55 protein-coding genes, 9 tRNA genes, 1 pseudogene and 1 riboswitch (1 of these 66 only partly in view) are annotated in these 54,974 nt (G+C 65.4%); of the genes and pseudogenes, 17 read left to right on the top strand and 48 right to left on the bottom strand.

The window, feature by feature from the left end:
* The 3 genes from D7Y61_RS06190 to D7Y61_RS06180 all read right to left on the bottom strand — a co-directional run.
* Positions 1-728, bottom strand: the 5' portion of a protein-coding gene (locus D7Y61_RS06190) for an FMN-binding glutamate synthase family protein (protein WP_180865551.1). It extends 895 nt beyond the left edge of the window; the window shows 728 of its 1,623 coding nt (coding positions 1-728); it begins with the start codon at positions 726-728; its stop codon lies beyond the left edge, outside the window.
* 55 nt (positions 729-783) lie between these two features.
* Positions 784-2,070, bottom strand: coding sequence for a nucleotide sugar dehydrogenase (locus tag D7Y61_RS06185; protein WP_180865550.1), 1,287 nt, complete (start codon positions 2,068-2,070; stop codon positions 784-786).
* Positions 2,071-2,213: 143 nt separating this feature from the next.
* Positions 2,214-2,648, bottom strand: a complete 435-nt coding sequence (locus D7Y61_RS06180; RefSeq protein ID WP_180865549.1) for a BLUF domain-containing protein — start codon at positions 2,646-2,648, stop codon at positions 2,214-2,216.
* A 131-nt stretch (positions 2,649-2,779) separates the two neighbouring features.
* Here D7Y61_RS06180 and D7Y61_RS06175 point away from each other — a divergent pair.
* A tRNA-Leu gene (locus D7Y61_RS06175) sits at positions 2,780-2,866 on the top strand.
* A gap of 15 nt (positions 2,867-2,881) precedes the next feature.
* Here the strand turns inward: D7Y61_RS06175 and hemN are convergent.
* Complete coding sequence (hemN, locus tag D7Y61_RS06170) at positions 2,882-4,291, bottom strand: oxygen-independent coproporphyrinogen III oxidase (protein WP_180865548.1); 1,410 nt, start codon at positions 4,289-4,291, stop codon at positions 2,882-2,884.
* A 44-nt stretch (positions 4,292-4,335) separates the two neighbouring features.
* Positions 4,336-4,776 (bottom strand): group III truncated hemoglobin, encoded by a 441-nt coding sequence (locus tag D7Y61_RS06165; RefSeq protein ID WP_180865547.1) that lies wholly within the window; start codon positions 4,774-4,776, stop codon positions 4,336-4,338.
* Between the two features lie 179 nt (positions 4,777-4,955).
* On the opposite strand from D7Y61_RS06165, the gene D7Y61_RS06160 reads away from it, so the two are divergent.
* Together D7Y61_RS06160 and D7Y61_RS06155 are read left to right on the top strand one after the other, a co-directional pair.
* A complete protein-coding gene (locus tag D7Y61_RS06160) occupies positions 4,956-5,240 on the top strand; it encodes a hypothetical protein (protein ID WP_180865546.1) in 285 nt (94 codons plus the stop codon).
* Complete coding sequence (locus D7Y61_RS06155) at positions 5,237-6,286, top strand: 4Fe-4S dicluster domain-containing protein (protein ID WP_180865545.1); 1,050 nt, start codon at positions 5,237-5,239, stop codon at positions 6,284-6,286. The genes D7Y61_RS06160 and D7Y61_RS06155 overlap by 4 nt, the downstream gene beginning before the upstream one ends.
* A gap of 1 nt (position 6,287) precedes the next feature.
* On the opposite strand, the gene D7Y61_RS06150 is transcribed toward D7Y61_RS06155, so the two are convergent.
* Positions 6,288-6,524 carry a hypothetical protein gene (locus tag D7Y61_RS06150; RefSeq protein ID WP_180865565.1) on the bottom strand — a complete coding sequence of 79 codons (237 nt, stop codon included), beginning with the start codon at positions 6,522-6,524 and terminating at the stop codon, positions 6,288-6,290.
* A gap of 353 nt (positions 6,525-6,877) precedes the next feature.
* A complete protein-coding gene (locus D7Y61_RS06145) occupies positions 6,878-7,087 on the bottom strand; it encodes a hypothetical protein (RefSeq protein ID WP_180865544.1) in 210 nt (69 codons plus the stop codon).
* A 111-nt stretch (positions 7,088-7,198) separates the two neighbouring features.
* Between D7Y61_RS06145 and D7Y61_RS06140 the strand changes: the two genes are divergently transcribed.
* Positions 7,199-7,600, top strand: coding sequence for a transcriptional regulator (locus tag D7Y61_RS06140; protein ID WP_180865564.1), 402 nt, complete (start codon positions 7,199-7,201; stop codon positions 7,598-7,600).
* Positions 7,601-7,622: 22 nt separating this feature from the next.
* A riboswitch (Fluoride riboswitch) is annotated at positions 7,623-7,686 on the top strand.
* Between the two features lie 82 nt (positions 7,687-7,768).
* A complete protein-coding gene (crcB, locus tag D7Y61_RS06135; protein WP_180865543.1) occupies positions 7,769-8,161 on the top strand; it encodes a fluoride efflux transporter CrcB in 393 nt (130 codons plus the stop codon).
* Positions 8,162-8,164: 3 nt separating this feature from the next.
* Here the strand turns inward: crcB and D7Y61_RS06130 are convergent, their stop codons facing one another.
* Entirely contained in the window at positions 8,165-8,998 is an 834-nt protein-coding gene (locus D7Y61_RS06130; RefSeq protein ID WP_180865542.1) for an AraC family transcriptional regulator, read from the bottom strand.
* A gap of 134 nt (positions 8,999-9,132) precedes the next feature.
* On the opposite strand from D7Y61_RS06130, the gene D7Y61_RS06125 reads away from it, so the two are divergent.
* Positions 9,133-9,624: a DUF6265 family protein gene (locus tag D7Y61_RS06125; RefSeq protein ID WP_180865541.1), complete on the top strand. Its 492-nt coding sequence runs from the start codon at positions 9,133-9,135 to the stop codon at positions 9,622-9,624.
* An 18-nt stretch (positions 9,625-9,642) separates the two neighbouring features.
* On the opposite strand, the gene D7Y61_RS06120 is transcribed toward D7Y61_RS06125, so the two are convergent.
* Positions 9,643-10,149, bottom strand: a complete 507-nt coding sequence (locus tag D7Y61_RS06120; protein WP_180865540.1) for an AAA family ATPase — start codon at positions 10,147-10,149, stop codon at positions 9,643-9,645.
* 261 nt (positions 10,150-10,410) lie between these two features.
* Between D7Y61_RS06120 and D7Y61_RS06115 the strand changes: the two genes are divergently transcribed.
* From D7Y61_RS06115 to D7Y61_RS06105, 3 genes are all read left to right on the top strand, one after another.
* Complete coding sequence (locus tag D7Y61_RS06115; protein WP_180865539.1) at positions 10,411-11,487, top strand: alpha/beta hydrolase family protein; 1,077 nt, start codon at positions 10,411-10,413, stop codon at positions 11,485-11,487.
* Positions 11,488-11,585: 98 nt separating this feature from the next.
* Positions 11,586-11,786, top strand: a complete 201-nt coding sequence (locus D7Y61_RS06110; RefSeq protein WP_180865538.1) for a hypothetical protein — start codon at positions 11,586-11,588, stop codon at positions 11,784-11,786.
* Positions 11,787-11,903: 117 nt separating this feature from the next.
* Entirely contained in the window at positions 11,904-12,668 is a 765-nt protein-coding gene (locus D7Y61_RS06105; RefSeq protein ID WP_180865537.1) for a thioesterase family protein, read from the top strand.
* 15 nt (positions 12,669-12,683) lie between these two features.
* Here D7Y61_RS06105 and D7Y61_RS06100 read toward each other — a convergent pair whose 3' ends face one another.
* Positions 12,684-12,953, bottom strand: coding sequence for a hypothetical protein (locus tag D7Y61_RS06100; RefSeq protein WP_180865536.1), 270 nt, complete (start codon positions 12,951-12,953; stop codon positions 12,684-12,686).
* Positions 12,954-13,145: 192 nt separating this feature from the next.
* Between D7Y61_RS06100 and D7Y61_RS06095 the strand changes: the two genes are divergently transcribed.
* Positions 13,146-13,601: a hypothetical protein gene (locus tag D7Y61_RS06095; RefSeq protein WP_180865535.1), complete on the top strand. Its 456-nt coding sequence runs from the start codon at positions 13,146-13,148 to the stop codon at positions 13,599-13,601.
* A gap of 76 nt (positions 13,602-13,677) precedes the next feature.
* Here the strand turns inward: D7Y61_RS06095 and D7Y61_RS06090 are convergent.
* The 3 genes from D7Y61_RS06090 to D7Y61_RS06080 form a co-directional block, all read right to left on the bottom strand.
* Positions 13,678-13,751, bottom strand: a tRNA-Cys gene (locus D7Y61_RS06090).
* A gap of 67 nt (positions 13,752-13,818) precedes the next feature.
* Positions 13,819-13,894 (bottom strand) — tRNA-Gly (locus D7Y61_RS06085).
* A gap of 142 nt (positions 13,895-14,036) precedes the next feature.
* A tRNA-Gly gene (locus D7Y61_RS06080) sits at positions 14,037-14,112 on the bottom strand.
* Between the two features lie 153 nt (positions 14,113-14,265).
* Here D7Y61_RS06080 and D7Y61_RS06075 point away from each other — a divergent pair.
* Together D7Y61_RS06075 and D7Y61_RS06070 are read left to right on the top strand one after the other, a co-directional pair.
* Positions 14,266-14,643: a hypothetical protein gene (locus D7Y61_RS06075; protein ID WP_180865534.1), complete on the top strand. Its 378-nt coding sequence runs from the start codon at positions 14,266-14,268 to the stop codon at positions 14,641-14,643.
* Positions 14,636-15,085 (top strand): hypothetical protein, encoded by a 450-nt coding sequence (locus D7Y61_RS06070; RefSeq protein WP_180865533.1) that lies wholly within the window; start codon positions 14,636-14,638, stop codon positions 15,083-15,085. Before D7Y61_RS06075 ends, D7Y61_RS06070 begins: the two co-directional genes overlap by 8 nt.
* Positions 15,086-15,087: 2 nt before the next feature.
* Here the strand turns inward: D7Y61_RS06070 and D7Y61_RS06065 are convergent, their stop codons facing one another.
* From D7Y61_RS06065 to D7Y61_RS05970, 20 genes and pseudogenes are all read right to left on the bottom strand, one after another.
* Complete coding sequence (locus tag D7Y61_RS06065; RefSeq protein ID WP_180865532.1) at positions 15,088-16,008, bottom strand: HlyD family secretion protein; 921 nt, start codon at positions 16,006-16,008, stop codon at positions 15,088-15,090.
* Positions 16,005-16,733: an ABC transporter ATP-binding protein gene (locus D7Y61_RS06060; protein ID WP_180865531.1), complete on the bottom strand. Its 729-nt coding sequence runs from the start codon at positions 16,731-16,733 to the stop codon at positions 16,005-16,007. Before D7Y61_RS06060 ends, D7Y61_RS06065 begins: the two co-directional genes overlap by 4 nt.
* A 10-nt stretch (positions 16,734-16,743) precedes the next feature.
* Complete coding sequence (locus D7Y61_RS06055; protein ID WP_180865530.1) at positions 16,744-17,883, bottom strand: ABC transporter permease; 1,140 nt, start codon at positions 17,881-17,883, stop codon at positions 16,744-16,746.
* On the bottom strand, positions 17,880-19,232 hold the full coding sequence (locus tag D7Y61_RS06050) for an efflux transporter outer membrane subunit (RefSeq protein ID WP_180865563.1): 1,353 nt from the start codon (positions 19,230-19,232) through the stop codon (positions 17,880-17,882). Before D7Y61_RS06050 ends, D7Y61_RS06055 begins: the two co-directional genes overlap by 4 nt.
* Before the next feature lie 462 nt (positions 19,233-19,694).
* Positions 19,695-20,093 carry a hypothetical protein gene (locus D7Y61_RS06045; RefSeq protein WP_180865529.1) on the bottom strand — a complete coding sequence of 133 codons (399 nt, stop codon included), beginning with the start codon at positions 20,091-20,093 and terminating at the stop codon, positions 19,695-19,697.
* Between the two features lie 319 nt (positions 20,094-20,412).
* A tRNA-Gly gene (locus D7Y61_RS06040) sits at positions 20,413-20,488 on the bottom strand.
* A 111-nt stretch (positions 20,489-20,599) separates the two neighbouring features.
* Positions 20,600-21,672: pseudogene (locus tag D7Y61_RS22715) on the bottom strand (NAD(P)/FAD-dependent oxidoreductase).
* A 138-nt stretch (positions 21,673-21,810) separates the two neighbouring features.
* A tRNA-Gly gene (locus tag D7Y61_RS06030) sits at positions 21,811-21,886 on the bottom strand.
* A 116-nt stretch (positions 21,887-22,002) separates the two neighbouring features.
* Complete coding sequence (pgsA, locus tag D7Y61_RS06025; RefSeq protein ID WP_021203601.1) at positions 22,003-22,629, bottom strand: CDP-diacylglycerol--glycerol-3-phosphate 3-phosphatidyltransferase; 627 nt, start codon at positions 22,627-22,629, stop codon at positions 22,003-22,005.
* Between the two features lie 18 nt (positions 22,630-22,647).
* Positions 22,648-24,492 carry an excinuclease ABC subunit UvrC gene (gene uvrC / locus D7Y61_RS06020; RefSeq protein WP_180865528.1) on the bottom strand — a complete coding sequence of 615 codons (1,845 nt, stop codon included), beginning with the start codon at positions 24,490-24,492 and terminating at the stop codon, positions 22,648-22,650.
* The gene (locus tag D7Y61_RS06015; protein ID WP_180865527.1) at positions 24,489-25,901 is read right to left on the bottom strand and encodes a hypothetical protein; all 1,413 of its coding nucleotides are present in this window, start codon (positions 25,899-25,901) and stop codon (positions 24,489-24,491) included. Before D7Y61_RS06015 ends, uvrC begins: the two co-directional genes overlap by 4 nt.
* Positions 25,898-26,386 (bottom strand): low molecular weight protein-tyrosine-phosphatase, encoded by a 489-nt coding sequence (locus D7Y61_RS06010; RefSeq protein ID WP_180865526.1) that lies wholly within the window; start codon positions 26,384-26,386, stop codon positions 25,898-25,900. The genes D7Y61_RS06015 and D7Y61_RS06010 overlap by 4 nt, the downstream gene beginning before the upstream one ends.
* Positions 26,383-27,156 (bottom strand): 3-deoxy-manno-octulosonate cytidylyltransferase, encoded by a 774-nt coding sequence (kdsB, locus tag D7Y61_RS06005; protein WP_180865525.1) that lies wholly within the window; start codon positions 27,154-27,156, stop codon positions 26,383-26,385. Before kdsB ends, D7Y61_RS06010 begins: the two co-directional genes overlap by 4 nt.
* A 73-nt stretch (positions 27,157-27,229) precedes the next feature.
* Complete coding sequence (lpxK, locus tag D7Y61_RS06000; RefSeq protein WP_180865524.1) at positions 27,230-28,249, bottom strand: tetraacyldisaccharide 4'-kinase; 1,020 nt, start codon at positions 28,247-28,249, stop codon at positions 27,230-27,232.
* The gene (gene msbA, locus D7Y61_RS05995) at positions 28,249-29,997 is read right to left on the bottom strand and encodes a lipid A export permease/ATP-binding protein MsbA (protein ID WP_180865523.1); all 1,749 of its coding nucleotides are present in this window, start codon (positions 29,995-29,997) and stop codon (positions 28,249-28,251) included. Before msbA ends, lpxK begins: the two co-directional genes overlap by 1 nt.
* Positions 29,994-30,416, bottom strand: a complete 423-nt coding sequence (locus tag D7Y61_RS05990) for an ExbD/TolR family protein (protein ID WP_032128903.1) — start codon at positions 30,414-30,416, stop codon at positions 29,994-29,996. Before D7Y61_RS05990 ends, msbA begins: the two co-directional genes overlap by 4 nt.
* Before the next feature lie 3 nt (positions 30,417-30,419).
* Positions 30,420-31,082 carry a MotA/TolQ/ExbB proton channel family protein gene (locus D7Y61_RS05985; protein WP_180865522.1) on the bottom strand — a complete coding sequence of 221 codons (663 nt, stop codon included), beginning with the start codon at positions 31,080-31,082 and terminating at the stop codon, positions 30,420-30,422.
* 3 nt (positions 31,083-31,085) lie between these two features.
* Positions 31,086-33,485 (bottom strand): DNA internalization-related competence protein ComEC/Rec2, encoded by a 2,400-nt coding sequence (locus D7Y61_RS05980; protein WP_180865521.1) that lies wholly within the window; start codon positions 33,483-33,485, stop codon positions 31,086-31,088.
* A gap of 59 nt (positions 33,486-33,544) precedes the next feature.
* Positions 33,545-34,897 carry a sensor histidine kinase gene (locus tag D7Y61_RS05975; RefSeq protein WP_180865520.1) on the bottom strand — a complete coding sequence of 451 codons (1,353 nt, stop codon included), beginning with the start codon at positions 34,895-34,897 and terminating at the stop codon, positions 33,545-33,547.
* Position 34,898: 1 nt separating this feature from the next.
* The gene (locus D7Y61_RS05970; protein WP_180865519.1) at positions 34,899-35,570 is read right to left on the bottom strand and encodes a response regulator transcription factor; all 672 of its coding nucleotides are present in this window, start codon (positions 35,568-35,570) and stop codon (positions 34,899-34,901) included.
* Between the two features lie 146 nt (positions 35,571-35,716).
* Between D7Y61_RS05970 and D7Y61_RS05965 the strand changes: the two genes are divergently transcribed.
* Positions 35,717-36,484 (top strand): MipA/OmpV family protein, encoded by a 768-nt coding sequence (locus D7Y61_RS05965; RefSeq protein WP_180865518.1) that lies wholly within the window; start codon positions 35,717-35,719, stop codon positions 36,482-36,484.
* A gap of 30 nt (positions 36,485-36,514) precedes the next feature.
* On the top strand, positions 36,515-36,799 hold the full coding sequence (locus D7Y61_RS05960) for a hypothetical protein (protein ID WP_180865517.1): 285 nt from the start codon (positions 36,515-36,517) through the stop codon (positions 36,797-36,799).
* A 52-nt stretch (positions 36,800-36,851) separates the two neighbouring features.
* Here the strand turns inward: D7Y61_RS05960 and D7Y61_RS05955 are convergent, their stop codons facing one another.
* Positions 36,852-36,992, bottom strand: a complete 141-nt coding sequence (locus D7Y61_RS05955) for a hypothetical protein (protein WP_180865516.1) — start codon at positions 36,990-36,992, stop codon at positions 36,852-36,854.
* A gap of 327 nt (positions 36,993-37,319) precedes the next feature.
* Between D7Y61_RS05955 and D7Y61_RS05950 the strand changes: the two genes are divergently transcribed.
* Positions 37,320-37,637, top strand: coding sequence for a hypothetical protein (locus D7Y61_RS05950; protein WP_180865515.1), 318 nt, complete (start codon positions 37,320-37,322; stop codon positions 37,635-37,637).
* Between the two features lie 103 nt (positions 37,638-37,740).
* On the opposite strand, the gene D7Y61_RS05945 is transcribed toward D7Y61_RS05950, so the two are convergent.
* The 3 genes from D7Y61_RS05945 to uvrB form a co-directional block, all read right to left on the bottom strand.
* Positions 37,741-37,815, bottom strand: a tRNA-Val gene (locus D7Y61_RS05945).
* Between the two features lie 98 nt (positions 37,816-37,913).
* Positions 37,914-37,988 (bottom strand) — tRNA-Val (locus tag D7Y61_RS05940).
* A gap of 106 nt (positions 37,989-38,094) precedes the next feature.
* On the bottom strand, positions 38,095-40,119 hold the full coding sequence (gene uvrB / locus D7Y61_RS05935) for an excinuclease ABC subunit UvrB (RefSeq protein ID WP_180865514.1): 2,025 nt from the start codon (positions 40,117-40,119) through the stop codon (positions 38,095-38,097).
* A gap of 165 nt (positions 40,120-40,284) precedes the next feature.
* Here uvrB and D7Y61_RS05930 point away from each other — a divergent pair, with 165 nt between their 5' ends.
* Positions 40,285-40,779, top strand: a complete 495-nt coding sequence (locus D7Y61_RS05930; RefSeq protein WP_180865562.1) for a GspH/FimT family protein — start codon at positions 40,285-40,287, stop codon at positions 40,777-40,779.
* A 52-nt stretch (positions 40,780-40,831) separates the two neighbouring features.
* Here the strand turns inward: D7Y61_RS05930 and D7Y61_RS05925 are convergent.
* From D7Y61_RS05925 to grxD, 11 genes are all read right to left on the bottom strand, one after another.
* Positions 40,832-40,908 (bottom strand) — tRNA-Asn (locus tag D7Y61_RS05925).
* Positions 40,909-40,955: 47 nt separating this feature from the next.
* Complete coding sequence (locus tag D7Y61_RS05920; RefSeq protein WP_180865513.1) at positions 40,956-41,363, bottom strand: type IV pilin protein; 408 nt, start codon at positions 41,361-41,363, stop codon at positions 40,956-40,958.
* A gap of 23 nt (positions 41,364-41,386) precedes the next feature.
* Entirely contained in the window at positions 41,387-45,157 is a 3,771-nt protein-coding gene (locus D7Y61_RS05915) for a pilus assembly protein (RefSeq protein ID WP_180865512.1), read from the bottom strand.
* A 13-nt stretch (positions 45,158-45,170) separates the two neighbouring features.
* Positions 45,171-45,692: a pilus assembly PilX family protein gene (locus D7Y61_RS05910; protein WP_180865511.1), complete on the bottom strand. Its 522-nt coding sequence runs from the start codon at positions 45,690-45,692 to the stop codon at positions 45,171-45,173.
* A 5-nt stretch (positions 45,693-45,697) separates the two neighbouring features.
* Positions 45,698-46,855, bottom strand: coding sequence for a PilW family protein (locus tag D7Y61_RS05905; protein WP_180865561.1), 1,158 nt, complete (start codon positions 46,853-46,855; stop codon positions 45,698-45,700).
* 8 nt (positions 46,856-46,863) lie between these two features.
* Entirely contained in the window at positions 46,864-47,361 is a 498-nt protein-coding gene (gene pilV, locus D7Y61_RS05900; RefSeq protein WP_180865510.1) for a type IV pilus modification protein PilV, read from the bottom strand.
* On the bottom strand, positions 47,358-47,873 hold the full coding sequence (locus D7Y61_RS05895) for a GspH/FimT family pseudopilin (protein WP_180865509.1): 516 nt from the start codon (positions 47,871-47,873) through the stop codon (positions 47,358-47,360). Before D7Y61_RS05895 ends, pilV begins: the two co-directional genes overlap by 4 nt.
* Before the next feature lie 161 nt (positions 47,874-48,034).
* A complete protein-coding gene (gene ppnN / locus D7Y61_RS05890; RefSeq protein ID WP_180865508.1) occupies positions 48,035-49,423 on the bottom strand; it encodes a nucleotide 5'-monophosphate nucleosidase PpnN in 1,389 nt (462 codons plus the stop codon).
* 252 nt (positions 49,424-49,675) lie between these two features.
* Positions 49,676-52,924, bottom strand: a complete 3,249-nt coding sequence (locus D7Y61_RS05885) for a TonB-dependent receptor (protein ID WP_180865507.1) — start codon at positions 52,922-52,924, stop codon at positions 49,676-49,678.
* A 232-nt stretch (positions 52,925-53,156) separates the two neighbouring features.
* Positions 53,157-53,933 (bottom strand): SDR family NAD(P)-dependent oxidoreductase, encoded by a 777-nt coding sequence (locus D7Y61_RS05880; RefSeq protein ID WP_180865506.1) that lies wholly within the window; start codon positions 53,931-53,933, stop codon positions 53,157-53,159.
* The gene (gene grxD / locus D7Y61_RS05875; RefSeq protein WP_005408852.1) at positions 53,930-54,250 is read right to left on the bottom strand and encodes a Grx4 family monothiol glutaredoxin; all 321 of its coding nucleotides are present in this window, start codon (positions 54,248-54,250) and stop codon (positions 53,930-53,932) included. Before grxD ends, D7Y61_RS05880 begins: the two co-directional genes overlap by 4 nt.
* Before the next feature lie 121 nt (positions 54,251-54,371).
* On the opposite strand from grxD, the gene D7Y61_RS05870 reads away from it, so the two are divergent.
* On the top strand, positions 54,372-54,950 hold the full coding sequence (locus D7Y61_RS05870; protein WP_180865505.1) for a superoxide dismutase: 579 nt from the start codon (positions 54,372-54,374) through the stop codon (positions 54,948-54,950).
* Positions 54,951-54,974 lie beyond the last annotated feature (24 nt).

Here is a 54,974-nt window from a genome sequence, read left to right as displayed (position 1 = left end):
GCGCCCTGCGACAGCTTGATCTCGATCATCTTGACCTGGTCGTGGGTCGCGTTGGCAACGAAGCGCTCCTCGCTGAAGGCGCCCTTCTCGTCACGACAACCGAAGTAGCCCGATCCGATCTCCCACACCAGATCACCGCCCATCTCGCGGTGATAGGGCGAGATCGAACCTTCGCCGGTATCGTGATAGAAGCCGCCCTGACGTGCACCATCGTTCAGCGCCCGGATCGCATTGGCCGACAGCGAACCGAAGCTCATCGCCGAGATGTTGAACACACTGGCCGAATAAGGCTTGGCGCAGCTGGGGCCGATCAGCACGCGGAAATCGTGCCTGGCAATGGTGGTCGGTGCCAGCGAATGGTTGATCCACTCGTAATCCACCGCATAGGTGCTGCGCAGGGTGCCGAACGGCACCGTGTCCATCTCGTTCTTGGAACGCTGGTAGATCAACGCGCGCTGCTGACGCGAGAACGGCACGTCCTCCAGATCGCTCTGCACGAAGTACTGCCGGATCTCGGGGCCGATCGATTCCAACCCATAGCGGAAGTGCGCCATCACCGGATAATTGCGCCGCAGCGTGCTGCGCTTCTGCAGAAGATCCCAGGTCCCCAGCGCCACCATCGCGGCAGTCAGGCCGACGCCCCAATACCAGGCCGGCCATATCGTGGCCAGCCACAGGCATATCGGGAACATCAGGATGGCGAGCAGGTAGACGATATACCGGTGCATGGCTTTCCTCGGTTGCAACTGTTCCCGAGTCTACCGCGCTGCCCGCCGCGCGGGCTTACAGGCGACCGTCAACCACGTTGCGCGGCCAGGCCGATTTCACGTCGTAGACCAGGCCACCGGGGGCCAGCAGTGCACGGATGGCGGCTTCATCCATGGACTTGAAGCGGGCATGAGCCACCGCCAGCACCACGGCGTCATAGCCGCCGGGAACCGGTTCGGCCAGCCAATGCACGCCCGCATCGGCCAATGCCGCCGGGCCGACCCAGGGGTCACTGACCTCGACCTGTGCACCGGCATCACGCAGGCGCTGCGCCAGTTCCAGCGCTCGGCTGTTGCGCAGGTCCGGGCAGTCTTCCTTGAAGGTCACGCCGAGCACCAGCACACGCGACTGCACAGGTGCACGGCCACGTTCGGCCAGCATCGCCAGCACCCGCGCGGCCACGTGCTCGCCGACGCGGTTGTTGACCTGCCGTGCGGTATGGATCAGGTCCGGGTGGTAGCCCACGCTCTCGGATTTGTGCAGCAGGTAGTACGGGTCCACGCCGATGCAGTGGCCACCGACCAGGCCGGGGCGGAACGGCAGGAAGTTCCACTTGCTTCCGGCCGCATCCAGCACATCCTGGGTATCGATGCCGAGCCGGTCGAAGATCAATGCCAGTTCGTTGACCAGCGCGATGTTGACGTCGCGCTGGATGTTCTCGACCACCTTGGCCGCTTCGGCCACGCGCATCGATGGTGCCGGGAAAGTACCGGCCGCGATGATGTGCTGGTACAGGCCGTCGATCACCGCTGCAGCTTCGGGTGTCGAACCCGAGGTGATCTTGCGGATGTCGGCCAGGCGCCGCTGACGGTCACCGGGGCTGACCCTTTCCGGGCTGTAGCCGCAGTAGAAATCCTCGTTGAAGCGCAGGCCCGAGCCCTGCTCCAGCAGCGGCACGCAGACCTCTTCGGTGGTGCCGGGATACACCGTGGACTCGTAGATCACCAGATCGCCCGCACGCAGGTGGCCGGCGATCAGCCGGCTGGCCGAGCGCAATGGCTCCAGGTCGGGCTGCTCGTAGGCATCGATCGGGGTCGGCACGGTAACGATGTAGACATTGCAGGCGTCAAGCAGCCCCGGATCGCTGCCGTAGTGCAGATGCGGCGCACTGGCCAGCTCGTCGGCCTCCACTTCCAACGTATGGTCCTGGCCCTCGCGCAATTCGGCAATGCGCCCGGCATCGATATCAAAGCCCAGCGTCGGCCAGTGCCTGCCGAACGCCACCGCCAACGGCAGGCCGACGTAACCCAGGCCGATCACTGCGAAACGCGGTGTCACCGCCGCCGCCACGGGCGCACTCATCGGCGGATCCCGTGCATCGGAAGAATGCGCATGCGCGCTGCAATGGCTTCGGCCCACCCACTCATTCGCTGTACCACTCCGGGGAAACCCGCACCAGAAAGGCTACAGCCTAACGGCCCCGGCGCCCCAGCGCCAAGGCAGGCTCAGGACCCCAGCGCGACCGCAGCCGGTTCCAGTTCACCGTCGGCACCGGTCCAGGCCTGCAGCAGGCGCTCGAAGCCACCGCTGCCGAGCAGGAATCCCGGCCATGCCGCGTCGACAATCTCTACCAGCAGGTCCGCTTCGATCCGTCGCGTCCCCATCGACCAGCGGGGGAACGCCCGCTGCACCACCGGCGCGCGGCACAACACCTTCAGCTGCCCATGGCTGCGCGCATTGAGGATACGCTGGAATACCGAATCGATGCCGTCCTCCGGGCCTTCCAGGTACTGCAGGAAGCGGCTGCCGTCGAACATCAGCACGCCGGTGACCCCGGCCACACGATTGAACGCCGTGGCATCGGCCAGCAGGCGATCAAGATCGGTTGTCTGCAGATCGGCGCGGGCCTCACTGGCATAGGCAATCGCGTGCAGCGACATCAGGTGGCTCCCCCCCTGGGAACGATGGCTGGGACTATGACATGAATGGGATCGACAGTTAAGCACGTCGCTGCCGCGAAGCGATCCGGCCGCCGCGCTGCAGGTGGGCTACAATCGGCGCCGCGCTGCAGGCCCGGATGGCGAAACTGGTAGACGCATCGGACTTAAAATCCGCCGGGGGCAACCCCATGCCGGTTCGATTCCGGCTCCGGGCACCATCGCGCGCAGGCACTTCAGATCGCACGCGAGTAGCGCGGCTGCTCGTGTGCGGCACGCAGGTACGGGTCGAAGCACATCGCCAGCAGCCGCAGCAGTGGCCGCCCAGGCTCGGTGGCGCGCACCACTCCCCCGCGATACTCGGCCAGGCCGTCCTGCTGAAGCCGCTGCACCGAGCGCAGGTCTTCGGCGAAATAGTGCTCGAAATCCACGCCATGGCGCTGGCCCAGCACCGCACCATCAACCTCGCCCTGGCACATCAACTGCTGGATCAGTTCCGCACGCAGCTGGTCGTCGGCACTCAGTGCCACCCCGCGCCAGACCGGCAGCTGGCCCTGGTCCACGGCATCCTCCCACGACGGCAGATCGCGCGGATTCTGGCTGTAGGTGGCACCGATATGGCTGATCGCACTCACGCCCAGGCCAAGCAGATCGGTATCGGCGTGGGTGGTGTAGCCCATGAAGTTGCGATGCAGCTGGCCTGCGCGCTGCGCGCGTGAAAGATCTTCTTCCGGCAACGCGAAGTGGTCCATGCCGATGTACTGGTAACCCGCGGCGGAGAGTTTCTCCACCGCCAGGCCGAGCAGCGCCAGCTTGTCTTCCGGCGAGGGCAACCGGCTCTCGTCGATCTGCTTCTGTGCGCGGAACAGATGCGGCAGGTGGGCATAGCCGTACACCGCCAGACGGTCCGGGCGCAGCGCGAGCACCCGTTCCAGGGTGCGTCCGAAACCCTCCAGGCTCTGCCCTGGCAGGCCGTAGATCAGATCGACGTTCACCGAACGCATGCCGCTGTCGCGGCAGGCACGCAGGATGTCCAGCGTCTGCTGCACCCCCTGCACGCGGTTGATCGACTCCTGCACGTGCGGATCGAAATCCTGCACCCCCAGGCTGGCGCGGTTGAAGCCCAGCCGCGCCAGCATGCCTACGTCATGGGTATCGATGAAGCGCGGGTCGAGCTCGATCGAGAAATCACGCTGCGGCGAGTCGCTGAAATCGAAACGGCGGCGCAACCCCTCCACCAGCGTGGTCATCGCTTCGGCATCGAGGAAGTTTGGCGTGCCACCGCCCAGATGCAGCTGGATCACCTCACGGCCGTCCTCGAACTGTGGCGCCAGCAGGTCGGCCTCGGCCAGCACACGCGACACATAGCTGTGGCCACGACCGCGATCACGGGTGATCACCCGGTTGCAGCCGCAGTAGAAGCACGGGCTGGAACAGAACGGCACATGCACGTACAGCGACAGCGCGCGTGCCAACTGGTTGCTGTCGGCGATCGCCCGGCACAGCGCCGGGGCGTCGAAGCCATCGTGGAAGTGCGGCGCGGTCGGATACGAGGTGTAACGCGGTCCTGGCCGATCGTGGCGGCGCAGCAGGTCAGGGTCGAAGGTCCAGGCCAGACCGCCAGCAGCGGGAGAGAACGTGTCCATGCCCCCAGCATCGCGCCGGGCGGCCGGCGCCGCCTTGACCCAGATCAATCCTTGGCGGCGATCGCCATGACCGGCAGGCCGACCTGCGGCCAGCGCAGCATCTGGTAGCGCTTCCAGAAGGTATCGCCGATGCGCGCGGCCACGTCGTCGGCCAGTGCCTGCATGGACGGATTGTTGCACTCTGCGGTGGTGATCCGGAACAGCACCAGCCAGCGGTCGAACAGGTCTTTGTCCAGTTCGATCGCCATGTGCTTGGACATCGGCGAGCCCTTGAAGCGGCGGGTACCGCGAAGCATTGCCGACCAGAAGTCGACCAGCTGTGCCAGATGCTCCGGCCAGTCGTGGACATGCGCCTCGAACACTGGCCCCAGACGCTCCTCTTCGCGCACGCGGGCGTAGAAGTCGTGGACCAGGCGCGTCACTTCCTGCTCGGTGCACAGCTCGGGCGAGGCGACGGGGAGGACGGGCGGCGGTGTTGCGTTCATCGGGGTACCCAAGGCGTGCCGGCAGTGTGCCGCAGCGGAGCGGCATCGCCGTTGATCCAGATCAATGTCAGCGCAGTCGGCTGCACCTAGGCTGCCATGCTTGCAGGAAGCATGCCCTGCGGATGCGGCGCCAACCTGGGCGAAGTATACGCGCCGCCCACTTTTTGATCCGGGACAGCATGAACAGACCGTCTCCCAACCGCCGTCAGCGACTGATCCAGCACTGGGGCGCCATCCTCTGGCCCAGCTTCATCGCCGCTGGCGTGGCCAGCGTGGTGTTCTTCGCCTTCGTCGATCCGCTGCGCCTGCAGGCGATCAGTTTCCCGGGAACAGCGATCAGCCGCGAACTGGGCTACACCGCAGGCTTCTTCATGTTCTGGACGGTGACGGCGCTGTCCAGCGCGGTCACCTGGTACCTGCAGCGACCGATGCCAGGCGACGACGAGGAGCTGCCGCTGGGATGAGCACCACCTGCACCACGTCATCGCGTCCCTGGCATTGGCGCGGCATGCTCAGCGCCGCCCTGCTGGTACTGTTCCATGCATTGCCGTGGTTGCGCTGGGACGGTCGCCAGGCCCTGCTGCTGGACATCAACGCGCGACGCTTCGACCTGTTCGGCTGGACGCTATGGCCCAGCGACGTCGGCGTGCTGATCGGCCTGCTGTCGGTGCTGGCCGTCAGCCTCGCGCTGCTTACCCACCTCGCCGGCCGCGTCTGGTGCGGACACGCCTGCCCGCAGACGCTGTGGCAGCGCGCCTTTGACTGGATTGCCCGCAGCATGGTCCACCTGCTGCCAGCATCGGTCGCGCGCTCCGCCACGCTGCTGGCGTGGGGACTGCTGTCGCTGTGGACAGGCATTACCTTCGTCGGTCTGTTCAGCCCGATCGCCGAACTGCTGGCCGCCTTGCCGCAGGCAGGCTGGAGCCGCTGGGAGACATTCTGGGTGCTGTTCTATGCCGCCGCCACCTGGGGCAACGCCGGCTTCCTGCGCGAGCAGGTCTGCCGATCGTTGTGCCCGTTCGCGCGCATGCAGCCGCTGCTGACCGATCCCCACACACCGCGCATGCTTTACGACGCCCCTCGCGGCGAGCCACGCGGACCGCGTCCCGCCGGGCTGGGCGGCGTGTTCGAGCGCGGCCGTGGCCTGCTCGACCCCACCACCGCCCAGGACTACGTGTTCCGCGCAGCGCACCCGCTTCTGGCCGGTCCGATGCCTTCCTTCAGCGCCAACCGTCTCGGTGATTGCATCGATTGCACCGCGTGCGCAAGCGTCTGCCCGATGCAACTGGACATCCGCCAGGGGCCGCAGGCCGATTGCCTGGCCTGCGGCGCCTGCCTGGAAGCCTGCGCACAGCAACAGCACCGGGCCGGGTTCAGTCCGGGGCTGGTGCGTTACTGCAGTCCGCAGTCGATGGCTGGGCAACCGAAGCGCTGGTGGCGACCCCGGACCCTGGCCCTGTTGTCTCTGCTGCTGGCGCTGCTCGCCTGTGGCGCCTGGCGCCTGCTCTGAATCAACGCGACCCTTTGGCGTGCGGCGGGACCAGCTGTGCACGTCGGACGATGCCCAGCTGTTCGATGATCAGCGCCATTTCGTTGGTGACTTCGGTACGCTCGGTCCCCTGCGGGACCAGACGGTCCAGCACCTGCTGGTAAGTATCCCAGAACGCCGGACCGCATCCGTGTTTGTGATAGCTGGCTTCCAGTTCGCGGCGTACCCGTTCAGCCAAGCCATGCATGCCGTATTCCATACGACCTCCGTTGGACTTGTTCTGCATCGTTGACGGTCTACCGACTCACTTGCGTGCTACTGAAAGACTCCCGGGCTTCACGTCCGGTTGACCCCAATTAGTCATAGATTTCACGACAGGTCAATTACATGCGGCGACTTTCGTGATTGAAATTATTAATCGTTCACGAAACTACATACGGGGACCCGGGTCCCCCGGATGGGGTGAAGCCGACAGGCGACCGGGACCTCAGACCTTCGCTCCCAGTAAACGGCACTGACCAGGATCTCCAGATCCATCGAATTTGCCTATTTTGCTAAGCTCACTTAGCGAATAGCGCTTAGCGTGCTAAATGCGACAAAGGACGACGCAATTCAGATGGATTCTTCTTCCGCAGCTTCCGTCGCGGGGAACAGGTTCGGATAGCGCTGATGCAGGATGTACTGCCGCAGCGCAGGAATCGGGAAGTCCCGAGGCCATTGCGACACGGCAGATCGGCTTATGCCAAAGAAACGCGCCAGCTCGGCGTCGGTACGGAAACCCAGCCGGGTGCGTACCTGCCGCTTGCTCCAGAATTCGGTCACGATCGGTCCTTCTGTTAACCAGACTGATTCTTGCGACAAGGCTTCTTCGCAATCCACGCGTTAAGCTGGCTTGCATAGATGAATACTCTCGGACAACGACTCGCCATCGCCATGAAGAAAGCCGGGCACCCACGCCCGGCCGATCTGGCCCGCGCCGCCAAATCCACGACGGCAACCATCAGCAACTGGCTCAACGATCATGTGAGCGCTTCCCATGTGAAGGCCGAACAGCTGTTCCGCATCGCCGATGCCGCCAAGCTCGACGCGCGCGAACTGTTGTATGGGATCAGCGGGCTCGGTGTCGGCGAGCGCGGCAGCGCCTACATCCCCAGCCAGGCCCACCTCGACGTCTGGCAGGACGCCTACGAACTGGTCAGCCACCTGGTGGCAGAGAACAGGCTGGAGATCGATCATCGCCGCCACGCAGCGCTTGATCTCCTCGCGTTCGAACTGCTGATGGATGGCTTCAGCCGCAGCAAGGTCGCGCGTGTGCTGACCACATCCATGACGTGAATGTACCTGCGCTGGTAGCATGGGCCGTGATGGGGATGGAGCTCCCCCGATAACCGCCTGAGAGGGCTGATGGCTCCTGCCAAGACGAACCTGGCGTTCGTTGACGGCAGGCCATGCCTGCCCTCGCCGTTCGCCATCGATCCTGCGAACCCGCACTCGAGGCACGCGATGCAAACGTTGAACAACTATGTCCTGGTCTTCCTTGGAGGTGGCCTCGGTGCCTGCCTTCGCCATGCCTGCAACCTGATCGGCGCGCGGGTAGCCGCCGGCAGCTCCTGGCCGTGGTCGACCTTCCTGGTCAACATCAGTGGCGCGCTGTTGATGGGCGTGGTGGTCGAAGCCTTCGCCCTGCGCAACGGGGCTTCGCCGCAGCTGCGCCTGCTGCTGGCGACCGGCATCCTGGGCGGCTACACCACCTTCTCCACCTATGCACTGGAAATCGGCCTGCTGCTGCAACGTGGCCAGCACGGGCTGGCCGCGCTGTATGCCGGTGGCTCGGTGGCGCTGGGCCTGGCCGGCCTGTTCGGCGGCATGAAGCTGACCCGCCTGTTGATGGGCTGAGACTCAGGCCGTACTGGCTCGAGCCTGCCCCCGCCATTCCCGTGGCGACTGTCCGGTATGCGCCTTGAACGCGCGAGACAACGCTGCTTCGCTGCCATAGCCCACTTCGTCGGCAATCCGCTTCAGTGGCCGCCCCTGGCGCAATGCCTGCTGCGCCAGCCCGACCCGCCAGCCCTGCAGGTACTGGCCTGGGGTAGTACCCATCGCCTCGCGGAAGCTGGCCGCGAACACGCTGCGTGACATGCCAGCCACCTCGGCCAGGTCCTCCAGCGTCCACGCCTGGGCTGGCGCTTCGTGCATTGCCACCAGCGCCAGTCGCAATCGCGGATGGCCAAGCCCGGCGAACAGACCGCCACGCATCTCACCGCCTTCCATCAGCTGCCGCAGCACCTGGATCATCACCACTTCGAACAGCCGGTTGACCATCGCGGTGCGCCCGCAGCGCTGCTCGAAGGCCTCCTCGAACAGCAGTTCCAGCGCAGCGTTGCCGCCATACAGGTCGGCCAGCGGCAGACAGATGAAATCAGGCAGTGCGGCACTGATCGGATTGAGTCGGCCGCCTTCGAAATGCAGGTTCGCGCAGGCCATGTCGGCCCCCTGCTGCGGGTCGGTACTGAAGCGGTGTGGCATCGGCCGTGGGTACAGCAGCAGGCTGGGCACCTCGACCTGCACGGTCTGCTGACCGTGCCTGACCTGCAGCGGCCCACGCCGCACCAGGTGCAACTGGCCCGCGTCGTCCTCTCCATCCAGCGTGTTGATGCCGCACAGCGCCCCTGCATGGAACACCGAAGCGGTGACTGCGAAGCGCTCAAGCAGAATGGCGAGACGGTCGACCATGATGGGACCTTGGGTCAAGCGAGGCGAGCTCAATGCGACAGATCGTATCGGAATCATGACTAGAAAGGATGGCACTGGCCGCACGATCTCCCGGGCGCTATACAGGCCGCACACTCCCGCGCATGGAGGCACCGATGTCGCTCCGCATCGCCCTGGCCCTGTTGCCGCTGCTGGCCGCCCCGCACGCACAGTCCGCATCACCGTCGAAGATCGAACACCTTGCCTGGCTGGCCGGTTGCTGGCAGCTTGATGGCCAGCCAGCCGGTGCCGGCGAGCAGTGGTCCACCCTCGCCGGCGGCACCCTGCTGGGCAGCAGCCGCAGCCTGAGAGACGGTCGCACGGTGGGCTTCGAGTTCATGCAACTGCGCCAGCACGATGATGGGCGCCTGGTGCTGACCGCCCTGCCCTCCGGCCGGAACGCCACCGAGTTCAACGCCACCACCGTGGATGGCGACGAAGCCGTGTTCGAAAACCCAGCCAATGACTTCCCGCAGCGCATCCGCTACCGGCGCCTCGGCGCGCAGCGGGCGCATGCGCGCATCGAGGTCGCACAGGACAATCCCGAACAGGCGATCGACTTCCCGATGCATCGGGTCGCCTGCGGTGGAGCGGTGCCCGCAACCTGACCGGCACCGCGCCCACTCCTACGCCGTATGGCGGATCACCACAAAGCCCTCTTCCGCAGCCGGCGCCACGAAATGACGGGTGATCTGCTCGAATTCATCGTCGCTGGCCTGGAACGGGTGCCCGCCGCGCGCATTGCGCATACGCAGCCGTGCTTTGCAGACGTCATCATCGATGTCGAGGAAATGCAGCTCGTGCGCGGCGCCGGTGGGCTCGAACAGATCGCGTGCCCAGGCGCGTGCCGCCGGTGTGTTGAAGGGGAAATCGAGCACCACGGAAACGCGCGCCCGCAGCAACGCGCGCAGATGATCAACCAGCACAGCGCGCAACGTGGCGGCGCGCTGCAGGTAATCGGCGATGGAATGGATCTCGCCCGGATACAGCGCCGCCAACCATGCGTCCTCGCTGATCAGCACGTGGTGCGGCCTCGTCGCCAATTGCTGCGACAGCGTGGACTTGCCTGCACCGATCTTGCCGCACAGCAGGTGCAGGGTCGGGGTACCGTGGGTGGATAACGGGTGTTGCATCTGCACTCTCCTCGGTGGATTCCAATACCCGGGAGAGCGCTGCATGCAATCCGCCTTCCCGGGCGGTTTGCGTGACCGTGACGGCTACGCGCTATCCCGCCCTCCCGTGGGGAATGCGGATAATCAGCGCGGCAACGTGCAGGGCCATGCAGCCAGCGTAGAGCGCCGCCTGTGCGGCCCGCAATCCCCTGCGGCAGTGCAGCGCGCGCAAGGTGGCGCCGCGATCTATGCTCGGCGCCATTCCCGGATGGAATGACTGCGATGCATCCCTTGCTTCGATGTGCCCTCGCTCTTGGCCTGCTACTGCCTTCGACGGTATTGCTTGCCGCACCGCCCACGGCACCGCGCGCGCTCAGCGGCGAACTGCAGGGCGCGCCCTGGCGGCTGGATGTGCCGGCAGACTGGAACGGCGAGCTGGTGATGCTGGCCCACGGCTATGAACCCGTGGGTGTGCCGCGCACCACGCCGATGGCGGCCAATGACAGCACAGCCGCACTGCTGGGAGCGGGTTACGCCGTCGCGCAGAGCGCGTATTCCAGCCAGGGCTGGGCCGTGGCCGATGCGATCAACGACACCGAACGCCTGCGCGAATACGCCGCGCGGGAACTCAAGCGCGTACGCCGTACCTGGATGCTGGGCTTCTCGATGGGCGGTGCCGTGACCATCGGCAGCCTCGAACGCTTCCCGAGACACTATGCCGGCGGCGTGTCGCTGTGCGGAGCCAATCTCAGTGGCGAACAGATCGCGACCGAACTGCTGACCACCTTGATCGCGTTCGATTACTTCTTCCCCAAGGCGGAGGGCCTGCCAGGATCCGGATTGGCATCGCGCGAAGCAGCCGTGCTGCCGCAGGGCGAACTGTACCAGGGCATCGCCGCTGCGCTGCAGCGCGACCCGGCGCCTGCCGCATTGCTGGCACAGCGGCTGCAGGTATCCCCCGACGAACTGGCCGGTACGATCAGCCTGCACACTCTGGTCCTGCATGAGTTGGCCACACGCAGCGGCGGCATGCCGGTCGGCAACATCGGCGTGGTCTACAGCGGCTTCGGCGATGATGCCGCATTCAATGCCGGAGTGCAGCGCATCAATGCCGTGCCTGCCGCGCAGGCGCACGTGCGCGGCACGCTGGCAATGACAGGCGCGCTGAAGCGACCCCTGGTGATCCAGTTCAACCACAACGACCCGACCATCGTGCCGCATATGCAGACGGTGTATCCGCAGCTGGCCACGCGTGTAGGCGCTGCGCCACTGCCGCGGGTGCTTCCTGCGGCGGGTGAAGGACACTGCGGCTTCTCCAATGCCCAGGTAATCGAGGCGTTGAAGGCGGTGCAGCGCTGAAGCAGCATCGTGCTGCGGTGCTGCAGTGCGGCGGGACAGCTCGGCAGCGGCTGCTATCGTGGCCCGGCCCATTGACGGGCGGACAAAGGACTGACGTGATGATCAAGACGACCTTGAAGACCGTGATGCTCCTTGGCATGGCCGTGACCGGCCTGGCCTTCGCCGCAGATACCTGCGAGTTCTGCACATTGAAGTACGAACAGTGCCTGCGTGCTACCCATGGGCCGCTGGGCAAGACCTCTGAGCAGTGCCTGGCCGAGTACAAGCTGTGCCGCGAAATGGACTGCGCGTCGCCCTGACCGGCATCCGGCCGGTTCCCTCGGGAGCCGGCCCCGCCCACCACGTGGCCAAACGCTTACGATGCGGGCGCCGGTGCAGCACCCGCTGCCTCCCTCCCTGTTGAAGCAACGCACACGATGGCCTTCTTCGAACGACTGAGTGACACCCGCTACCTGCCAACCGAACATACCGGCGGCGCCTGGAACATCCGCGAGCAGCACATTGCGCCTGCGATCGGACTGCTCGCCCACCACCTGGAACGCGACGCCGCTGCGCGTGGTCACGGCTTTCTGATCGCGCGCCTGTCCTACGACATTCTCGGCACCATTCCGATTGAAGCGATGGAGGCCGGGGTGCAGGTACTGCGGGGCGGCCGTACCATCGAACTGGTCGAAGCCACGCTGCGCCATGACAATCGCGCGGCGCTGCGCGTACGTGCGTGGCTGATGCGCCCGAACGATACGCAGGCCATCGCCGGCACACCGATCGCTGCCATCGCACCGCCGGAATCGATGCCGGCGTGGGACCCGGGCACGGTATGGCCCGGCGGATTCATCAAGAGCGTGGAGATCCGTCGACACGATCAGGGGCCAGGCCGTGCCACCTACTGGGCGCGTGCGAAACATGCGCTGCTGGACGGCGAGACCGTCAGTCCGCTGGCGCGTGCAGCCACCCTGTTCGATCTGTCCAATGGCATGGCCGTGCGCGCCGACCCGAAGGAGATCGCCTTTCCCAACCTCGACCTGACCGCCCACCTGTTCGGCACACCCGAAGGCGAATGGCTGGGCTTCGACACGTCAGTCTCGTTCGGCCGCGAGGGGCTTGGCCTGACCAGCACCGTGCTGCACGATGCGCACGGACCAATCGGCACGCTCGGCCAGGCACTTACCGTACGGCCATGACGGCGATGGGCGGTGTCAGCCGCCCAACGTTCCCATGGTGAAGGTGTAGCCGCAGCTCATCAGGAATTCGCGCATGCGCATCTCCGCGCGCCGTGGTGATGCCAGATTGGCCGGCGCATACAGCGCGTAAACCACGCCTGCGCCTTCGATGGCCTCGCGACGCACACCACAGTGCCGGGTTTCCGAAGCGACCACCCACCCGTCCTTCAAACGGTCCGGCCCGATCGATTGGCCGTTCATCAGCCGGAACGTCAGCCAGCGTACTTCCGCCGAGGATTTGCTCATTGCCCGCGTACCGGCTGCATACCGCAGTGATTCATGTCCTTGCTCGCCATTGCAGCTCCCTAAGACTTGGAACCTGACCATAGCGCCTTGCCATGTCGTGGGGGAATGAGACTGGAACGCCACCTGCGGGTGCCCGACGCGCTATGCTGCGGCCCCGCCAAGGCACCGTCAGGCACTGCGACAAGAACCGTCATGTATCGCCACGCCCTGCTCATTACCGCCGCATCCATCATCAGTCCCGTCGGCATGCAGCCGGTACGCGCGGATGACAGGCTGCCCGCTGATCCACCGTCGGCGTGGACCCTGGTTCGAAAGGGCGATACGGACGAAAGCGCCGGCAGATGCGCAGTCTTTCCCCGCGCTCCGTCGCGCCCCTTCCCGTACTTCATCTTCGAGCCGGGGCTCGCGCCTACCATCAGCGTGTCGTTCAGCGAGGTCGGCAACACCGAGATTGGTGTGCAGGTCGATGCCCATTCAGAAGCAAGTGATCGAAGGATCATCCTGGATCGCGATACCGCTGTGATCGTTGAGCAGATCCGTGCCGGTGGTCAGCGCATCACCGCGCGCGACAGCGTTGCACGCAACACCTTCAGTACGCAGGGCCTGCTGCCTCTGCTGGACGCATGCGCAACGCAGGCAACCCCATAGGACGAGGATCGGCGAGGCGCTGCACGAGCGCGGCACTGCGACAAAAGAAAAAGCCCTGATAAATCAGGGCTTTATTTGGAGGCCTCAAGCGGAATCGAACCGCTGTAAACGGATTTGCAATCCGGTGCATAGCCACTCTGCCATGAGGCCAACGTACTGCGCGCCAGGAACGAAGCCCCTGACAAGACAAAACCCCAAGATGGGGCCTGTCGGAACATGGAGCGGGAAACGAGACTCGAACTCGCGACCTCAACCTTGGCAAGGTTGCGCTCTACCAACTGAGCTATTCCCGCGTAAGCCGTCATGGTACCGGAAATCCGGAACACACACCAGCGATTTCACATTTCTGACTGCGCGCAAAGCCTTGTGGCCCAACGTGCCCCGCCTTGCCGTGGCGGGAGAAAAACAAGGCCCCTACCGGGGCCCTGTAGAATCTGGAGCGGGAAACGAGACTCGAACTCGCGACCTCAACCTTGGCAAGGTTGCGCTCTACCAACTGAGCTATTCCCGCAGATTCATTCGACCTGCGTCGAAGGAGCGCTATTGTGTCCAAATTCCTTCACGCCGTCAACAGTCTTCACATCATGCGGTCACGAGCGTCCGCGTTGGGGTACGCTGCCCCGCCAGGCCTCGCTCGCCCATGCTCCTTCGCGGCACGCCCCTGTTGATCGCCCTGCTGCTGCATCTGCTGGTGGCCCTGCTGTACTGGGCACTGATGCCGCTGGGAATGAACTGGTATGGCAACCATTTCGGCTTTACCTCACATCGTGACGTCGGCCTGGGCATCGCCCAGTTTTATCTGTTCTGGGTGCTCATCGGTGCCCAGCCACTGATCGCCGTGCTGCGACCGCTGCGGGCCAAGCTGCTGGTACTGGCGGTCCCCGTGGCTTTCGCCATCTGGACGCTGATGCACAACCACCCGCTGCGCCTGCTGTACTTCACGGTCGGGCCCGGCTTGCTGACACTGGCTGCAATCATCGCCAGCCGCCGGCTTTCATCACGCAGCCGACCGCTCCGCATTACGGATACCACCGATGCCTAGACGCTATGTCCGTCTGTTCTGGCTGTTGGTCGCGCTCACCTGGTTGGCGTTGATCGCAGCGCTGGTCAATGCCGGCTTCACCCCGGACTACTGGCTGCTGCACCGCCTGGAGGGCACCGAGCTGCCCTACCCGACCAGTACCGTCATCGTGTTCGCGCTGCTGGGCACGGTTGAACTGGTGGTGGCCGCCTTGATCGTGCGGCCCTGGAAACTCAAACGGCTGTGGCTGCGCCTGCTGATCGCCTTCGCCCTGCTGCTGGCGTGGTCGGTGCCGTGGATGCTGTCAGCGATGCACCAGCCTCCGGTTCGCGGCATGCATCTGCTGTGGCTGCTGCTGCTGGACGTGGGCCTGCTGCTGGCGCTGTGCGTGGCATCGCTGGTGAGTGCGTGGCGGGCGATAAGGCGTCGAGGGTCACCACAGGCTTCTTCGCCGCAGCGCTAGGCCTACTTCCGGAACTCCACCCGCACATGCTGGCCGAAGCGCGCCTTGGGCTCGCCATCGAACTCCAGCACGCATTCCACCACCTTGGCTACGCCACGCCCTGCATCTTCAGGCAGACGCGCCTGCGCAAACATCGGGCTGATGCGCACCACGCGTGCAGACGGCAGCGTGCCGGTGTTCTCGGCACCATCACTGTCCGGCACCACGGTGGCCTGCATCCCCACCTGCACAGCATCGGCATAGGCGGCGCTGAGCTCGGCGCGTACCTGCAGCGGCCGCGCCGGCAAAAGCGAAATCGCCGGCTTGCCGGCCTGCACGAAGGTACCAAGGCCCGGCACCTGGCCGACCACGGTGCCGGCTTCCGGCGCGCTCAACGACATCTGCTGCAGTTTCAGCTTCGCGTGCTCCAGCTTGTGCTGCGCCATATCGACCTGCGCACCCGCCACGTCGACATCGGCGCGCACACCGGCCAGCTGCTGCTTGGCCGCATCGGCCTGCTGGTTCGAGGACACGCCTTCGCTGGCGCCCGTGGACAGGCGGGTGGCGTTGCGCTCCAGTTCGCGCAGCTGCGCCTCGCTGCCCCTCGAACGGTCATTGGCCAAGGCAAGTTCGGCGGTGGCCATCGCCACCTCCTGCTGCAACAGGGCACCATCCAGCGACAGCAGCAGCTGCCCCTTCTTCACCATGGCCCCCTCCTTTACCGGCACGCCGGTGATCGAGCCATCCACCGGCGGTGCCAGTGCGATCAGGCCACCCTCGACATCAATGATCCCGCGCGCAACCGCGATCTTGCCGCCTGTTGCGGTTCCGGCCTTGCCCGCAGGTGTCCCTGCAGGTGCAGTCCCGTCCCTGGAACAGGCACCGAGCAGCAGTGCTGCGAACAGGGCCAGGCTGAGGGAGAACAGGTGCGGCGTCTTGGTCATGGGGCGGACTCTACGGTTTCGTTCTGGCGGCGGTCATCACGGACCATGCCGTCTTCCATGGCGATCACCCGATCGGCATGCCGGATCAGGCGCGGATCGTGGCTTACGCACAGCACGGTGGCGCCATGCGCACGTGCGTAGCGATGCAGGATGTCGATCACACGCTGGCCGTTCTCGGCGTCCAGCGCGCTGGTGGGTTCGTCGGCGAAGATCAGCGTCGGCGACTTGGCGAAGGCGCGGGCCACCGCCACGCGTTGCTTCTCGCCGCCGGACAGTTGCGCCGGACGCATGTGGCTGCGGTGGCTGAGGCCCACTTCTTCCAGCGCTTTACGGGCCAGCAGTTCGCTTTCGCGATTGCGCATGCCACGGTAGCCCAGCGGCAGCTGCACCTGCTCCAGCGCGGTCAGCGCCGGGAACAGGTTGAAGCCCTGGAACACGAAGCCGACATGGTGCAGGCGGAAGCGCTCCACCTCGCTGCGGCTCATGTGGCCCACATCCTGGCCGAGTGCATGCACGCGACCACCATCGGGTGCGGACAGGCCGGACAGCAGCGACAACAGCGTGCTCTTGCCGCAGCCGGACGGGCCGGATACCAGGGTCAGCTCGCCGGGATAGATGTCCAGCGACAGGCCACGCAGCACCGGCACCTGCACATCGCCGGACATGAAGCCCTTTTCCAGTGCGTCGGCCTGCAACGTGGGGGCGACGGCATGTTTGGAGGTCATCGGCCGGTCCTCAACGCAGCAGCAACGATGGATCGGAACGGACCACGCTGCGGACCGCCATGATGCTCGACAGCATGGCCATCACCGCAACCAGCGCCACGCAACCAAGGATCACCATCGGCGTCAGCTGCACCGGCACGCGCTGGGTCTGCGCGATCAACAGAACCATCGTGCTGAAGGCTGCGGCCAGCAACATGCCCACGCCGCCGATCAGCAGGGCCTGTTCGAACACCACACGCGCCAGCGCATAGCGACCCGCACCGAGTGCATTGAGCGTGGCGTACTCGCGTACCGATCCGGCCACCACCGACGCAAACGACTGGTTGGTGATCACCGCGCCGACAAAGCAGACGATGACGGCCATGAACAACACTGCGATGCCCGCGCCGGTATCGAACAACCAGTACTGCTGCGAGCGGCTGGCGAATTCCGGTGCGGTCCAGAACTCGACCGGTGTGGCCTGGCCCATCGATGCCGTCAGGCGCTCACGCACGTGATCGGCCAGCTCCGGCGAGCGCAGGCCCGCCACGAAATAGGTACTGCCCTCATGCGGGTCGGTACCGGCGATGGCGCGCGCGGTGTCGAGCGAGGCCAGCACATTGACGCCACCAAGACCACGCAGGCCCGGCTGCGCGGCAACCACACGCACCGCCTTGCCGTTGATCCAGGCGCGGTTGTTCCGCAGGTCCACGCCCAGCGTGTCCAGATCGGCGCTGTCGACAATCACCGCGCCCGGCTCGCGCAACTGCGCACGCAGGTTGGCAGGCAGGATGCGCGCGAACATCATCGCGTCGTCGCGGGTGGCAATGCCGGACAGGTACACCGACACGTTGCCTGCCCCCTGTGCACTGGAACGCCACTCGCCATCCACCCATTCGTAGGGCTCGACGCGGGTGACATCCGGGTCCATGCGCAGGTGGCTTTCAACATCCGCGCTGATCGCATGGCCGTAGTTGACGCTCTGGGTGCCAGGGAACCCGGCCCAGATATCGGCCGAGGACGCCTTCACGTAGATCGCGGCAGTGCCGAAGATACCCAGCACCAGTGCGGCCTGCACGATCAGCAACACGCCGGCGAAACACATCGCCAGCACCACCGGCAGGAACCGGCGCCACTCATAGGCCAGGGTCTTGCGGGCCAGTGCGATCATTGCGCCGCATCCTCGGTCTCGACCGGCAACGGCGCACCGCCAAGCGCGCGGTACAGCGACGCAAACGCCAGCACGCGTGCGCCCTGTGCACCGATCAGGTCGGCCTGCGAGGCCAGCGCGGCGCGTTGCGTGTCGAGTCCATCGAACTCACTGGACAGGCCCAACTGCACCTGCCGTGCCTGCCGCTTCACCTGCTGGCCGGCCGCATCATCGGCCGCGCGCAGCGCCTGGATGCTGCTGTCCTGCCGCGCCAAGCTGCCCAGTGCGCCTTCCACTTCGCTCACACCTTCCAGCACCGCCTTGCGGTAGCCGAGCAGCGCGGCATCCAGCTGCTTTTCATCGGCATGGAAGCGTGCGCGGCGCTGGCCCCAGTCCCACAGCGGAATATCGACGTACGGGCCGATCGACGGACTGGAGTCGGAGTTGGAGCGGGCGTTCTGGGTGAGGTTGTAGGCATACAGAATGGAGCCGCCAAGGCTGACCCGCGGATACATCGCGGCGCGCGCGGAGCCCTTGCTGGCGGCGGCCTGCATCACCTCTGATTCGGCCAGCAGGATCTGCGGGCGGTGGCGCAGCAGATCGGCGGGCACCTGCTGCAACGAGAACGCACCCAGCGTCGGCGGCGTGCGATAGGCGCGCCAGGCTGGATCCGGGCCATCGCGGCCCAGCAGCAATGCCAGCGCGCGAGCCGCGTTGTCGGCGTTTTCCCGGGCCTGTGCGATGGCGGCGCGGGTCGCGGCCTGGCGTGCACGCAGGCGATCCAGTTCGCCAGGCTCATCCAGGCGCAGGCGCTGGCGGACCAGGGCCAGGTGCTCGCCGCGGTCATCCACCGATTGCTGGCGGGCCAGCAGGTCCTGCTGGGCCTGTGCCACGGTCAGGTCCAGATAGCTGCGCACCACGTCGGCAATCACCGCCACCTGTGCGGCACTGCGCAGCGCCTCGGCATTTCCGGCCGAGGCCTGCGCGCTGAGCTGCGCGCTCTCGGCGGCACCGAACAGGCCCAGGTCCCAGATCGCTTCGATGCCGGCATGGAAATAGGTATCGACAGCGGCGGCGTCCTGCACCTGCCTGGCGCTGGCCGAGATCTCCGGAAGAAAGCGCGAGCTGGAGGTACCTGCGACGATACGCACCGCTTGCAGGCGAAGCGCAGCCTGCTGCAGGTCGAGGTTGCCGGCAATGGCTTCTTCAACCAGCGCATCCAACCGCGGGTCCGCCAGCGCCTTCCACCACTGTCGTGCGTCCACTTCCCCGCCCTGCGCCGGGGCGGGCTGCTGCCAGGTACTGGGCACCTGCTGTGGCAGGTCAGGCAGTGGCACCGACACGCATCCCGCCAGCAATACGCAGGCCATCAGCGCCGCAATGCCTGCAACCACGCGCGATGCGACGACGCGGCGGTGTGCACACAGCGCTTGAATGGAATGGCAATCGGGCACCGGCCCACCTGCGAGGGAAAGGGAGCCCTGGAGTCTGGATTGCGATTGTGGAGTCAACATGGAGAACCGGTCGCAGGTGCGTAACAACGCGAGTGCAGTGCGCGCATTGCAAACCCCGGCCCTTTCCACAGCCTTTCGTTGAGGGTGCCAAGCTGAACACTGGACAATTGCAGGCACGTGTGGCGCATTCAGGCACATACTCTTCACGGCATGCGCCCTTGATGCCGCGCGCGCACGGGAACGCGCGAGGTCCCGGCCAATCGCTGGAACGCGTCAGCAGTACCCGTCACCGCATGTCACCGCTGGCGGCTCCCGGCCTGCCCGGAATGCTGCATACCCGCTGGTCACTCTTCCAGGCAAGACGCAGTACCTGGAGAGTCAGCCGCTTTTCATGCCTGTGCAGAAGCAGCGCGTCTGCCCGTCAAAGTACAGTTTCACGCCCGTCGCGGTCAGCAGAATGATCTGCCCATCGCTGTGCTCCTGCCTGAAGGCCAGTCCCGCTTCAGACAGGTATCCCTCGAACGCCTCCACGGACGTCGACGCGTCGATGGGATGCCCGTGGAAGGACATTTCATGGATGCGCCAGATGTCATATTGAACAAGGCAGAGCTGGTTCATGTCGAACAGGTACTCGATGCCTTGCGAGAACACCGCGAAGCGCTGGTCCGGCTCACTGATCATCTGCACGTCCGGTTTCTGAAAACCCGGCATGAGGCTTTCCAGCGACGCCCCGAACCGCACCGTCGACCTGCCATTCACGAAATCGTCGAAGATCATGCAATGTGCTTCCGGTAGAGATCAAAGCCTGCCTTGCCAGTGGCAGTCTGCAGAAGGCTGGGCGTGTACGTGATTCCGGAGATCCTGGCCTGCCGGGTGCCAGCGTTGTTGAGCGCCATGATTGCCGCTCCTCGGGTCGGGAGATGTGTCCCATGCGCAGGCATGGCTGCCCGCGCAGGAATTCCTCACACCTGGCCACCGCGATTCCGGGCATTGATCTGGAGCGATTGGCAGGTACTTCCGACGACCATCTCACAGGAGCAGAACACTGTGAGACGACAAGGCTGGAAACACTCTTGACGATGTCCAGCATGGAAACTGGAGCGGGAAACGAGACTCGAACTCGCGACCTCAACCTTGGCAAGGTTGCGCTCTACCAACTGAGCTATTCCCGCAGATTCCGTTCGACCTGCGTCGAAGGAGCGCCATTGTGTCGATATTGCTGCACGGCGTCAACAGGAATCTTCACCTGGACTGCGGGGCAGCGTTCGGCTCCCGGCCGGCGCTCAGGCCCGCACTCCCCGCTGGTGGAAGTACACCTGCTCAGCCATTCGGCGTGTGGCTGCCGTGTGCAGCAGCGCGTTGAGCGGCCAATCGGCCTGCAGATGATCCATCGCCCAGCGCAGCAGGCGCTTGCCATGAAATGCCGGCGCCACCTGCCGCGCCACGCGCTCCGGCTGCGGGCCGGTGCCACCCAGGTGGCGGCCGATGGCATCGCCGACCGCCCAGCCATGCCGCCATGAGGAATGGATGCCCCCGGCGGAAAGCGGCGAGACGATGCCAGCAGCGTCGCCGGTCAGGATCAGGCGTTGGCCGGTGATCGGCCCCTCCGGCCGGCCGCAGGGCACCAGGCCGGCGCGAGTGGCCGAGGGGACGCGCCGAAGGCGGAATGCCGACCACGTCGCGCACGTGATCGAGGAAGCCATCAATGTCCGGCGGCCGCACCTGTTGCGGGTCATGACGCAGCGCCAGTCCGACCTGCAGCCCGGTCGGGTTCTGCGCGACCCAGCCGATGTAGCCCGGCGCGTAGCGCTTGCTGACAAAGCAATGCAGCGCATCGCCCTGCGTCACCTGCAGGCCGGCGAACTCACGTTCGACGCCGTAGAGATTGTCGCGCACCTGGCCGAGCCCGGTGCGCTGGGCAACGCGTGAGCGTGCACCGTCGGCGCCGACCAGATAGGCGCAGCGCCCTGCCCCTTCCACCTGCCAGCCGTCACCACAGCGACGTGCGTCGGTGAAGGACTGCCGCAGGCGCAGGTCGACACCATTCGCGCGCAGCTCGCTGGCCAGCCAGCGCATCAGGTGCGGCCAGCAACACGCTGCGCAGGTTCGGCGCATACAGGCGCACGTTAGCGACGCGCTGCAAGAACTGCTCGGGCATGCGCCCCAGCCAGGTCTGCTCCATCGCCTCCTTCACCACGATGCCGGTGGTGTGCAGCCGCTCGCCGGGTTCGGCCTTGCGTTCCAGCACGCAGACGCGCAGGCCGTATTGGGCAGCGGCCAGTGCACAGGCCGCACCGGCGAAGCTGGCGCCGACGATGACCACATCGTGGTCGTAAGCGGAGGGAGTATGCGGCATTGCTGCATCGCCTTGGAGGAACCGGGATGCAGCTTCAAGCAGCGGCGTGGTGCGGCGAAGGAGCCGCCGTGAGGTGGGGATGAAGTGCGCGATGCGCAAACGAAAAACGCCCCCTTACGGGAGCGTTCTTCTTGAATCTGGAGCGGGAAACGAGACTCGAACTCGCGACCTCAACCTTGGCAAGGTTGCGCTCTACCAACTGAGCTATTCCCGCTTGGGAGGCGAAATTCTACCTATTCCAAGGATGGCGTCAAGCATTTTTTTTCCGGGTCTGCGAGGCACCCAGCGTCGCGTATCCGCGCCATGTGTGGATGCGCGCATTGATGGGGCTCAGTTGCCCAGCTTCTTCTGCCGCGAGCGCTCGCGTGCGGCGCGCTCGTCTTCGCGCAGGCTCGGCCAGGCAGCATGCAGGTACTGCAGGCCCGACCACAACGTCAGCACTGCGGCGATCGCCAAGGTCCAGTCGCCGATGTGGAACACCGGCCAGCCCATCCAGATGTCTTCCACCGGCACGTTCGGGGCCACCGAGTACAGCAGGCACAGCAGCGCAACCATCTGCGCGGTGGTCTTGATCTTGCCGATCATCGCCACGCGCACCTTGGCACGCTGGCCCAGTTCGGCCATCCATTCGCGCAGCGCCGACACCGCGATCTCGCGACCGACGATGACCGCCGCCCAGAACGCCATCCACGGCGTCGGGTGGCCCTGCACGATCAGGAACAGCGCCACCGCCACCATCAGCTTGTCCGCAACCGGATCGAGGAAGGCGCCGAAGGCCGACTCCAGCTGGTAGCGGCGAGCGATCCAGCCATCGAGCCAGTCGGTGATCGCGGCCAGGCCGAAGATCGCCGCCGACGCGAAGTTGGTCCAGGTGTAGGGCAGGTAGAACACCAGCACCAGCACTGGGATCATCACGATCCGCAACAACGTCAGCCAGGTGGGCAGGGTCAACTTCATGCTTGCGTGCTTCTCTCTCTACTCGGCCGCATCGGGCGTGGCCAACCCGTGCAGGTTAGCGTAGATGCGCGCCGCGAGGGCGTCATTGATGCCTTCCACCTTGGCGATTTCCGCTTCACCGGCTGCTTTCAGGCCGACCAGACCGCCGAAATGCTTGAGCAGGCTGGCGCGGCGGCGTGGGCCGATGCCGGGGATGTCCTCCAGCTTGCTGGTCATCCGTGCCTTCTGGCGGCGGCCCCGATGGCCGGTGATGGCGAAGCGGTGGGCCTCGTCGCGCACCTGCTGGATGAACTGAAGCGCCGGATTGGCCGCGCCTGGGCGCAGTTCGCGGCCGTCAGGCATCACCAGCGCTTCGTGGCCGGCGCGGCGCTCCACACCCTTGGCCACGCCCACCAGCAGCACGCCTTCCACGCCCAGGTCGGCCAGCGCGGCCTGGGCCTGGGCCAGCTGGCCGGCGCCACCGTCGATCAGCAGCACGTCCGGCAACACGCCCTGCTCTTCCACCGCACGACGGAAACGGCGGTCGATGGCCTGGCGCATGGCGGCGTAGTCGTCGCCCGGCTCGATGCCGCTGATGTTGAAACGGCGGTACTGCGCGCGCACCGGCCCGGCGGCATCGAACACCACGCACGAGGCCACGGTGGCCTCGCCCAGGGTGTGGCTGATATCGAAGCATTCCACGCGCTTGACCGGCTCGGCCAGGCCCAGCATGACGCGCAGTGCGTCGCTGCGCGCGTGCTGCGCATTGCGGCTGTTGAGCTCGGTGGCCAGGGTCAGCTGCGCGTTGCGGCTGGCCAGCTCGACATAGCCGGCGCGCTCGCCGCGCACGTTCCACTTCAGCTGCACCTTGCGCTCGGCCGAGGCCGACAGCGCGGCAACCAGCAGGTCGGCATCGGGAATCTCGCGGTCCAGCAGGATCTCGCGCGGCGGCTCGAACTCGATGTAGTACTGCGAGACGAACGCCGCCAGCACTTCTTCCGGACTTTCTTCGCCATTGGTGCGCGGGAAGAACGGACGGGTGCCGAGGTTACGGCCATCGCGGAAGGCCAGCAGCAGCACGCACGCCTGCGAGCCCTGCATGGCCACCGCCAGCACGTCCAGGTCGGCGGCGCGGCCGTCCACATACTGGCGGGTCTGCATGCTGCGCAGCGAGGAAATCAGGTCGCGCAGGCGCGCGGCCTGTTCGAACTCCAGCGCCTCGCTGGCGGTCTGCATCTGCTCGCCCAGCTCGCGGGTCAGCTCATCGCTCTTGCCTTCCAGGAACAGCGCGGCGCGGCGCACCGATTCGGCGTACTCGGCAGGCGCCACCAGCTCCACGCAGGGCGCACTGCAACGGCCGATCTGATACTGCAGGCACGGCCGCGAGCGGTTGCGGAACACGCTGTCCTCGCAACTGCGCAGCTTGAACAGCTTGTGCATCAGGTTCAGCGTTTCGCGTACGGCAGTAACGCCCGGGTACGGCCCGAAATAGCGCCCGGGAATCGCGCGTGGGCCGCGATGCAGCGCGATGCGCGGCCAATCCTCGCGGGTCAGCAGAACATGCGGGTAGGTCTTGTCGTCGCGCAGCGAGACGTTGTAGCGCGGCGACAGCGACTTGATCAGCTGATTTTCCAGCAGCAGCGCCTCGGCTTCCGAGCGCGTGACCGTTACGTCCATGCGCACGATCTGCGAGATCATCGACATGATCCGCGCATTCTTCGGGCTGCCGTTGAAATAGCTGCCGACGCGGTTGCGCAGCGCGCGCGCCTTGCCTACGTACAGCAGGGTGTCGTCCGCAGCGTACATGCGGTACACACCCGGTGCAGTGCTGAGCTGGGCCGCGAAGGCCTTGCCGTCGAAGGCCGGGGCGGGAACGTCGGTCATTCGCTGATCGGCACTTCGCTGAGCACGCCGCTGTCGGGGTCGAAACGGAGTACGGTGTGGGCATCCGTCTCGGCGATCCACACGGCACCTGCGCCCACCGTCAGGCCGGCCGGGCCATGCAGGCGACGCGGCAGCGGCTGGGTAGTCAGTTCACCACCACCAAGGCGCAACGTGCGCAGGCGGCCGTTGCCGGTATCGGCAATCCACAGCAGCGGTGCATCCGGGCTCAGGGCAATGGCCTGCGGGAACTGCAGGCTTGCCTGCGCGCGCGGGCCATCGTCATTGCCGAAGCGCCAGGGCCCCTGCCCGACCAGCGTCTGCACCAGATCGCCACGCAATTGCAGTGCGCGGATCGAGGACCCCAGCGCATCGGCCACGTACAGCACCTGCTGCACGACGGCCAATGCGGTCGGTTGCGCGAATGCCGCCAGGTGGCCGCTGCCGTCGCGTTCGTCGATGGTCCCGCTGCCGGCGCGCCATTGCAGGCTGCGCTGGCCCAGGTGATAGCTCCAGATACGGTTGTCGCCGGCCATGGCGATGTGCAGCTGGTTGTCGGCGATGGCAAGGCCGACCGGATGGTCCAGCGAGACCTGCCGCGCTTGCGCTACCGGGCCCTCCACCGGTGCGCCGGGGCGGCCATTGCCGCACAGCGTGTCGACGATGCCGGTCAGCAGGTTGATGCGGCGCACGGCATGGTTGCCAGTGTCGGCCACGTACAGCGCGTCGCGCTCCAGCACCAGCGCCTGGGGGCGATGGAACGCGGCCTCGGCGAGGTTGCCGTCCATGAAATCGGCCGTCCCCAACCCGAACTGGCGCAGGATGCGCCCGCCGTGGCTGCATTCGAGGATGCGGTGATGGCCACTGTCGGCGATGTACAGGCGCTCGGTGCTGACCGCCAGGCCCAGCGGGAAACGCAGCGCCTGGCGGGGTTCCGGATGCAGTTCGCTGCCGCCACGCGGCGGCGCCGACGGTGCGCCTTCGCACAGCGCGTTCAAGGCACGCTCCAGCTCACCAGGTGCCCCCTGCCCGACCAGCCGCTGCTGTTCGCGGCCCTGCGCATCCAGCAGGACCAGGGTCGGCCAAGCGGTAACGCCGAAGCGACGCCAGCCGTCCCAGTCGGCATCGAGGAGTACCGGCATGGTCAGGCCCTGGCGGCGCAGCAGTTTCAATGCCGCGCCGGCGTCGCGTTCGTAATCGAAGCGGGGCACCTGCAGCACCAGCGGCTGCAGCCTCCCAGGGTGGCGCGACAGCCATTGGCCGAACTCGGCCAGGCGTTGCGCGCTCCAGGCAGAGGCCGCATTGACGAACAGCAGCGCCACCGGCCGGCCGCGCAGTTCGGTCAGGGTGCAGGGCGTGGCGTTAAGCCAGGTGGCGAACTCGGGCAGGTCCGGGACGGGCTGGACGTTCATGACCCGATTATGCCGGAGTCGGCGTCATGCAACAGTCGTGCCAGCGCACGTTCTGCAGCATCGTCGACCAGTTTCCAGACCTGTTCGAAATGATCACTGCCGCCGGTGTAGGGGTCCGGGATCGCCCCCCGCCCGCTCCCGCCGGTCCACGGCAGGTACAACGCCAGCCGCTCGCGCTGGGCTGGCGTGGCCAGGCGACCGGCGTCGCGGAGGTTGGCCTCATCGGCGCACAGGATCCAGTCGAATCGTTCGAAATCCTCAGCCTGCAGCTGGCGCGCACGCAGGCCACCGATATCCACGCCATGCCCGGCCGCGCAGGCGATCGCACGACGGTCCGGCGGTTCACCCACATGCCAGTCTCCGGTGCCGGCCGAATCCACCTGCACCCGCCCGGCCAGCGGCGACGCCTCCAGGCGTGCGCGCAGCGCACCTTCGGCCATCGGCGAGCGGCAGATGTTGCCGAGGCAGACGACCAGCAGCTTCATCGTGCCGTCATCGCCTGCAGCAGTACCTCTGCACGCTCAAGATCTTCAGGGGTGTCGATGCCCGGCGGGAACGGCTCCGGCGAGATGGCCACGCTGATCGGGTAACCCGCTTCCAGCACCCGCAGCTGCTCCAGCGACTCGACCTGTTCAAGCTGCCCCGGCGGCATCGCTGCGAACTGCTGCAGGAAACCCGCCCGGTAACCATAGATGCCGATATGCCGCAGCCAGGCATGACCGGCCGGCAGGGTATCGCGGCTGCGTGCGAAGCCATCGCGATGCCAGGCGATCGGCGCACGGCTGAAATACATCGCCTCGTTGCGTACGTTGCGGACCAGTTTGACCACGTTCGGGTCGAACAGGGTTTCCGCATCCTCGACGGAGGTCGCCAGGGTCGACATCGGCGCCTTGCCGTCGACCAAGGCTTCGGCCACCGCGCGGATGCCGGCCGCAGGCGCAAACGGCTCGTCACCCTGCAGGTTGACCACCACAGTGTCGTCGGCCCAGCCGGCAATACGCGCGCACTCGGCCAAGCGGTCAGTGCCCGATGCATGCGACGTGGCGGTCATCGCCACCTTCACCTCGGCCAGCCCGGACAGCGCGTCCGCAATGCGTTGATCGTCAGTAGCGACCCAGACGTCGCCGGCCCCCGCCTGCAGCGCGCGACGCGCCACATGCAGCACCAGCGGTTCACCGCCCAGCATGCGCAGCGGCTTGCCCGGCAGCCGCGAGGCGGCGTAGCGGGCCGGAATGGCGACGACGAATTCGGTCATGTGGGGTACTCGGCAGGCTTGTTACAACGGGAATGCGGCCGGCGGCGCATGAATGCAAGCGCCGCCGCGCCACTCAGTTCGGTCGCAGCTTGTCCAGGCGGTCGGTCAGCGCCACCCAGAATGCGGCAGGCAGCTCGGCGCGCAGCGGGACCGCGTAGTGCCAGTCATTGCCGAACGCACGGCACTTCACCGCGTCCTTTTCGGTCATCAGCACCGGCAGCTGGCTGCCGAAGGACAGGTCCTGCGGCTGATAGGCCTGATGATCAGCGAAGGCGTGCGGTACCACGCCGATGCCACGCGCGCGCAGCATGTCGAAGAAACGCTGCGGGTGGGCGATGCCCGCCACGGCGTGCACGCGCTGGCCCTTGAAGTACGCCAGCGAACGGGCACGGCCTCCGGCCAGCGGTTGTGCGCTGTCGATGTGCAGGGCCATCGGCCACTGGCCGAAACCACAGGCCTGTGCCGCAGATTCCTCATCGGCCTGGCCGAGATTCACGACGCGGAAATCGCACTCGCTGGCGCGGCTGACCGGCTCGCGCAGCGGTCCGGCCGGAATCATCCGGCCATTGCCGTAGCGGCGCTGCGCATCGACCACTTCGATCTCGATGTCGCGCGCCAGCCGGTAGTGCTGCAGGCCGTCGTCGCAGACGATCACATCGCAGCCGGCCTCGATCAGTGCCTTGCCGGCAGCAACGCGATCACTGTCCACGCGCACCGGCACGCCGGTCTTCCAGGCAATCAGCACCGGCTCGTCACCACCCTTGGCGGTCGGCGTATCGGCCTTTACCCACAGTGGTTTGTCGGCATCTTCGCGGCCGTAGCCACGGCTGGCCACGCCCGGCTTCCAGCCGGCGGCACGCAGGCGCTCCACCAACGCGATGGTCAGCGGCGTCTTGCCAGTACCACCGGCGGTGATGTTGCCAACCACGATGACCGGCACCGGCAGCGTGTAGCGCTTGCGCCAGCCACGCCGATAGGCGCGACGGCGCAGCGCGGTGACACCCGCGTACAGCGGCGCCAGCAGGCGCATCGCCCACGGAACCGGGCTGCCGTCGTACCAGTACGGCGGGGTCTGGGTACCCTTGCCAGCCATCAGTCCTGCCTTTCGCGGAACTGCATGCTGTGCAGATGCTGGTACAGGCCGCCCATGGTCAGCAGTTCCTTGTGGGTACCGCGCTCGACGATGCGGCCGTGATCCATCACCAGCACCTGGTCGGCATGCTCGATGGTCGACAGGCGATGCGCGATGACCAGCGTGGTGCGTTCGGGCATCAGCCGCTGCAGTGCATCCTGCACCAGACGCTCGGATTCGTTGTCGAGTGCGGCGGTGGCTTCATCGAGAATCAGGATCGGGGCGTCACGCAGGATCGCACGGGCGATTGCCAGGCGCTGGCGCTGGCCGCCGGACAGCAGCGCACCGTTCTCGCCCACCGGGGTCTGCAGCTGCTGCGGCATCCGCTCGATGAACTCCCAGGCGTTCGCGGCTTCGGCCGCCGCACGGATCTGTTCATCGGTCGCGTCCATGCCATAGGCGATATTGGCGCCGATGGTGTCGTCGAACAGCATGACCTTCTGCCCGACCATTGCCACCTGGCGGCGAAGATCGGCCAGCGGATAGTCGTCGAGTGCCACACCATCAAGGGTGATGCGCCCGCCACTGGGTTCGTAGAAGCGCGGCACCAGCCGGATCAGGCTGGTCTTGCCGCTGCCGGAGCGACCGACAATGGCGGTGACCGTACCCGGCCTGGCAACGAAGCTGATGTCGTCCAGGGCGATACCGCTGTCCTCGCGGTAGCGCAGCATGACGTGGTCGAACGCCAGTTCGCCGCGCACGCGCTGCACCTGGTTCCGGCCGTCATCACGCTCGACCGGCATGTCGAGGATGTCGAACAGGCGTTCGGCCGCGGAAACACCGCGCGAAATGGACGACTGCACGCTGGTCAGGCGCCGCAGCGACGGGATGATCGCGGTCATCGAGATCATCAGGCCCATGAACTGGCCGGCATTGAGGCGGCCGGCCAGGGCTTCACGGGTCGATACCCACACGATCACCGCCAGCGCCAGCGCGGCCAGGAACTGGACCACGCTGGATGCACCTGCACGGGTGATTTCCACCTTCATGTTCAGCGCCAGCATGCGGTTGGCCAGGCGTGAATAGCGCGACATCTCATGCTGCTGGGTGCCGTGCACCTTCACTTCCTGCTGGGCCGCCAGCGACTGCTCCGCAGTCTGCGCCATCGTGCCCATGCCGTCCTGGATGCCGCGGCTGATGCGCCGGTAGCGCTTGCCGACGTAGGACACGATCACGCCGATCATCGGCACCACCACCAGCATGGCCACGGTCACCTTGACACTCATCTGCAGCATCACCGCCAGCATGGCGATGATGGTCAGGGTGTCGGCAACCACGGTCTTGAGCGCATCGGCGCTGGCCTGGGTGACCTGCTCGGTATCGAAGTTCAGGCGGCTGACCATCACCGGCGTCGACTCGGTATCGAAATGCGAGGACGGCAGGTGCAGGTACTTGGCCAGCACCTGTTCACGCAGGTCGCGCACCACGCTGCGGCCGGTCTTGGCCAGCGCGTAGTCGCTGACCCAGGTTGCAGCGCTGCGCATCAGGAACAGGCCAAGGATGGTCAACGGCAGGATCACCGCCATTTTCGGTTCGGGATTGACAAAGCCCCGGTTGACCAGCGGCTCCATCAGCTTGGTGAAGTGATAGCCGGCCACCGATTCCACCGCCATCGCGATGATGGCAGCGACCATCAGGCCCCAGTAGGCCCGGGTATATCCCAGCAGGCGTTTGTAGATCGGCCACACCGGCGCGTGATTGGAACTCATGGACGCACCTCGGGTGCTGTTGCAATGGCAATACGGCGGAAGCCGAGCTGACCCAGCGCGTCCTGCGCGGTCACCACGGCCTGATAGGGGGTGCGGGCATCGGCACGCAACAGCACCGGCTGGGTGCGGTCGCTGCCGGCAACGGCCGCGATGGTCTGCTTGACCGATTCGACGTCGCTGCGCAGCACTTCCTGGTCATTGATGAAGTAGCGGCCTTCGGCGTTGATCAGCACGCTCAACGAGCGCGGCGGCTCATTGCTGGGCTGCTGGCTGGCCGTAGGCAGTTCCACCTGCAGTGTCGAGCGCGCGTCGAAGGTGGTGGTGACCACGAAGAAGATGATCAGCACCAGAATGACGTCGATCAGCGGCACCAGGTCGATATGCGGCTCATCCTGGGATCGGTCGTTGCCGATACGCATCGATCAGGCCTTCGCCGTCGCCGCGCCGGCCGGGCGCGTGGCAGCGGCCGGGTTCATCACCCCGGGACGGCCATCCAGCGTATCCAGCAGGGCGCTGGCTTCCTGTTCCATCTCCACCACGTAACCGTGGATGCGGCACTTGAAGTAGCGGTGGAACATCAGCGCCGGAATGGCCACGATCATGCCGGTGGCGGTGCACACCAGCGCCTTGCCGATACCGCCGGCCAGCTGGTTCACATCACCCACGCCGTGGTCGAGGATGCCCAGGAACATCTGGATCATCCCAATGACCGTGCCCAGCAGGCCCAGCAGCGGGCCGGCCGAGGCGATGGTGCCCAGCGCATTGAGGAAGCGCTCCATGCGGTGCACCAGATGGCGGCCGGTGTCTTCAATGCGCTCGCGGATCTGGTCGCGCGGACGGTTGCGCGCTTCCAGCGCGGCCGCCAGCAGGGCGCCCAGCGGCGAGTTGGCGCGCAGGGTCTGCAGGTGGGCCGGATCAAGCTTGCCGCGGGCAGCCCAGTTGCGCACTTCCTGGCCGAGGCCGGGCGGCAGCACTTCCGTTCGCCGCAGGGACCAGAAACGTTCCAGGATGATCGCCAAAGCCAGTACACCCAACAGCAGCAGCGGCACCATCGGCCAGCCACCGGCCTTGACCAGTTCCCACACGTTTCAACCCTCCGGCCCAACGGCCGCTTGTTCGATCGGCGATAGGATAGCAGCCGACCGCGCCCGCCCAGCGGCATCCCACCACCGGGATGCGTGGATGCGCTGTTCACGCAGCTGCAGCCCTTGTGCGCCAAGCCATATGCGGATCGCACCGGAATCGGCCGTGGCCAGTACCTCGGCCCCTTGCGCCTGCCAGCGCTGGACCACGTCCTGGCGGGGATGGCCGAAACGGTTGCGGTGCCCGGCCGAGACCACCGCCAGCTGCGGCGCCACCGCCGCCACCCACGGCGCACTGGAGCTGCCACCACTGCCATGATGCGGCACCAGCACCACATCCGCCTTCAGCGCGTGCGGCGACGCCTCCAGCAGCGCCCGCTCGGCCGGGTGGCCAATGTCGCCGGGCAGCAGTACCACACCGTGGCGGCTGGCAATGCGCAGCACGCAGCTGTCCTCGTTTTCGGCCTGTCTGCTACCCGGCGAGGGGTGCAGAACCTGGAAATCGACCCCATCCCACTGCCAGCGCATGCCCTGCTGGCACGGCGCGGCTCCGGCAATGTCGCTGCCGGGTGGCGCCAGCAGTCGCAGCCCCGCCAGCTGCCGACGCAGGCTGGGCAGGCTGCCGATGTGGTCCAGATGGTCATGGCTGAGCATCGCCTGCTGCGGAGGGCTCTGGCCGAGTGCACGCAGGGCGGGGACCAGGATCCGTTCATTGCCCTCACCACCGGTCGGGGGCCCAACGTCGTACCAGAGGGCGTGCCGGGCCGTGCGCACCAGTACCGCCGTGCCCTGGCCCACATCGTGCACCAGCAGCTCCAGCTCTCCTTCGGCAGGTACATGCCGGGCCGGCCACAGCAGTGGCAGGCACAGCAGCAGGCCCGCCAGGCCGCCGCCAGCGCCACGCGGCAGCAGCCACCAGAACACCCCCGCCAGTGCGGCGGGCAACGCCCAGCGAGGTGCGTCGGCCAACCACCACATCGCCTGCGGGTGCAACGCAAGAGGCTGCAGGGCCTGCCAGCTCAGCTCGAACAGCCAGGCAGCGGCACGCCATGCCCAGCATCCGGCACCGTCGTACAGCACGTGCAGGCCGGTACCCAGCAGCGACAACGGCACCACCAGCAGCGTCCACCACGGAATGATCGGCAGGTTGACCAGCGGCCCCAAGCGCGCGGTGCCTCCGAACAGGGCCACGCACAGGGGCAGCAAGCCAATGCTGGCTACGCCCTGTGCAGCGAAGAAGCCGCGCAGCCCACCGCCGACGCCCTCCGACCCCGTCCTGGGCAGGCACCACAGCAACCACAGCACGCCACCAAAGCTGAGCCAGAAGCCGGCCGACAGCACTGACAGCGGTGCAGGCAGCAGCATCACCATCGCGGCCAATGCCAGCCCCTGCCCCGCCCCCACCGGGCGACGCCCCGCACGGGCCAGCGCGACCAGTCCAATCATCAGCGCCGCGCGTACCGTCGGCAGCGCGCCGCCGGCCACCATGGCATAGGCGGCGGCAGCCAGCGCCGCGCCCCATGCCGCCGCCTGCGGTCGCGGCCAGTACCGTCCCAGCAGCGGGCACAACCACCACAACGCACGACACAACAGCACGCCGAAGCCCGCCACCACTCCCACGTGGAACCCGGAAATGGCGACCAGATGGGTCAGGCCCAACGCGCGTAGATGTTCCCAGTCGGCATCGGACAAGCCACGGGTATCTCCCAGCGCCAGCGCCTGCACGAACCGCGCCGCAGGATGCGCAACCTGTACGGCGATCGCGGAACTGCTGCGCTCCCGCCACGCCTGCAGGCCCTTCGCAGGCAGCCGTTCGCGCGCGGTTGCCGGATCCCGTACCGTGCCATTGCCGGAGATGCCGCGCAGCACGGCGTGGCGCTCGCCATCGAAACCGCCGGGATTGATCCGTGAACGCGGAGCGCGCACACGCAACGACAGTTCCCAGTGCGCCCCGGCGCGAAGCGCATGGCGTCCACCATCGGAGCCATGCTGCGACGGGCCACGCCATGGATCGTTCCAGGTGACCTGCAGGCGCTTGCCACGCAGCACTGGCAGCGCATCGGCCTCTTCGACATGCAACACAAAACGCGTGTAGCCGGGTCCACGCTGCGGAAGATCAGCTACCTGTCCCCGCACCTGCACATCCTGTGGCGGCGCGCTGGGAGCAAGCTGGCCGTACAGGACCCAATGCCCGTGCAGCGATGCCCATGCCAGCCCGAGCAGGGTCGCGGCCCACGCACGGCCGCGCCAGCGCAGCAGCCAGCCGCTGGCACCGGCGACCGCCATCGGCACGCACAGCCAGAGGGACAGCAACATCGGCATCTGCACGCAGGTCAGTGCGCCCAGCACCAGGCCGGCGGCACAGCCAAAGTCAAACAGGGCCGGGGCAGAACGTTGGGAAACCATTCTCCCAGCCTGCCGCCGGACGTGGCGGGCTGCCTATCGGTCTTTCCCCCGCGGGGCTGTCAGCGCCGGACGGTACCGCGGTGGAAGTTGACCCGGAAGCTGGCACCACCGCCCGCCGCCTCGCCGACACTGACCGAACCGCCGTGGTGCTGCACGATTTCCTTCACCAGATGCAGTCCCAGACCGCTGCCGCTGCCGGCTGCGCGCAAGCGATGGAAGGGCTCGAAGATCGCCTCACGATCACCCACCGGAATGCCGGCACCCTGATCGCTGACCTCCAGCAGGCCGCGCGTGTCCAGGCGGACGCAGATGGTGCCGCGTCCGCCACCGTGGACGATGGCGTTGTGTACAAGGTTGGCGATCACCCGTCCCAGTGCCAGGCTGTCGCCATGGATCCACACCGGCGCGTCCGGTGCGTCCACTTCGAAGCCATAGCCCGCACCGACCACCAGCGGCGCCAGGTCGGCGGCCGCTTCGCGCACCAGCAGTGCAAGGTCCAGCCGCTGCAGCGCACCAACATTGCGGTCGAGCCGCTGCAGATCAAGCAGGTGTTCGGCCACGTTGCCAAGGCGCGCGACGTCGGTCAGCAGCTGCGACTTCAACTCACCCTGCGGCAGCTGCGACAGGCGCGCCTGCACCACCGCGATCGGTACGCGCAGTTCGTGCGCGGCATCGGCAAGGAATTTGTCGCGTGCGGCATAACCCTGCTGCACTTTGTCGATCGCATCATTGAAGGCTTCCACCAGCGGCGCAACCTCGGTGGATACCAGTCGTGCATCCAGCCGCGCACCCGGCTGCCCGATGTCCAGCTCCTTGGCCTGCTGCGCAGAGCGGCGCACGCCGCGCATTGCGCGATGGATCACGGTCGGCATCACCAGCAGCGTGACCACGATCAACGGCAGGAAGAACCACAGGCCGATCAGGCGCAGCACCATCAGCGCACCATCGAGCAGCCCGCCCTTTGGAGCACCACCGACCATCACCGTGATGCGGCGGCCATCCTCGTTGCGGATCATCACCCGCGCCACATCCAGGTACGGCGGGACCAGCGATCCCAGTTCGGTGGCCCCCAGCGTCGGCAACCGCGCCAGCAGCGGTGCGTGGATCGCCGGAATCGCGCCACGTTCCAGCCAGACACCCTTGTCGTCGACTGCTGCGAACCAGAGATTGCCACCGGCACTCGCATCGAGCTTGTCCCAGCGCGCCTGGTCCAGCACCAGCCGGCCGCCCTCGCTGTGCACCGCCTTGGCTACCGCTTCGGCCATGAACATGTCCATGCCCCAGGTGTCCTTGTCGCCCCAGGTCAGGATCAACGCGACTACCGCGAACAGTACGGTGAAGGCCTGCGCCAGGAACAGCCGCCAGGCCAGGCCCAGGGTGATGGAACGGATGGGACGTGTTGGACGTTCCATTTCAGGCCTCCGCCAGCAGATAGCCAACGCCCCGGATCACATGGATCTCGACACCCGCCCCGGCCTGCTGCAGTGCCTTGCGCAGCTTGGAAATATGCGCGTCAAGCGCGTTGGACTGGATCTCATCGTCAAAGCCGTACACCGCCGCTTCCAGCGCGCTGCGGGTGACCGTGCGCCCCTGCCGCATCGCCAGCGCCTGCAATACCAGTACCTGGCGCCGCGGCAGCGCCAGCAGCTGCCCCTCCACCTGCGCCTGCAGCGATTCAAAGTCGAATTCCAACCGGCCCAGGTGCAGGCTGGGCGTCACCATGGCCGAAGGCCGCCGGGACACGGCGCGGATGCGTGCCATCAGCTCCTCGATTGCCACGGGCTTGACCAGGTAGTCGTCGGCACCGACATCCAGCCCCTCGACCTTGTCCGACAATGTGCCCTTGGCGGTCAGCATGATCACCGCCAGGTTGGGACGCAGGGCCCGCGCGGTGGCGACGAAACCCACGCCATCGCCATCGGGCAGCTGGCGGTCGAGCAGCATCAGCTGGTGCACGGGTTCGCGCAGCGCAATGGCCGCCTCGGCCAGGCTGCCGACTACATCGGCCACCACGCCCTGCCGCTCCAGTCCCGATTGCAGGGCTCGGGACAGATCAGGATCGTCTTCGACCAGAAGGATGCGCATCAGAGGCTCGGCTACCGGAAACGGTGCCGATCATAGTGCCTGGCGCCGGACTTTGGCGTCCTGGCGTGCCGATTGCCGCGGCGCAATGTTCTGACAATGTTGCACCCGCACCATGCTTGGCCATCCCCCCGCAATGTGGTTGATCGATGCCGTCGCTGTCCCCGACCCTGCTGCGCCCACTGCTGTTCTCCGCTGCCATCGGCCTGCCATTGATCACCCATGCCGGCGACCGGAGCCCGGGCGTGCAGGCCGGCATCAGTGCCGGCGCAACCTCGGGCGCTTATGCCCACTACGACGTCAAACCACTGGTCGTTCCGTCCATTGCCTGGCAGGGCGAGCGCTTCTTCGCAAGCCCGAGCTCACTGGGCATGTACCTGTACAAGGGTCAGGGCCTGCGCCTTTCGGCGGCGCTCACGCCCTACACGCTGCGCTTCAAGACCGACGATGTGAACGATCCGCAGCTGCGTCGCCTGCACAGCCGGCAGATGTCGGCCATGGCCGGCATCAACGGCGAGTACAGCGCTGACTGGGGTATCGTCGAAGCGGGCGTGATGCGTGAGATCACCGGCCACGGCGGCGGTTTCGAATCACGACTGCACTACAGCTATCCGATCCAGGCCGGTCGCTTCACCTGGGTCCCCAAGGTGGGCGTGGTGCACTCCAGCGCGCGCCTGCTCGATTACTACTACGGCATCACCGACGAAGAAGCACTGCGCTCGGGACTTGCCGCCTACAACCCGGGCAGCGCGACGTCACCGAGCCTGCAGATCGCGGTCAGCACGCCGCTGGGCACGAAGTGGCGCGCGACCGGCATCGTCGCCAACCAATGGTTCGGCGATGCAGTGAAGGACAGCCCGATGGCACGACGCGGCACACAGACGTCAGCCTTCATTTCCCTGATGCGCTCATTCTGATCGAGCGCCCGCAACGGACAAGGACCCCCCATGGCCTCCGTCTCCCCTGCTGCTGAAGCGCACGCGATCCTGCGTGCCCCTGACCTGGACAGCGCCGAACGCGCCTACCTGGGGCTGCTGCCCGACCTGGAACACGTGAACGCGCTGACGCGCCGCGCGCTCGGTCTTTCGCGTGCGTCCGATGCGGCGCGCGGCTATGCGCTGTCGATGACCCTGGTCGGCTTGCGCCTGCAGGAACTCGAGATGGGCGAAGCGACCGCAAAGGAACATCGCCAGGCCACCCTGCTCAGCCTGCGCCAGGCCTTCAGCTCCTGAGCGCAGGCCAGCAACGCCGCATGCAACAGAGGCTGCGGGGCGGCGCAATGGCTCAGCGGAATGTGGTCCAAGCCAGCACCGCCGCCAGCAGGGCCACCCAGATCACCGCCTTGAAGGTGCCTTCCAGCATGTTGCCGCCGAACAGCAGTTCAAAGAACGGATTGGGCTTGGAAACCGGCACGTGGTCGCTCATCGGTGAAAGATCCTGGCAGTGGATGGAGGATGCCTGCGCAGGCACCACTGTAGTACATGCGATGCGCTGACGAGCGGGCTGGGAACATCTGATTGACGCCCCCGCGACACCATCGCCAAAGCATCGCTCGCGCGCGACAGCCGGACGCGGCCAACCCGCGCTGGCCACAACGCCAGAGCGCCTGCAACGACGGCGCGGACCTTTCCGACCCCAGATTCATCCTTCCCGGGGCGCATTGGCGCACGCTTTACCGGCTTTCGTCGCATACCGGTTTCACGCCGCAGGGGGCAGTGCCACGCTGGACTCCCTTCTCCGGAGCACCGTGCCATGCCGATGCTTGCCCTGCTGCTGTTGTGCGCTGGCCTGTTCGGCCGCGATGCCGACGCCGGGGACCCTTCCCTGCGCAGCCAGATCCTGCAGGCCGACGCGGGGAGTGCAGGAACACCGCCGGTGCAGGATCGGCATGCAGCCGCCGCCCCCTTGCAGCTCTATCGGCTGCGCCAGGGCCGCGTGCTGCGCGTAGGCAACCAGCCCCTGCAGGCCGACGCCCCACAGCGGCATGCCGGCCCGGCGCGTTTCGCGCAGGTCTGGGAACGCGTGGACGGGCACTGGCGACTGCAGCGCATGATCAGCATCAATGAATGAGCGCCAAGGCTGCTCCGACGGCGGCCAGCCAGAACGAAAAAAGCCGGCCCAAGGCCGGCTTCCATCGTGATCCACCGCTGCACCGGCGATGCCGGGAGCCAGGTGGTGGGCGGTACAGGGTTCGAACCTGTGACCCCTACCATGTCAAGGTAGTGCTCTACCGCTGAGCTAACCGCCCATCTTGTTCCTGCCGCATGAAAGCTGGCCTTGCTACGTAAAAACCCGGCGCCAGGGCCGGGCTTTGCAGTCCACGACAGCCTCCTTCCGAAGACTTCGTGGTGGGCGGTACAGGGTTCGAACCTGTGACCCCTACCATGTCAAGGTAGTGCTCTACCGCTGAGCTAACCGCCCGTTTTGCTGCTGCATTTCCGCGATTGCGTCGGTGCAGGCCGCGTATATTACGGATGCAGGCCGTGAAGCGCAACACTTTTGTGAAGATGATGCTGCGCCGCCGCGTTCAGCCCAGACTGGCCTCCTTCAGCTGCCGGATCTGGTCGCGCACGCGTGCGGCGTCCTCGAATTCCAGGTCCTTGGCGTGCTGGTACATCTGCTGTTCCAGCGCCTTGAGCCGGGCCGCCAACTGCGTCGGGCTGAGTGAACGGTAGTCGGCACCCTCTTCGGCCACTCCCGCCCGGCCCTTGCCCTTGCCCTTCCTGGCCTCCTTCTCGGCGGCGTCCGAACGCGCTCCTTCAAGCACGTCGACGATCGGGCGCGCGACCGAGCGCGGCACGATGCCGTGCTGCTCGTTGTACTCGACCTGCTTGGCGCGACGGCGATCGGTCTCATCGATCGCCGCCTGCATCGAACGGGTGATCTTGTCCGCATACAGGATCGCCTTGCCACGTACATTGCGGGCGGCACGGCCGATGGTCTGGATCAGCGAACCGGTGGAGCGCAGGAAGCCCTCCTTGTCGGCATCGAGGATCGCCACCAGCGACACTTCGGGCATGTCCAGGCCTTCGCGCAACAGGTTGATGCCCACCAGCACGTCGAACTTGCCCAGGCGCAGATCGCGGATGATCTCCACACGCTCGACCGTGTCCACATCCGAATGCAGGTAGCGGACCCGGATGCCGTGTTCGGTCAGGTATTCGGTGAGGTTCTCGGCCATGCGCTTGGTCAGCGTGGTGACCAGTACACGGTCACCGGCCTTGATGCGCGCATTGGCCTCGCTCATCAGGTCATCGACCTGGGTGCCCACCGGACGGATCTCCACCACGGGATCGATCAAGCCGGTCGGGCGCACCACCAGCTCGGTGATCTCGTCGCCGGCCTCGCGGTACTCATACGGACCCGGCGTGGCGGACACATAGATGCTGCGCGGGCAGCGCTCTTCCCACTCCTCGAAGCGCAGTGGACGGTTGTCCAGCGCCGAGGGCAGGCGGAAACCGAACTCGACCAGGGTCTCCTTGCGCGAGCGGTCGCCCTTGAACATGGCGCCGATCTGCGGAATGGTCACGTGCGATTCGTCGATCACCAGCAGCGCATCTGCCGGCAGGTAGTCGAACAGGGTCGGCGGCGGCTCGCCGGCATTCTTGCCGGTCAGATGCCGGGAGTAATTCTCGATGCCGTTGCAGTAACCGACCTCCGCCATCATTTCCAGATCGAACTGGGTGCGCTGCGCCAGGCGCTGCGCCTCGACCAGCTTGTTCTGCGCATACAGCTGCTCCAGGCGCTCCTTCAACTCGACCTTGATCGTCTCGATCGCCGCCAGCACGCGCTCGCGCGTGGTGGCGTAGTGGGTCTTCGGATACACCGTGAAGCGCTGCATGTTGCGCAGCGTCTCGCCGGTGAGCGGATCGAACAAGGTGATCTTCTCGACCTCGCCATCGAACAGCTCCAGGCGCAGGGCTTCGCTGTCCGACTCGGCCGGGAACACGTCGATCACTTCACCACGCACGCGGAACGTACCGCGCTGCAGCTCGTACTCGTTGCGCGTGTACTGCAGCTGGGTGAGGTGGTTGATCAGGTCGCGCTGGTCGATGCGCTCGCCCTTGGACAGGATCAGGCGCAACGACAGGTAGTCTTCCGGTGCACCCAGGCCGTAGATCGCCGACACCGTCGCCACCACGATCGCATCCGGGCGCGACAGCAGGGTCTTGGTCGCGGCCAGGCGCATCTGCTCGATGTGCTCGTTGATCGAACTGTCCTTCTCGATGAAGGTATCCGACGACGGCACGTAGGCTTCCGGCTGGTAGTAGTCGTAATAGCTGACGAAATACTCGACCGCGTTGTGCGGAAAGAATGCCTTGAACTCGCCGTACAGCTGCGCCGCCAGCGTCTTGTTCGGCGCCATGATCAGCGTCGGCTTCTGCACGTTCTGGATGACGTTGGCGATGGTATAGGTCTTGCCCGAGCCAGTGACGCCCAGCAAGGTCTGCTTGGCGATGCCCGCTTCGAAGTTGCTGGTCAGCTTCGCGATGGCATCAGGCTGGTCGCCGGCCGGCGAATACGGCGAGACGAGTTCGAAACGGTCGCTCATGGTGTTGCCAGTTCCCGGGAAGGATCAGTATACGGGGCAAGGGGTGACGGCCGGCTGAGGGGTTTCCGGGCAGTCGGGCGCGGTGGTGCCTGATGGCCCCGCCGGCGCTGGACAGGGGAGGCTGGACGCATGCGCCGCTTCCCCACCCCCGCCCCGCCGCGAGGCATGCATCTGGTCGAACTTCTGGTGGTGGTCGCGGTACTTGCCGTGATGCTGGCAGCAGGCTGGCCCGCCCTGCATTCGTCGCTGTTGCGGCACCGTGCGGATGCGCTGCAGTTGACTCTGCACGCCAGTTTCTCCAGCGCGCGCAGTGAAGCCCTGAAACGCCGCGAACTGATCGGACTGTGCGCCAGCGATGACGGTGAGCACTGCTCCCTCGACTGGAGCGCCGGATGGATCATCTATCGCAGTGGCGGGAAACGTGGCACGCCAGGATCTCCGGACGCCATCCTGGCCCACCATCTGGGCCGTACCGACATCGCGATCATTGCCCAGGCCAGCAGTGGACGGCCAATGCTGTTCTTCCAGCCTGACGGACGCAGCCCCGGCGCCAACATGACCCTGCGCATCTGCGCGGGAAGCCGGCTGCATGGCAGGCTGGTCGTCAACAATGGCGGCCGTGCCCGCAGCGAACGCGTGGACCGCACATTGCCCTGCTGACAGACTCCCGGAAAAAACAAAAGCCGCGATTTCTCGCGGCTTCTGCAGTATCTGGCGCCCGAAGTTGGACTCGAACCAACGACCCCCTGATTAACAGTCAAGTGCTCTAACCGGCTGAGCTATTCGGGCGAGGAGGCGCATTGTACTGGTCGTTCACAGGAAGATCAACACCTGATTTACCAGCAATCGGACAGCGTCCCCTCTGCTGTCTTGCGGTTGGCCTGGTCAAGGCTCAATTTGCCGCAGCTGTCCTTGACCTGGGTGCCCTGCGGGCTGGCGGTGATGGTGAAGGTCGTGCCGTCTCCCTTGAATGCCAGGTTGTAGCGCGCGGTACCGCCCTCGCGTGGCGATACCTTGCTGGGCAATGTAAAGCCCGAGTAAGAGTTGTTGCTCGAATGATAACGCTCGGCTCGCTGCGCATACTCAACCAGATCAGCCTTCACCGCTGCGCGGTGCGAGCGACGCACGTACTGCTGGTAGGACGGGATGACGATCGCGGCCAGGATACCGATGACGATCACCACCACCATCAGCTCAATCAGTGTGAAACCACCTGCCCGACGAGGCGAGGACATGCTCAACATGGAAGGAGTTCCTCGAACCGTAGTCATTGGAGCTGGCGCCAGGATTGGCGACCACAGGGATACGGAAGATACAGCGACTGGCTGCCAGCGGCACCTACGACCATCCAGCACGAACTGCCGCCAGGCGGACCTTCCTTGCCACTTCCCAATCGCGGTATCACCGACAACGACACGTCACGGATCGGCGCGGTGCCTTCGCTCTTCAGCGCAATACCAGCCGTCCCCTGCGCGGGCTTACTGCCCTTGGGCGAGCCCTTCCGCACGTTCTCCAGCGCCGCTGCACCCGTCAGCGACGACAGTCCGAACAACCAGTTCGAGCCGCTTGTCGAGCAACCCACGCTTTCCAGATTGGGAACATAAGTCGGCATGAACATGATGCCACTCACCAGCAGCGGGTTTCCGACGAAACGCTCACCATTGCCAGTGGGCAGATTGATCATCCAGCCGCGGGCACCGGCGGGTGCATTGCCTGCTACGATCCTGCGCTCCTCCGCGCCGGTCGCCGGGGTATCAGCCGTGTACTGCACCAGGTTGCCGGCCGTCAGCGTCGTCACCGCACGCTTGCCGGAAGTATCGTTCAACGCATACAGCGCCTGCTGGCTCTTGTCGTCCTTGTCCGAGTAGAACGAGAAGCTTCCGGTACCGAAGTACAGCATCACACCACCAGACGGTCCTGTCGCAGCCGTCATGCCCCCGGTTATCGGCTGGCGGAAACTGCGACCATCGGTGTCCTGGGCCACCTTGCTGGTGAACACCGGTACCGACAACGCCGCGTTGGTGCCGTCCGTCAGGTCGAACTTCCATATGGCGCCACGCTGGTCGGCCGCGTACACGGTATCGGCCAGGCCATCACGCCCCCGGAGATCCTGCTTGTCGCCCCGCCAACGATCCACCACTACCACACTGCCGAGACCATTGTCGCCACTGATGGCACTAGCCGAGCTGCCCTCGGCAGCCTGGATCATGCGCACGCTGCCACTGGCCATGTCCACCACAAACAGAACCGCCTTGCGATTGAGGCTGTTGTAGCCATTGCCAAAGATGGCCTTCCACGCGATGCCGTTGCCCTCCTTCACCGGCACGATTACCGGCTTGCCCAGGACGAAGCCGATGTTGTTGCGCACGTTCTCGGCCAGCGACGGGTTGATGTCATTGATTTCCCACATCACCTGGCCGGTACCGAAGCTATCCGGCGTACTGACGTCCAGGGCAAACACGGAGCGACCACCGGCACCGGCCGTACCCACCAGACCTGTCTGCCAGGTGCTTCCATTCAACATGTCCGAGACTGTGATCGGCCCGTCGACGTAGTAACGATGCCGGAACGTCTGGTCCTTGCTGTCTGCCTTGTAGGGGAACAGCAGGTTCGCCATATGGCCCAATGCAGTTGCCGGGATGTAGGCAAAGCTCTCGCGACCACCGGAGCTGTCCATCTCGCCGGATGCACCCATGCCACCGTCGAAGGCATGCAGCATGCCGTCATTCGCACCGACATAGACCATGTAGCGACGCCCCTTGGCCTTGGTCTCAAGGTACTTGGCGTAGCTGACCGCGTAGTCACCTCCGAGCTGGCGGTAGCCATAGTCGTCTACAGGCGAACTCACTACAGGAGCGGAGGTGACGATGTCACCCAGCGGTGTCGTGCGGTCACGGTACTTGCCACCGTTGCGCTTCTCGGTCGTTGCGTCAGCTTTCAGGTAACGGATGGCGGAGCCGAGGTCGGCCTCGATCGACTTCAACTTGACATCCGAGCACACCAGCATCGTTGGGTACTTGCCATCCGGCTTGCTGCACAGGTCGGTCAGGCTGATATTGGTCTCGCCGAAGTCAACCACCGTACCCGCCTTGTTGGCAACGATACGACGCCCCGTCGACGACAGCTTGGCCGACGCCTCCCAGGCCTCACTGAACACCGCAACCTGGTCGCTGTTGATCTTGACCGTCGCCGCCTTGAGCGTGCTCGACCAGTCCGTTGCGCTGTTGCGGATGTCATAGCTGGGCGTCACCGACAAGGAGCCCACGCCGATTCGGGCGCCGGTCATACCCAGCGTTCCCGAGGGAGACTTGCCGCTGGTGATCGACTCCAGGACGCGACGCATGGCAACCGTCACATCATTGGGTGTCTGTGCATTGATGAACTCGCCACGGCTGTTCAGCGCGGCGTGCCAGATTTCGTCGACGACCGTGCCATCGTCAACCTTCGACGGATCCGGATTGCTGTTCCAGCTCGGTGGATTCTTGAACGGATCGGCTGTTGCAGCGGCATTGACGCCATAGATGCGCCCCTGCGCCCCGAGCGTGACGCCATAAAAATTCATGTGCAGATCCGTCTGGCAATCGAGCCGTTTCCATTCCACGGAACTCTTGTCCAGCGTTGCGCACTTCTCATCCACCGGAACCTGCCCCTTGGCGAAGCCCGTGTCCTCGCGCAACGGCGTCTTGCTGCCCGCATAGTAGGCGGCGGTGATGTCGGCCATCGTGTTGCTGTAGCCGTCCGCAAACGGAATGGACGGAAGATGGGTCGAGTTGACCGCGTCGGCGTTGTTGAAGGAACCGTTGGGCGTGTTGCCCGAATTGGTGTAGCCGTCGGTGAACAGCATGCCACCATTACGCTGGCAGGCCCGGATCACCGGCGCACCATCGTCGGTGCGACGGAATTGTTCGGCCAGGTACTCCACGGCACGACGGTTGGGCGTGCCGCTGATCGGATTCAACCCATAGATCTGCGTATACAGATCGGCGCGGTTGGTCACCAGATCGTGCATCTTCACGTTCTTCAGGTCGTTGATCGTGAAGTAGCCCACGCGCATGTTGTCGACACCGTACAGGGCCTCCACCGACGCGCCCACGATGGCCAGCGTGCGATTGCGGTGATACTGGAACCAGTTGGCGAAGTTCTGGATCGCCAGTCCATAGGCCCCGTCGATGTCGTAGTTGCCGCTCTTGATCTGGTAACGGCGCAGATTGCAGTTGGGCCCGCAGGCACCGGCGATCACCGGGCGGCTGTTGTCATCACTCTTGTAACCATAGGGCGCCGGAGCATTCTCCGGTAGATAGAACGTCGCAGGGTAGTACTCCACACCATACTTCACTGATGACGTAATGCTACGCGCGGCTGTCTGCCAGCTGCCGTTACGGTAATAACGGTTGTCGGTATCCTTCAGATCCGGAATGCGCATGCCATTGACGAACTGGAACGCTTCACCTGAGCGCGAACGTACGTTCGTCACGTCATACGAAATCCTGTTGCCAGCGAAGCCAGCACGAGGATCCACAAGTGCGGCGGTCAGCTTGGCGTCGTCCCAGCGTGTGCCGTCCGCCCGGATCCAGGGACGGTACGTGACCGCTGGGTTGAAGTAGCTCGCATTGTAGGTGTGCGAACGGGCAAACCCGAAGATGTCCAGCGGCGGGATGGCCTGGCCCGCACCGTAGTTGCTGTTGAAGTCGCTGTGCGGATAGAGGTAAAGGTAGCAATCCGCGTACGCATTGTTGTTCCGGTCATAGCAACTCGAGCCGATGTCGCTGAACCGCCCGGCTGCACTGAAGAAGCTCCCGGTCGAGCTGTTCCAGATCATGCGGCCATCGCCACCCGGGAACATGCGCTCGAACATCATCGAATTGGAATCATCCACCGCCATGATGAACGCTGGCGGCGTCTGCACCTGTACGTTCATCGGCTCCTGCGCAAGAACACCCTGCGCCTGGGCGGCCATCAGCGTATGCACCAGATAGCCACCGGCGGCGAGGACGGCGAAGCCAACGCCCGCCAGGATTCTACGATTTCGCGTGTTCATGGGCTCCCCACCCTCACAGCTTGAATACGGTATCGACCGCCGATCGCGAGGTCGCGTCGGAGGTTGTGTCGCTGGCATACGTCGTGATCTGGTAGACCGGCGTAGCCGTTTCCAGCGGCTTGCCCATGTCCAGCGCCCCCTCCCCCTGGATGCACCCCTGGATCTGCCGCACTTTTACCGCCGGCTTGCTACCCAGCTTGGTCTTGGCGACCCAATCGGATGGATCGAAGCCGTCATCACAGCGCTGATCGATATCGGCGGAACTCACAATCGGGTTGTCGCCCACTGATTGCCGGTTGGCGATCTTCTCCACAGCGTTCTCGGCGCCGCGGGCCGCGCCTTCTGCATTCTGGAAAGCAAGGCTGCCTGCCCGGTAGCCCGATGCCATGCGCTCCTGCATGCCGGCGACCTGCATGCCAATCACCCCGAGCAGGGCCAGCAGGATCAGCAGGATCAACGCGACATACAGCACGGCACCGCGCTGGCGGGCAGGACGCGAGAGGGAACGTCGCAGGGATCGAGTGGATGCACGCATGGTCGTCAGTTCCCGAACAGGCGGTTGCGGAGCGCAACGGAGACTTCATAGGCGCCACGGTGGCGCTGGTCATAGGGGCTGCCCGGAGCAATGGTCACCCCGAGCACACCCAGATAAGTGTCGGCCGTACCCGGCGCCTCAGCGGAAGCACGTTGCGGACTCCTGGCCAGCAGGCCCACCTGCACCATGCCAACGCGACGCCATGCCGCGGTTGCCGTTGCATCCGTTGCCGTACTGACATTGCTGGCCACACGCTGATCGACAATACGCCCGGTCGGCGGTGTCGCCAAGGCGATATCCGTCGTCGCGTCCAGGCCGTACAGCAGCTGCATGCTCTCGATGCCTTCCACCAGCTCCTCGCCAGCGGCATAGCCGCCTGCGCCATTCGAGCGCGCTCTGTAGAGCGCCGGTTCGTTGTTGGCGTTGGCTGCGATGTAGTACACCAGTCCATCGGCCCGGTACAGCATGGTCATCGCGTTGTTCACGGAGTAGCTGGTCAGGTCCACCTTGTCGACCTTCACGGTGGACTCGGTCGCCGAGCCGGTGAACACGTCGGCACGCGTGCAATCGGCCAATGCGAACACGGTCGGGGTGCCTGCGGCATTGGCCTTCAGGCGTGCCATCCCCTCGCGGGATACGCTCAGCGTGGTTGCCGAGCCATCCACGCTTGCCCCGGTCACAACAGCCCCCTCGGCGCTGAGCAGGCGCAGCACCAGGATGTCACTGCCAGGCAGCGGCTTTGGCGCCAGGTCCGTGATGCTCTTCGGCACCGAGGCTGCCGCGCTCCACGTTCGCCCAAGCGTCAGAGTATCAGTCGGCGCAGTCCCAGCCGCCTCATAGCCTTGGATCGGCACAGAAAAGTCCAGCGGATCACCGCTACCGGAGGCGATGCCCAGGTTGTAACGCACGTCACCGGTGTTCTTGATCAGATGCGCCTGGTCGTTCACGCAACCAAAATGCCCTGCCATGCGTAGATCACGCTGCAGGAAATCCAAGGCAAAGCGCGCGTTTTCCTGGGTCCGCGCGGCACCTTCGGAAAGTCGTGAAGCAGCGCGCGATGCAATGAATATCTGGGTAATACCCAGCATCAGCACCAAACCGATGACCATGGCGATCATCAGTTCAATCAGCGACAGACCGCGGGCGCGCAGGGAGGGACTCATGGGAGCATTCACAGGAAGGTGGTCAGGCCAAAGGTAGTGAGGCTGTCGGGATTCTCGGGATCCCACCGCTGGTCTCCCCAGGTGATCGCAACACTGACCTGACCGGTACTCTGTGTAAACGTGACCTGCGCACTGGCCTTCTCGCCGAGAGTCTTGACGACCTCGCACTGCCAACGGGCAACATTGGTTTTCGGCGTCACCGCTGCACCGGTCGGCCAGGCACAGGCGCCGCGGGCGGTGACCGACCCAGCCGTGAACGAAGCACCCGAATAGGCGCCACCGGCCAGAGTATCGGTGCGCTGCGCACGCATCAGTTCAATCAGATCGTTGGCCAGGTTGGTAGCCTGCGTACGGTAGTTCGCGCTCTGCACGAAGCGGACGTTGGTGGTCTGGAGCAACGCAAAGCCGAGCAGGCCGAACGCCAGGATCAGTAGCGCGACCATCACTTCGATCAGACTGAAACCGCCCTGCGAAGAACGGGGGCGGGCGAGATTGCGACGGCTCATGTGCAGGTCCCCTTGGTCACCCGGACCTGGCCGGACTGGTTGACGATCAGCGTTCTTCTGCCTTCGCCGGTTTTGCAGGCATCCGGTGACAGCACCAGCGTCTGGTCGGCCGCGGCCTTGCGGCGACCGCGACCATCGAAGACTATGACCTCCCCCGCAGGTCCCACCACGCTCAGCTGCGGGTTGCCCTGCGAAAACCGAAGAACGGTGTCGCTGCCACCCAACTGGCCATCGCCATCAAGATCCGACCAAGCCAGGACACCCTTGGTCCAGCTGCCATCGCAGGCGGTGCCGTCAGCGCTTCCGCAAACGCCACCACCACGGTTGTTGCGGATACCTTCGCTTCGCGCCAGATTGGCCAGGGCCATCAGCTCGTTACTGGCGGTAGCCACCCGGTTCGAACGCATCATGCTGCGGAAGCTGGGATACGCGATCGACGCCAGGATCACGAAGACGGTCAACGTGACCATCAACTCGATCAATGTAAAGCCTCTTTCCCGGCGCAAAGACATTGGACGCTCCCCAGCGTGTTGATGGCCACGATGGGCCATCGCCCTGCCACCGGCAAGCGGCGGCAGGATGAACGGTCATTCCGGGGCGACGAGCGTCAAGGCCTTGACGACCCGCCCTCCCCCGCCTCTACCGGCGCGATCCCCATCGCGCCGGCGCAGGCTCAGGCCAGCACCTGGTAGCAGGGCTGGTATTCACCGGAGATCTTCATCCGGCGCTGCTCGACGAAGGCGCGCAGCAGCGCGTCCAGGGCCTGCATCATGTCCGGGTCGCCATGGATCTGGAACGGCCCGAACTCCTCGATGCGGCGCATGCCATCTTCCTTCACGTTGCCGGCCACGATGCCCGAGAATGCCCGGCGCAGATCGGCCGCCAGCGCGTGCGGTGCACGCCCGTGGTGCAGGTCCAGCGCAGCCATCGCCTCGTGGGTCGGCACGAACGGCTGCTGGTACTCCCACGGAATCTCGATCGACCAGTTGAAGAAGAACGAGTCCTTCTGCGCCAGGCGATGCTCACGCACGCGCTTGATGCCGTTGGCCATCTTCTTCGCCACTGCCACCGGGTCGCCGATGATGATCTCGTAGCGCTCGGCGGCTGCGTCACCCAGGGTCAGGCGGATGAAGCGGTCGATCTGCTCGAAGTACGGCGCGGCCACGGTCGGGCCGGTCAGGATCAGCGGGAACGGCAGGTCCCTGTTCTCCTCACGCAGCAGGATGCCGAGCAGGTACAGAATCTCCTCGGCGGTGCCGACGCCACCGGCGAACACGATGATGCCGTGGCCGATGCGGACGAAGGCCTCCAAGCGCTTCTCGATGTCCGGCATGATCACCAGGTGGTTGACGATCGGATTCGGCGACTCGGCCGCGATGATGCCCGGCTCGGTCAGGCCGATGTAACGGGTGACCGTCCTGCGTTGCTTGGCATGGGCAATGGTGGCGCCCTTCATCGGGCCCTTCATCGCGCCCGGGCCGCAGCCGGTGCAGATGTCCAGGCCGCGCAGGCCCAGCTCGTAGCCCACCTGCTTGGTGTACAGGTATTCGTCACGCGAAATCGAGTGGCCACCCCAGCAGACGACCAGGTTCGGGTCGCCCGGGTTGAGGATGCGCGCGTTGCGCAGCAGGCCGAACACCGCGTTGGTGATGCCCTCGGACGACTCCAGCTCGGCCGCGTAGGCCGGGCCCATCTCGATGGCCATGTAGGCCAGATCACGCACCACCGCGAACAACAGTTCGGCGACGCCGCGGATGATCTCACCGTCGACGAAAGCCATCGCCGGTGCATTGACCAGGTCGATGCGCACGCCGCGATCCTGCTGCGCCACCTGGATGTCGAAATCGGGATACAGATCGCGCGCCGCGCGCGGATCGTCAGAAGCACTGCCGCTGGTCAGCACGGCCAGCGCGCAGCGGCGCAGCAGTTCGTGCATGCCGCCGGCAGACGCATCGCGCAGGCGGGCCACTTCGGCCCGCGACAGCACATCCAGCCCACCGCGCGGGTAGATCCGCGCGTCCTGCACCGGCAGTGCACGGGCTGATTTTTCGTTCGTGGTCATGTCCAATTTTTCGCTTCCTTCAAGGTTTCCGACTGTACTGCCGCCCCCTTAAAAAGCAAAACGGCCGGGAAGCCCGACCGTTGGATGTGTGCTTCCCGCGTTCGCCTTTCCGGGACCGCATCGGCGGCGTTGGCACCGCGCACATTTCTGGATGCTACGCCGATGCCAGGTGACCTGCAAGGGCTTTTGCCTGAACGGAAAACGGCCGGGTTTTCCCGGCCGTTTCCACTTACTGCTTCAAGCTCTGATGGATCAGAACTTGTACTTCACGGTCAGCTGCATCGACCAGCGCGACACCGCGGTGTTGCCCTTGTCGTTGTTGTTTTCCTGGACCGAGGAATCGTCCGCACCGGTGAACGAGTACACGTACTTGCCGGTGGCCGGATCGATACCCGCGAAGTTGCCCACGCGACGGGTGGCGTAGAAGCCGTAGTCGTCGATCAGGCCCCACTTCTTGTTGAGCAGGTTGCCGACATTCATGATGTCCAGCGCGATCTCACCCTTGTGGGTCTTCGCGAAGCCCGGGAACTCCTGGCTGATGCGGACATCGAAGCTGTTGACCCACTTGGCGCGGTGCTGGTTGGCCGGCACCGTGCTGCCACGATAGGCGTCGAGTTCCGGGTTCTGCGCCAGCCAGTCGAAGAACTTCTTCTCCATGTCCACGCCGCCAACGAACAGCACGTCACCCGGGCCCTTCGGCACGTAGAACAGGTCGTTACCGATTGCGCTGTCGCCGTTGGCATCGTTGTAGAACACGTAGCTGTACGGACGGCCCGAACGGCCTTCGTAGAACAGGCCCACGCGAGTGGCGTTGTCACCGAAGAAGTTGTGCTTCCACTCCAGGGTACCGGTGATACGGTCCTTGATCGCATAGCGCGAGTTGTACGCGATGTTCTCGTTGGCGTTCAGGATCTGGGTGTTGTTCCAGTTCGAGGTGTTCTGCGAGCTGGTCAGCGGGCTCACTTCCTTCGACTGGGTGTAGGTGTAACCCAGCGACCAGCCCCAGTTCTCGGTCAGCGGCTTGGCCAGCGAGAAGGTGGCCTGGCTGCCACGGCCCTTGTTCGTGTTGCGCAGGAGCAGCACGTCGCCGATGTTGTTCGGGCGGTAGTTGCGGTTCAGCACGCCATTGGTGCCGTTCTCCATGCCCAGATTGTCACCGGTGCGGTTGTCGATCTTGCTGTTGGCCTGGTTCAGGCCCTTGTCGTTCCAGTAGATCTCACGACCGTCCTGTGCGGACACGAAGGTCGGGCCATTGCCCTTGCCATCGGTCAGGTCCAGGCGTTCGAAGTACAGGCCATCCTTGACCTTGGTGAACAGCAGTTCGGCCGATGCCACGATGCCGTACCACGGCAGTTCGTGATCGAAGGCCAGGTTGGCCTTCCACACCGACGGCAGGCGGGTGCCCGGGTTGATGATGTCGACGTTCTGGCGCGCAACGATACGCGACGGGTCCGGAATGAACGGATTGTCGGCATCGACGCTGAAGCCACCCGGATTACCCGGAACGTTGTACTCGACGTAGTTCAGGCCGGTGTTCTGGTAAGCACCTGCCAGCCACACGTTCGGGGCAGCGCCGCCGAACAGGCCCACGCCGCCTCGCAGCTGGGTCGGGCGATCGCTGTCGAAGGTGTAGTTGAAGCCGACACGCGGCTGGATCAGGCTCTTGTCCACCAGCTTGGTGTTGTTGTAACCATACAGCGTCTGGATGTCGGCGTTGTACTTGGTCTGGCTGGTGAAGTCCGGGATGTCCACGCGGACGCCGAACATCAGGCTCAGGTTGTAGTTGACCGCCCAGGTATCCTGGATGAACAGACCGGTGTTCTTCAGATGGAACTTGGCCGGAATGTCATCCAGGCTGCCGCCCGGACGCGGAACGCGCAGCTGGTAGCCGTTCGCGGTGCCCTTCAGGAACGAGGCCAGGTCACGGAAGTCATACGCGCCGTACAGGTTGCGGCCGTAGAAGTTCATCAGGTCGTTGTCGGTGTAATCGAAACCGAACTTGATGGTGTGGTCACCGACGTACCAGGTACCGGCACCGAAGGCGCTCAGTTCCTTCGACTCGACCAGGTTGGTGTGGGTGTTCTGCTCGGTACCCAGGTACAGCGAGTTGTTGCCGAAACGGACGCGCATCTGCGGCAGGTGCGAGGCAGCGACGCGGTTGGACGAGTAGTCCTTGTGCGAGATCTTGAACTCGGTCGAGAAGTTCTCGGACCAGTCGCTGAACAACTCACCCATCCAGGTTTCGTACTGGGTCGGCTGGGTGTACCAGAAATCGCTCAGCGAGAGTGCGCTGCTGCTGACCTGCGGGAAGCGGACGACGTCCTGCTTCATCTTGTTGTAGCGCAGGGCCGCACGGTGGTTCTCGTTGATGTTCCAGTCCAGCTTGACCGCGTACTCTTCGATCTCGGTCTTGTTGTTCAGGTCGCTGACGCTACCCACCGGATGACCCAGTTCCGCCATGCGCTTCTGCACGGCCGAGATGTCGGCGTCGCTGATGCCCCCCTTCGCCGGATCCTTGTTGTACGGGCTTTCGCTCAGGCTGACGCCGCCACCGCTACGCTCGTACTTTTCGTAGTTGGTGAAGAAGAACAGCTTGTCCTTGACGATCGGGCCGCCGAAGGTCATGCCGTAGGTCTTCTCGTCCTTGAAGCCGTTGAAGTCCGTACGATCACCTTCCAGACGCGAACGGACCATGTCCTTGTCGCGGTACGAACCGTACACGGTGCCGTGGAATTCATTGGTACCCGACTTGGTCACGGCGTTGATCACCGCACCCGTACCACCAGCGATGGTGGTGTCGTAGTTGGCCAGGTCGATGTTGATTTCCTGGATGGCGTCCATCGACACCGGCTGACGCTCGGTCGGCAGGTTGTTGGAGCCCAGGCCGAACGGATCGGAGGCGCTGATGCCGTCGATGCGGATGGCGTTGTAACGGGTGTTCTGGCCACCGGCCGAGATCGCGCCGTCAGCCTTGCTGACCTGCGAGATGCGCGGATCCAGGCGGATGTAGTCCTGGATGTTGCGGTTGGCCGACGGCAGCGCGTCCATCGTTTCGCGCGTCACGTTGGTGCCGCTGCCCATCTTGGTGGCGCTGAACAGGTCCAGGCCGCCGGCGGTGGCGACAACGTTCACGGCGTCCAGGTTGGTCGCGGCCAGATCACCGCCCAGATTGGCGTTGACCGTGTTGACCTGGTTCAGGTTCAGGAAGACACCCTCTTCGGTCTTGGTGCCTTCACCGGACTTGGTGATGGTGATGGTGTACGGGCCACCCACGCGCAGGCCGCGCGCGTTGTAGCGACCCGACGCATCGGTGGTGGCACGCGAAACGGTGCCCGACTCGGTGTGGGTGATGGTGACTTCAGCGCCGACCACAGGCTGGCCTGCGGCGGACATCACCTGGCCGCCGACACCGGCAGAGGTGCTCTGGGCGAAGGCGGGAGCGGCGGCGAGCGCAGCCACGAGACCAAGGGTGAGCTTGGACATCCGGAGTGGGTGGGTCATTTTTCGGTAGCCTCGATGCGAGTTGGCGATGGCGGAAAAAAAGCGCATCCAAACAGCCCTGCGGGTGGCTGGTCGGACATTTATCTGGGGTTCCCTACCGCTTGGCTGAAGGAAGCCACAACGGTTAACACTAGATTAACACGCTACGCCATCAATGTGACGGTTGTGCGACAAACGGCACCGGATCGCAACGCGATCGTGACGGGTTCTTCACTCCGCCTTTCCCCGGGATTTACTCGCCGGGGGGCGCCTCGCTGGCATCGAGAATCTGGCCGCGCCAGGTAGCGCCAGCACCGGACAACAGGGTCACGGCCGCGGCGGCGGCGGCCTCCGGGCCTTGCGCGGCCGGGTCCTGGTCGACGGAATAGGCCCGGGCCCGCAGGGCTGTGCGCAGCGGACCGGGGTACAGGCCACTCACCCTTACCGGGCTGCGGCCGAGTTCGTCGTGCAGGCTGGCGATCAGGCCACGCAGGCCATGCTGGGCCACACCGTAACCGCCCCAGTAGGCCTGGCCGACCCGTTCAGGGGCATCGACCGCAAACACCAGCGCCGCATCTTTACGCTGCCGCAGCAGCGGCAGGCAGGCCTGGGCCAGCCAAGCGGGCGCAGTCAGGGTGACGTGCACCGCGCGGGCAAAACTGGCCGGGTCTGCCAGCTCAAACGGGGTCAGGCCCGGGAAGTGAGCGGCACAGACCAGCAGGCCGTCCAGGCGCCCCAGCTCGCGCTGCAGGGCCTGGGCCAACTCGGCATAGTCGTCGGGGCCCGCGCCTTCCAGGTCCAGCGGATACAGCAGCGGCTCCGGGCCGACCGCCTGCACCTGGGCGTAGACACGGTCCAGGCGGCGAGGCTTGCGGCCCAGCAGAACCACGGTGGCCCCGGCGGCCGCAGCAGCCACTGCCGACGCACTACCCAATCCGCCACCGGCACCGGCAACCAGCACCACGCGATCCTGCAACGGGCGGCCATCGAGCGCCCCGTCGGTCGGTGACGTCGATGGCCAGGCACTCATCCCTGGGTTGCCTCTTCGACGATGCGCTTGAGCTCGCCGGCTTCGAACAGTTCAAGCACGATGTCACAGCCGCCGATCAGTTCACCGTTGATGAACAACTGCGGGAACGTCGGCAGGTTGGAAAAGCGCGGAAGGTTGGCGCGGATCTCCGGCTCTTCGAGCACGTTGACGGTGCGCAGGGTGACAGCACCGGCCGCCATCAACGCCTGTACTGCGCGGCTGGAAAAGCCGCACATCGGGTACTGCGGGGTGCCCTTCATGAACAGCACGAGCGGGTAACGATCGACCTCGGCCTGGATTTGCTGCATTACCGCCACAACCTCACTCCTTGCTTCGCCGGACAAACCGACCGCGGTGGTCGGCTAGACTGCCCACGGTAGCCGCCATTGTAAGCGGATGGAACCGGCTGCCGCCGCCCCTCTGGCCACGAACCTGTCCATGCCTGTCGAATTGCCTGCCCTGCCCTACCTTCCCGGCTCCCTGCAGCCACACCTGTCCGCACAAACCGTGGAATTGCATCACGGCCGCCACCATCGCGCCTATGTGGATGCCGTCAACGCAGGCATCCTCGGCACCGAGTGGGAGGAAGCGTCGCTGGAGGAGATCGTCCGCCACGCCCAGGGCACGCTGTTCGATGCTGCCGCCCAGGCCTGGAACCACGGCTTCTACTGGCAGTGCCTGCGACCGCGTGGCGGTGGCGAACCGCAGGGTCGCCTGGGCGAGCTGGTCAAGCGCCAGTTTGGCGACGTGCAGCGACTGCGCGAGGAATTCAACCGCACCGCACTGGGCCTGTTCGGTTCCGGCTGGGTCTGGCTGGTGCAGCATCCGGGTGGGCAGCTGGGCCTGCAGGCCACCCGCAATGCAGGTACGCCACTGACCGGTGAAAGCACCCCGCTGCTGTGCTGCGACGTCTGGGAGCACGCTTACTACACCGATTACCAGAATGATCGCGCGCGTTATCTGGACGCGTTCTGGCAGCTGGTCAATTGGGAGTTCGCCGAAAGCCAGCTGCGCTGACCCCCTGTAGAGCCGAGCCCATGC

Source organism: Stenotrophomonas maltophilia (assembly GCF_013464485.1).
In the GTDB taxonomy this organism is placed as follows: domain Bacteria; phylum Pseudomonadota; class Gammaproteobacteria; order Xanthomonadales; family Xanthomonadaceae; genus Stenotrophomonas; species Stenotrophomonas maltophilia_AW.
The sequence above is the reverse complement of the archived record's forward strand: the minus strand, read 5'-3'. Positions and strand labels throughout refer to the sequence as shown.

Bases quoted from the DNA above. Each gene is read 5' to 3' on its own strand.
- D7Y61_RS06165 (WP_180865547.1), bottom strand. From the start codon at position 4,776: ATGAACGCAACACCGCCGCCCGTCCTCCCCGTCGCCTCGCCCGAGCTG.
- kdsB (WP_180865525.1), bottom strand. From the start codon at position 27,156: ATGACCGAATTCGTCGTCGCCATTCCGGCCCGCTACGCCGCCTCGCGG.
- D7Y61_RS05970 (WP_180865519.1), bottom strand. From the start codon at position 35,570: ATGCGCATCCTTCTGGTCGAAGACGATCCTGATCTGTCCCGAGCCCTG.
- D7Y61_RS06115 (WP_180865539.1), top strand. From the start codon at position 10,411: ATGCATCCCTTGCTTCGATGTGCCCTCGCTCTTGGCCTGCTACTGCCT.
- hemN (WP_180865548.1), bottom strand. From the start codon at position 4,291: ATGGACACGTTCTCTCCCGCTGCTGGCGGTCTGGCCTGGACCTTCGAC.
- ppnN (WP_180865508.1), bottom strand. From the start codon at position 49,423: ATGACCACGAACGAAAAATCAGCCCGTGCACTGCCGGTGCAGGACGCG.
- D7Y61_RS05870 (WP_180865505.1), top strand. From the start codon at position 54,372: ATGCCTGTCGAATTGCCTGCCCTGCCCTACCTTCCCGGCTCCCTGCAG.
- D7Y61_RS06125 (WP_180865541.1), top strand. From the start codon at position 9,133: ATGTCGCTCCGCATCGCCCTGGCCCTGTTGCCGCTGCTGGCCGCCCCG.
- D7Y61_RS05965 (WP_180865518.1), top strand. From the start codon at position 35,717: ATGCCGTCGCTGTCCCCGACCCTGCTGCGCCCACTGCTGTTCTCCGCT.
- msbA (WP_180865523.1), bottom strand. From the start codon at position 29,997: ATGAGTTCCAATCACGCGCCGGTGTGGCCGATCTACAAACGCCTGCTG.
- D7Y61_RS06015 (WP_180865527.1), bottom strand. From the start codon at position 25,901: ATGAACGTCCAGCCCGTCCCGGACCTGCCCGAGTTCGCCACCTGGCTT.
- D7Y61_RS06160 (WP_180865546.1), top strand. From the start codon at position 4,956: ATGAACAGACCGTCTCCCAACCGCCGTCAGCGACTGATCCAGCACTGG.
- crcB (WP_180865543.1), top strand. From the start codon at position 7,769: ATGCAAACGTTGAACAACTATGTCCTGGTCTTCCTTGGAGGTGGCCTC.
- D7Y61_RS06100 (WP_180865536.1), bottom strand. From the start codon at position 12,953: ATGAGCAAATCCTCGGCGGAAGTACGCTGGCTGACGTTCCGGCTGATG.
- D7Y61_RS06185 (WP_180865550.1), bottom strand. From the start codon at position 2,070: ATGAGTGCGCCCGTGGCGGCGGCGGTGACACCGCGTTTCGCAGTGATC.
- D7Y61_RS06065 (WP_180865532.1), bottom strand. From the start codon at position 16,008: ATGACCAAGACGCCGCACCTGTTCTCCCTCAGCCTGGCCCTGTTCGCA.
- D7Y61_RS06140 (WP_180865564.1), top strand. From the start codon at position 7,199: ATGAAGAAAGCCGGGCACCCACGCCCGGCCGATCTGGCCCGCGCCGCC.
- uvrB (WP_180865514.1), bottom strand. From the start codon at position 40,119: ATGAGCGACCGTTTCGAACTCGTCTCGCCGTATTCGCCGGCCGGCGAC.
- D7Y61_RS05975 (WP_180865520.1), bottom strand. From the start codon at position 34,897: ATGGAACGTCCAACACGTCCCATCCGTTCCATCACCCTGGGCCTGGCC.
- D7Y61_RS06150 (WP_180865565.1), bottom strand. From the start codon at position 6,524: ATGGAATACGGCATGCATGGCTTGGCTGAACGGGTACGCCGCGAACTG.
- D7Y61_RS06110 (WP_180865538.1), top strand. From the start codon at position 11,586: ATGATCAAGACGACCTTGAAGACCGTGATGCTCCTTGGCATGGCCGTG.
- D7Y61_RS05930 (WP_180865562.1), top strand. From the start codon at position 40,285: ATGCATCTGGTCGAACTTCTGGTGGTGGTCGCGGTACTTGCCGTGATG.
- D7Y61_RS05960 (WP_180865517.1), top strand. From the start codon at position 36,515: ATGGCCTCCGTCTCCCCTGCTGCTGAAGCGCACGCGATCCTGCGTGCC.
- D7Y61_RS06155 (WP_180865545.1), top strand. From the start codon at position 5,237: ATGAGCACCACCTGCACCACGTCATCGCGTCCCTGGCATTGGCGCGGC.
- D7Y61_RS06050 (WP_180865563.1), bottom strand. From the start codon at position 19,232: ATGGCCTGCGTATTGCTGGCGGGATGCGTGTCGGTGCCACTGCCTGAC.
- D7Y61_RS06010 (WP_180865526.1), bottom strand. From the start codon at position 26,386: ATGAAGCTGCTGGTCGTCTGCCTCGGCAACATCTGCCGCTCGCCGATG.
- D7Y61_RS05990 (WP_032128903.1), bottom strand. From the start codon at position 30,416: ATGCGTATCGGCAACGACCGATCCCAGGATGAGCCGCATATCGACCTG.
- D7Y61_RS05895 (WP_180865509.1), bottom strand. From the start codon at position 47,873: ATGTCTTTGCGCCGGGAAAGAGGCTTTACATTGATCGAGTTGATGGTC.
- D7Y61_RS06105 (WP_180865537.1), top strand. From the start codon at position 11,904: ATGGCCTTCTTCGAACGACTGAGTGACACCCGCTACCTGCCAACCGAA.
- D7Y61_RS06180 (WP_180865549.1), bottom strand. From the start codon at position 2,648: ATGTCGCTGCACGCGATTGCCTATGCCAGTGAGGCCCGCGCCGATCTG.
- D7Y61_RS06130 (WP_180865542.1), bottom strand. From the start codon at position 8,998: ATGGTCGACCGTCTCGCCATTCTGCTTGAGCGCTTCGCAGTCACCGCT.
- D7Y61_RS05915 (WP_180865512.1), bottom strand. From the start codon at position 45,157: ATGAACACGCGAAATCGTAGAATCCTGGCGGGCGTTGGCTTCGCCGTC.
- pgsA (WP_021203601.1), bottom strand. From the start codon at position 22,629: ATGAAGTTGACCCTGCCCACCTGGCTGACGTTGTTGCGGATCGTGATG.
- D7Y61_RS05980 (WP_180865521.1), bottom strand. From the start codon at position 33,485: ATGGTTTCCCAACGTTCTGCCCCGGCCCTGTTTGACTTTGGCTGTGCC.
- D7Y61_RS06070 (WP_180865533.1), top strand. From the start codon at position 14,636: ATGCCTAGACGCTATGTCCGTCTGTTCTGGCTGTTGGTCGCGCTCACC.
- D7Y61_RS06095 (WP_180865535.1), top strand. From the start codon at position 13,146: ATGTATCGCCACGCCCTGCTCATTACCGCCGCATCCATCATCAGTCCC.
- pilV (WP_180865510.1), bottom strand. From the start codon at position 47,361: ATGAGCCGTCGCAATCTCGCCCGCCCCCGTTCTTCGCAGGGCGGTTTC.
- uvrC (WP_180865528.1), bottom strand. From the start codon at position 24,492: ATGACCGACGTTCCCGCCCCGGCCTTCGACGGCAAGGCCTTCGCGGCC.
- D7Y61_RS06060 (WP_180865531.1), bottom strand. From the start codon at position 16,733: ATGACCTCCAAACATGCCGTCGCCCCCACGTTGCAGGCCGACGCACTG.
- D7Y61_RS06055 (WP_180865530.1), bottom strand. From the start codon at position 17,883: ATGATCGCACTGGCCCGCAAGACCCTGGCCTATGAGTGGCGCCGGTTC.
- D7Y61_RS05880 (WP_180865506.1), bottom strand. From the start codon at position 53,933: ATGAGTGCCTGGCCATCGACGTCACCGACCGACGGGGCGCTCGATGGC.
- D7Y61_RS06045 (WP_180865529.1), bottom strand. From the start codon at position 20,093: ATGATCTTCGACGATTTCGTGAATGGCAGGTCGACGGTGCGGTTCGGG.
- D7Y61_RS05955 (WP_180865516.1), bottom strand. From the start codon at position 36,992: ATGAGCGACCACGTGCCGGTTTCCAAGCCCAATCCGTTCTTTGAACTG.
- D7Y61_RS05910 (WP_180865511.1), bottom strand. From the start codon at position 45,692: ATGCGTGCATCCACTCGATCCCTGCGACGTTCCCTCTCGCGTCCTGCC.
- D7Y61_RS05950 (WP_180865515.1), top strand. From the start codon at position 37,320: ATGCCGATGCTTGCCCTGCTGCTGTTGTGCGCTGGCCTGTTCGGCCGC.
- D7Y61_RS05885 (WP_180865507.1), bottom strand. From the start codon at position 52,924: ATGACCCACCCACTCCGGATGTCCAAGCTCACCCTTGGTCTCGTGGCT.
- lpxK (WP_180865524.1), bottom strand. From the start codon at position 28,249: ATGGCTGGCAAGGGTACCCAGACCCCGCCGTACTGGTACGACGGCAGC.
- D7Y61_RS05920 (WP_180865513.1), bottom strand. From the start codon at position 41,363: ATGTTGAGCATGTCCTCGCCTCGTCGGGCAGGTGGTTTCACACTGATT.
- D7Y61_RS06120 (WP_180865540.1), bottom strand. From the start codon at position 10,149: ATGCAACACCCGTTATCCACCCACGGTACCCCGACCCTGCACCTGCTG.
- D7Y61_RS05905 (WP_180865561.1), bottom strand. From the start codon at position 46,855: ATGAGTCCCTCCCTGCGCGCCCGCGGTCTGTCGCTGATTGAACTGATG.